Source organism: Paenibacillus sp. Y301 (genome assembly GCF_059445505.1).
This window is the reverse complement of the sequence record NZ_JCAIUL010000021.1, coordinates 1-56,154: the sequence shown is the minus strand read 5'-3', so window position 1 is coordinate 56,154 and position 56,154 is coordinate 1. Positions and strand designations below refer to the sequence as shown.

Annotated in this window: 72 protein-coding genes, 1 rRNA gene and 1 other annotated feature; of the genes, 70 read left to right on the top strand and 3 right to left on the bottom strand. The window is 41.2% G+C overall.

Going from position 1 to position 56,154, the window contains the following annotated elements; translation table 11 throughout:
* Positions 1–71: 71 nt before the first annotated feature.
* The 3 genes from radA (at position 72) to pssA (ending at position 3,688) form a co-directional block, all read left to right on the top strand.
* Positions 72–1,502: a DNA repair protein RadA gene (radA, locus tag AC1D69_RS23350; RefSeq protein WP_495458518.1), complete on the top strand. Its 1,431-nt coding sequence runs from the start codon at positions 72–74 to the stop codon at positions 1,500–1,502.
* 331 nt (positions 1,503–1,833) lie between these two features.
* The gene (gene disA / locus AC1D69_RS23345; protein WP_495458517.1) at positions 1,834–2,910 is read left to right on the top strand and encodes a DNA integrity scanning diadenylate cyclase DisA; all 1,077 of its coding nucleotides are present in this window, start codon (positions 1,834–1,836) and stop codon (positions 2,908–2,910) included.
* Between the two features lie 55 nt (positions 2,911–2,965).
* Positions 2,966–3,688, top strand: a complete 723-nt coding sequence (gene pssA, locus AC1D69_RS23340; protein WP_495458516.1) for a CDP-diacylglycerol--serine O-phosphatidyltransferase — start codon at positions 2,966–2,968, stop codon at positions 3,686–3,688.
* 99 nt (positions 3,689–3,787) lie between these two features.
* Here the strand turns inward: pssA and AC1D69_RS23335 are convergent, their stop codons facing one another.
* Complete coding sequence (locus AC1D69_RS23335; RefSeq protein WP_495458515.1) at positions 3,788–4,183, bottom strand: nucleoside triphosphate pyrophosphohydrolase family protein; 396 nt, start codon at positions 4,181–4,183, stop codon at positions 3,788–3,790.
* Positions 4,184–4,398: 215 nt separating this feature from the next.
* On the opposite strand from AC1D69_RS23335, the gene AC1D69_RS23330 reads away from it, so the two are divergent.
* The 63 genes from AC1D69_RS23330 to AC1D69_RS23020 all read left to right on the top strand — a co-directional run bounded on the left by AC1D69_RS23330 (position 4,399) and on the right by AC1D69_RS23020 (position 52,193).
* The gene (locus AC1D69_RS23330) at positions 4,399–5,487 is read left to right on the top strand and encodes a PIN/TRAM domain-containing protein (protein ID WP_495458514.1); all 1,089 of its coding nucleotides are present in this window, start codon (positions 4,399–4,401) and stop codon (positions 5,485–5,487) included.
* 60 nt (positions 5,488–5,547) lie between these two features.
* A complete protein-coding gene (ispD, locus tag AC1D69_RS23325; protein ID WP_495458513.1) occupies positions 5,548–6,243 on the top strand; it encodes a 2-C-methyl-D-erythritol 4-phosphate cytidylyltransferase in 696 nt (231 codons plus the stop codon).
* Positions 6,243–6,731 carry a 2-C-methyl-D-erythritol 2,4-cyclodiphosphate synthase gene (ispF, locus tag AC1D69_RS23320; RefSeq protein WP_495458526.1) on the top strand — a complete coding sequence of 163 codons (489 nt, stop codon included), beginning with the start codon at positions 6,243–6,245 and terminating at the stop codon, positions 6,729–6,731. Before ispD ends, ispF begins: the two co-directional genes overlap by 1 nt.
* Positions 6,732–6,775: 44 nt before the next feature.
* Positions 6,776–8,230 (top strand): glutamate--tRNA ligase, encoded by a 1,455-nt coding sequence (gene gltX, locus AC1D69_RS23315; protein WP_495458512.1) that lies wholly within the window; start codon positions 6,776–6,778, stop codon positions 8,228–8,230.
* 573 nt (positions 8,231–8,803) lie between these two features.
* A complete protein-coding gene (gene cysE, locus AC1D69_RS23310) occupies positions 8,804–9,502 on the top strand; it encodes a serine O-acetyltransferase (protein WP_495458525.1) in 699 nt (232 codons plus the stop codon).
* 39 nt (positions 9,503–9,541) lie between these two features.
* Positions 9,542–10,948, top strand: coding sequence for a cysteine--tRNA ligase (gene cysS, locus AC1D69_RS23305; RefSeq protein WP_495458511.1), 1,407 nt, complete (start codon positions 9,542–9,544; stop codon positions 10,946–10,948).
* Positions 10,945–11,397: a Mini-ribonuclease 3 gene (locus AC1D69_RS23300; RefSeq protein ID WP_495458510.1), complete on the top strand. Its 453-nt coding sequence runs from the start codon at positions 10,945–10,947 to the stop codon at positions 11,395–11,397. The genes cysS and AC1D69_RS23300 overlap by 4 nt, the downstream gene beginning before the upstream one ends.
* Before the next feature lie 25 nt (positions 11,398–11,422).
* Positions 11,423–12,169 (top strand): 23S rRNA (guanosine(2251)-2'-O)-methyltransferase RlmB, encoded by a 747-nt coding sequence (rlmB, locus tag AC1D69_RS23295; RefSeq protein ID WP_495458509.1) that lies wholly within the window; start codon positions 11,423–11,425, stop codon positions 12,167–12,169.
* Positions 12,170–12,175: 6 nt separating this feature from the next.
* Entirely contained in the window at positions 12,176–12,697 is a 522-nt protein-coding gene (locus AC1D69_RS23290; RefSeq protein WP_495458508.1) for an NYN domain-containing protein, read from the top strand.
* A 159-nt stretch (positions 12,698–12,856) separates the two neighbouring features.
* The gene (gene sigH, locus AC1D69_RS23285; RefSeq protein WP_495458524.1) at positions 12,857–13,501 is read left to right on the top strand and encodes an RNA polymerase sporulation sigma factor SigH; all 645 of its coding nucleotides are present in this window, start codon (positions 12,857–12,859) and stop codon (positions 13,499–13,501) included.
* A 399-nt stretch (positions 13,502–13,900) separates the two neighbouring features.
* Positions 13,901–14,050, top strand: coding sequence for a 50S ribosomal protein L33 (gene rpmG, locus AC1D69_RS23280; protein ID WP_082865682.1), 150 nt, complete (start codon positions 13,901–13,903; stop codon positions 14,048–14,050).
* A 28-nt stretch (positions 14,051–14,078) separates the two neighbouring features.
* A complete protein-coding gene (gene secE, locus AC1D69_RS23275) occupies positions 14,079–14,270 on the top strand; it encodes a preprotein translocase subunit SecE (RefSeq protein WP_495458507.1) in 192 nt (63 codons plus the stop codon).
* Positions 14,271–14,292: 22 nt separating this feature from the next.
* The gene (gene nusG, locus AC1D69_RS23270; RefSeq protein WP_495458506.1) at positions 14,293–14,829 is read left to right on the top strand and encodes a transcription termination/antitermination protein NusG; all 537 of its coding nucleotides are present in this window, start codon (positions 14,293–14,295) and stop codon (positions 14,827–14,829) included.
* A gap of 67 nt (positions 14,830–14,896) precedes the next feature.
* Positions 14,897–15,322: a 50S ribosomal protein L11 gene (rplK, locus tag AC1D69_RS23265; protein ID WP_495458505.1), complete on the top strand. Its 426-nt coding sequence runs from the start codon at positions 14,897–14,899 to the stop codon at positions 15,320–15,322.
* A gap of 88 nt (positions 15,323–15,410) precedes the next feature.
* Positions 15,411–16,103 (top strand): 50S ribosomal protein L1, encoded by a 693-nt coding sequence (rplA, locus tag AC1D69_RS23260; protein ID WP_495458504.1) that lies wholly within the window; start codon positions 15,411–15,413, stop codon positions 16,101–16,103.
* Positions 16,104–16,172: 69 nt separating this feature from the next.
* Positions 16,173–16,330 (top strand) — a sequence feature (ribosomal protein L10 leader region).
* 63 nt (positions 16,331–16,393) lie between these two features.
* Complete coding sequence (gene rplJ / locus AC1D69_RS23255) at positions 16,394–16,897, top strand: 50S ribosomal protein L10 (protein WP_495458503.1); 504 nt, start codon at positions 16,394–16,396, stop codon at positions 16,895–16,897.
* A 66-nt stretch (positions 16,898–16,963) separates the two neighbouring features.
* Positions 16,964–17,323, top strand: a complete 360-nt coding sequence (gene rplL / locus AC1D69_RS23250) for a 50S ribosomal protein L7/L12 (RefSeq protein WP_495458502.1) — start codon at positions 16,964–16,966, stop codon at positions 17,321–17,323.
* A 160-nt stretch (positions 17,324–17,483) separates the two neighbouring features.
* The gene (locus AC1D69_RS23245; protein ID WP_495458501.1) at positions 17,484–18,089 is read left to right on the top strand and encodes a class I SAM-dependent methyltransferase; all 606 of its coding nucleotides are present in this window, start codon (positions 17,484–17,486) and stop codon (positions 18,087–18,089) included.
* A gap of 346 nt (positions 18,090–18,435) precedes the next feature.
* The gene (gene rpoB / locus AC1D69_RS23240; RefSeq protein WP_495458500.1) at positions 18,436–21,981 is read left to right on the top strand and encodes a DNA-directed RNA polymerase subunit beta; all 3,546 of its coding nucleotides are present in this window, start codon (positions 18,436–18,438) and stop codon (positions 21,979–21,981) included.
* Positions 21,982–22,066: 85 nt separating this feature from the next.
* Entirely contained in the window at positions 22,067–25,681 is a 3,615-nt protein-coding gene (gene rpoC, locus AC1D69_RS23235; RefSeq protein ID WP_495458499.1) for a DNA-directed RNA polymerase subunit beta', read from the top strand.
* A gap of 169 nt (positions 25,682–25,850) precedes the next feature.
* The gene (locus AC1D69_RS23230; protein WP_495458523.1) at positions 25,851–26,102 is read left to right on the top strand and encodes a ribosomal L7Ae/L30e/S12e/Gadd45 family protein; all 252 of its coding nucleotides are present in this window, start codon (positions 25,851–25,853) and stop codon (positions 26,100–26,102) included.
* Between the two features lie 139 nt (positions 26,103–26,241).
* Entirely contained in the window at positions 26,242–26,661 is a 420-nt protein-coding gene (rpsL, locus tag AC1D69_RS23225) for a 30S ribosomal protein S12 (RefSeq protein ID WP_068537339.1), read from the top strand.
* A gap of 46 nt (positions 26,662–26,707) precedes the next feature.
* Positions 26,708–27,178, top strand: coding sequence for a 30S ribosomal protein S7 (gene rpsG, locus AC1D69_RS23220; RefSeq protein ID WP_068537335.1), 471 nt, complete (start codon positions 26,708–26,710; stop codon positions 27,176–27,178).
* Positions 27,179–27,222: 44 nt separating this feature from the next.
* On the top strand, positions 27,223–29,301 hold the full coding sequence (gene fusA, locus AC1D69_RS23215) for an elongation factor G (RefSeq protein ID WP_495458498.1): 2,079 nt from the start codon (positions 27,223–27,225) through the stop codon (positions 29,299–29,301).
* 99 nt (positions 29,302–29,400) lie between these two features.
* A complete protein-coding gene (gene tuf, locus AC1D69_RS23210) occupies positions 29,401–30,591 on the top strand; it encodes an elongation factor Tu (RefSeq protein WP_495458497.1) in 1,191 nt (396 codons plus the stop codon).
* Positions 30,592–31,006: 415 nt separating this feature from the next.
* Entirely contained in the window at positions 31,007–31,315 is a 309-nt protein-coding gene (rpsJ, locus tag AC1D69_RS23205) for a 30S ribosomal protein S10 (protein ID WP_036652923.1), read from the top strand.
* 45 nt (positions 31,316–31,360) lie between these two features.
* Entirely contained in the window at positions 31,361–31,984 is a 624-nt protein-coding gene (gene rplC / locus AC1D69_RS23200) for a 50S ribosomal protein L3 (protein WP_495458496.1), read from the top strand.
* 24 nt (positions 31,985–32,008) lie between these two features.
* On the top strand, positions 32,009–32,632 hold the full coding sequence (gene rplD / locus AC1D69_RS23195) for a 50S ribosomal protein L4 (protein ID WP_495458495.1): 624 nt from the start codon (positions 32,009–32,011) through the stop codon (positions 32,630–32,632).
* Positions 32,632–32,925, top strand: a complete 294-nt coding sequence (rplW, locus tag AC1D69_RS23190; RefSeq protein ID WP_495458494.1) for a 50S ribosomal protein L23 — start codon at positions 32,632–32,634, stop codon at positions 32,923–32,925. The genes rplD and rplW overlap by 1 nt, the downstream gene beginning before the upstream one ends.
* A gap of 30 nt (positions 32,926–32,955) precedes the next feature.
* Positions 32,956–33,786, top strand: coding sequence for a 50S ribosomal protein L2 (gene rplB, locus AC1D69_RS23185; RefSeq protein ID WP_495458493.1), 831 nt, complete (start codon positions 32,956–32,958; stop codon positions 33,784–33,786).
* Positions 33,787–33,855: 69 nt separating this feature from the next.
* Positions 33,856–34,134, top strand: coding sequence for a 30S ribosomal protein S19 (rpsS, locus tag AC1D69_RS23180; RefSeq protein ID WP_495458492.1), 279 nt, complete (start codon positions 33,856–33,858; stop codon positions 34,132–34,134).
* Between the two features lie 35 nt (positions 34,135–34,169).
* Positions 34,170–34,502 (top strand): 50S ribosomal protein L22, encoded by a 333-nt coding sequence (rplV, locus tag AC1D69_RS23175; protein WP_495458491.1) that lies wholly within the window; start codon positions 34,170–34,172, stop codon positions 34,500–34,502.
* A 13-nt stretch (positions 34,503–34,515) separates the two neighbouring features.
* Positions 34,516–35,181, top strand: a complete 666-nt coding sequence (gene rpsC, locus AC1D69_RS23170; protein ID WP_495458490.1) for a 30S ribosomal protein S3 — start codon at positions 34,516–34,518, stop codon at positions 35,179–35,181.
* A gap of 2 nt (positions 35,182–35,183) precedes the next feature.
* Positions 35,184–35,618: a 50S ribosomal protein L16 gene (gene rplP / locus AC1D69_RS23165; protein ID WP_495458489.1), complete on the top strand. Its 435-nt coding sequence runs from the start codon at positions 35,184–35,186 to the stop codon at positions 35,616–35,618.
* Positions 35,608–35,805, top strand: a complete 198-nt coding sequence (rpmC, locus tag AC1D69_RS23160; protein WP_068537312.1) for a 50S ribosomal protein L29 — start codon at positions 35,608–35,610, stop codon at positions 35,803–35,805. Before rplP ends, rpmC begins: the two co-directional genes overlap by 11 nt.
* Positions 35,806–35,849: 44 nt before the next feature.
* Positions 35,850–36,116: a 30S ribosomal protein S17 gene (gene rpsQ / locus AC1D69_RS23155; protein WP_495458488.1), complete on the top strand. Its 267-nt coding sequence runs from the start codon at positions 35,850–35,852 to the stop codon at positions 36,114–36,116.
* Positions 36,117–36,153: 37 nt separating this feature from the next.
* On the top strand, positions 36,154–36,522 hold the full coding sequence (gene rplN / locus AC1D69_RS23150) for a 50S ribosomal protein L14 (RefSeq protein ID WP_495458487.1): 369 nt from the start codon (positions 36,154–36,156) through the stop codon (positions 36,520–36,522).
* Between the two features lie 52 nt (positions 36,523–36,574).
* Positions 36,575–36,928, top strand: a complete 354-nt coding sequence (gene rplX / locus AC1D69_RS23145; protein WP_495458486.1) for a 50S ribosomal protein L24 — start codon at positions 36,575–36,577, stop codon at positions 36,926–36,928.
* Between the two features lie 31 nt (positions 36,929–36,959).
* The gene (gene rplE, locus AC1D69_RS23140) at positions 36,960–37,502 is read left to right on the top strand and encodes a 50S ribosomal protein L5 (protein ID WP_495458485.1); all 543 of its coding nucleotides are present in this window, start codon (positions 36,960–36,962) and stop codon (positions 37,500–37,502) included.
* 47 nt (positions 37,503–37,549) lie between these two features.
* Complete coding sequence (locus AC1D69_RS23135; protein ID WP_074961883.1) at positions 37,550–37,735, top strand: type Z 30S ribosomal protein S14; 186 nt, start codon at positions 37,550–37,552, stop codon at positions 37,733–37,735.
* A gap of 32 nt (positions 37,736–37,767) precedes the next feature.
* Positions 37,768–38,166: a 30S ribosomal protein S8 gene (rpsH, locus tag AC1D69_RS23130; protein ID WP_068537302.1), complete on the top strand. Its 399-nt coding sequence runs from the start codon at positions 37,768–37,770 to the stop codon at positions 38,164–38,166.
* Positions 38,167–38,199: 33 nt separating this feature from the next.
* Positions 38,200–38,742, top strand: coding sequence for a 50S ribosomal protein L6 (rplF, locus tag AC1D69_RS23125; RefSeq protein ID WP_495458484.1), 543 nt, complete (start codon positions 38,200–38,202; stop codon positions 38,740–38,742).
* 83 nt (positions 38,743–38,825) lie between these two features.
* Entirely contained in the window at positions 38,826–39,194 is a 369-nt protein-coding gene (rplR, locus tag AC1D69_RS23120) for a 50S ribosomal protein L18 (protein ID WP_495458483.1), read from the top strand.
* Between the two features lie 28 nt (positions 39,195–39,222).
* Positions 39,223–39,720 (top strand): 30S ribosomal protein S5, encoded by a 498-nt coding sequence (gene rpsE / locus AC1D69_RS23115; protein ID WP_068537297.1) that lies wholly within the window; start codon positions 39,223–39,225, stop codon positions 39,718–39,720.
* Positions 39,721–39,733: 13 nt separating this feature from the next.
* Positions 39,734–39,919 (top strand): 50S ribosomal protein L30, encoded by a 186-nt coding sequence (rpmD, locus tag AC1D69_RS23110; protein ID WP_495458482.1) that lies wholly within the window; start codon positions 39,734–39,736, stop codon positions 39,917–39,919.
* A gap of 44 nt (positions 39,920–39,963) precedes the next feature.
* Entirely contained in the window at positions 39,964–40,404 is a 441-nt protein-coding gene (gene rplO / locus AC1D69_RS23105; RefSeq protein WP_068537293.1) for a 50S ribosomal protein L15, read from the top strand.
* Positions 40,404–41,702 (top strand): preprotein translocase subunit SecY, encoded by a 1,299-nt coding sequence (gene secY, locus AC1D69_RS23100; protein ID WP_495458481.1) that lies wholly within the window; start codon positions 40,404–40,406, stop codon positions 41,700–41,702. The genes rplO and secY overlap by 1 nt, the downstream gene beginning before the upstream one ends.
* 74 nt (positions 41,703–41,776) lie before the next feature.
* Positions 41,777–42,421, top strand: coding sequence for an adenylate kinase (locus tag AC1D69_RS23095; protein WP_495458480.1), 645 nt, complete (start codon positions 41,777–41,779; stop codon positions 42,419–42,421).
* Positions 42,422–42,426: 5 nt separating this feature from the next.
* Entirely contained in the window at positions 42,427–42,687 is a 261-nt protein-coding gene (locus tag AC1D69_RS23090; protein ID WP_495458479.1) for a hypothetical protein, read from the top strand.
* A 168-nt stretch (positions 42,688–42,855) separates the two neighbouring features.
* A complete protein-coding gene (locus tag AC1D69_RS23085; RefSeq protein ID WP_495458478.1) occupies positions 42,856–43,164 on the top strand; it encodes a hypothetical protein in 309 nt (102 codons plus the stop codon).
* A 2-nt stretch (positions 43,165–43,166) separates the two neighbouring features.
* Positions 43,167–43,382, top strand: coding sequence for a translation initiation factor IF-1 (gene infA / locus AC1D69_RS23080; protein ID WP_068537283.1), 216 nt, complete (start codon positions 43,167–43,169; stop codon positions 43,380–43,382).
* 178 nt (positions 43,383–43,560) lie between these two features.
* Positions 43,561–43,674 (top strand): 50S ribosomal protein L36, encoded by a 114-nt coding sequence (gene rpmJ, locus AC1D69_RS23075; protein ID WP_026688601.1) that lies wholly within the window; start codon positions 43,561–43,563, stop codon positions 43,672–43,674.
* A 19-nt stretch (positions 43,675–43,693) separates the two neighbouring features.
* Complete coding sequence (gene rpsM / locus AC1D69_RS23070; RefSeq protein WP_495458477.1) at positions 43,694–44,062, top strand: 30S ribosomal protein S13; 369 nt, start codon at positions 43,694–43,696, stop codon at positions 44,060–44,062.
* A gap of 19 nt (positions 44,063–44,081) precedes the next feature.
* Entirely contained in the window at positions 44,082–44,477 is a 396-nt protein-coding gene (rpsK, locus tag AC1D69_RS23065) for a 30S ribosomal protein S11 (RefSeq protein ID WP_068537278.1), read from the top strand.
* Between the two features lie 133 nt (positions 44,478–44,610).
* The gene (locus tag AC1D69_RS23060; protein ID WP_495458476.1) at positions 44,611–45,555 is read left to right on the top strand and encodes a DNA-directed RNA polymerase subunit alpha; all 945 of its coding nucleotides are present in this window, start codon (positions 44,611–44,613) and stop codon (positions 45,553–45,555) included.
* 32 nt (positions 45,556–45,587) lie between these two features.
* Entirely contained in the window at positions 45,588–45,953 is a 366-nt protein-coding gene (gene rplQ / locus AC1D69_RS23055) for a 50S ribosomal protein L17 (protein ID WP_495458475.1), read from the top strand.
* 228 nt (positions 45,954–46,181) lie between these two features.
* Positions 46,182–46,970, top strand: a complete 789-nt coding sequence (gene truA / locus AC1D69_RS23050; RefSeq protein WP_495458474.1) for a tRNA pseudouridine(38-40) synthase TruA — start codon at positions 46,182–46,184, stop codon at positions 46,968–46,970.
* Positions 46,971–47,155: 185 nt separating this feature from the next.
* Positions 47,156–47,593, top strand: a complete 438-nt coding sequence (gene rplM / locus AC1D69_RS23045) for a 50S ribosomal protein L13 (RefSeq protein WP_495458473.1) — start codon at positions 47,156–47,158, stop codon at positions 47,591–47,593.
* A 20-nt stretch (positions 47,594–47,613) separates the two neighbouring features.
* Complete coding sequence (gene rpsI, locus AC1D69_RS23040; protein ID WP_068591195.1) at positions 47,614–48,006, top strand: 30S ribosomal protein S9; 393 nt, start codon at positions 47,614–47,616, stop codon at positions 48,004–48,006.
* Positions 48,007–48,278: 272 nt separating this feature from the next.
* Positions 48,279–48,971, top strand: a complete 693-nt coding sequence (locus AC1D69_RS23035) for a phosphoadenylyl-sulfate reductase (RefSeq protein WP_495458472.1) — start codon at positions 48,279–48,281, stop codon at positions 48,969–48,971.
* 37 nt (positions 48,972–49,008) lie between these two features.
* Entirely contained in the window at positions 49,009–50,181 is a 1,173-nt protein-coding gene (gene sat / locus AC1D69_RS23030; protein WP_495458471.1) for a sulfate adenylyltransferase, read from the top strand.
* A gap of 86 nt (positions 50,182–50,267) precedes the next feature.
* The gene (gene cwlD / locus AC1D69_RS23025) at positions 50,268–51,032 is read left to right on the top strand and encodes an N-acetylmuramoyl-L-alanine amidase CwlD (RefSeq protein WP_495458470.1); all 765 of its coding nucleotides are present in this window, start codon (positions 50,268–50,270) and stop codon (positions 51,030–51,032) included.
* Positions 51,033–51,089: 57 nt separating this feature from the next.
* The gene (locus AC1D69_RS23020) at positions 51,090–52,193 is read left to right on the top strand and encodes an Mrp/NBP35 family ATP-binding protein (protein WP_495458469.1); all 1,104 of its coding nucleotides are present in this window, start codon (positions 51,090–51,092) and stop codon (positions 52,191–52,193) included.
* 64 nt (positions 52,194–52,257) lie between these two features.
* Here AC1D69_RS23020 and gerD read toward each other — a convergent pair whose 3' ends face one another.
* Positions 52,258–52,932, bottom strand: a complete 675-nt coding sequence (gerD, locus tag AC1D69_RS23015; RefSeq protein ID WP_495458468.1) for a spore germination lipoprotein GerD — start codon at positions 52,930–52,932, stop codon at positions 52,258–52,260.
* Positions 52,933–53,058: 126 nt separating this feature from the next.
* Here gerD and AC1D69_RS23010 point away from each other — a divergent pair, with 126 nt between their 5' ends.
* Entirely contained in the window at positions 53,059–53,649 is a 591-nt protein-coding gene (locus AC1D69_RS23010) for a KinB-signaling pathway activation protein (protein ID WP_495458467.1), read from the top strand.
* A gap of 37 nt (positions 53,650–53,686) precedes the next feature.
* Here the strand turns inward: AC1D69_RS23010 and pdaB are convergent, their stop codons facing one another.
* On the bottom strand, positions 53,687–54,493 hold the full coding sequence (gene pdaB, locus AC1D69_RS23005; RefSeq protein ID WP_495458466.1) for a polysaccharide deacetylase family sporulation protein PdaB: 807 nt from the start codon (positions 54,491–54,493) through the stop codon (positions 53,687–53,689).
* Between the two features lie 245 nt (positions 54,494–54,738).
* Between pdaB and AC1D69_RS23000 the strand changes: the two genes are divergently transcribed.
* The 3 genes from AC1D69_RS23000 to AC1D69_RS22990 form a co-directional block, all read left to right on the top strand.
* A complete protein-coding gene (locus tag AC1D69_RS23000) occupies positions 54,739–55,353 on the top strand; it encodes a stage II sporulation protein M (RefSeq protein WP_495458465.1) in 615 nt (204 codons plus the stop codon).
* Positions 55,354–55,480: 127 nt separating this feature from the next.
* Positions 55,481–55,711, top strand: a complete 231-nt coding sequence (locus AC1D69_RS22995) for a hypothetical protein (protein WP_495458464.1) — start codon at positions 55,481–55,483, stop codon at positions 55,709–55,711.
* Positions 55,712–56,084: 373 nt separating this feature from the next.
* Positions 56,085–56,154: ribosomal RNA gene (locus AC1D69_RS22990) — 16S ribosomal RNA — on the top strand; the annotation flags it as partial.

Here is a 56,154-nt window from a genome sequence, read left to right as displayed (position 1 = left end):
ATCTTAATAGATGGTAATTTTATCGGAAGAATAGGGAGAATGATCTGAATAATCGAGGAAGTGAATGAAACATGAAGAAGAAAACAATATATAAGTGTACCAGTTGTGGTCATGAGCATATCAAATGGCAAGGTTCATGTAATGATTGTCGAGAGTGGAATACACTCGTTGAAGAAGAGGTTGGTGGCGATGTTAACGGGGGGCAAAAGAGCATCGCTAAGAAGAAAAATGTGAAAGTAAACCGTTTAACAGATACCGTATCACAGAACAGTGATAGGATCGTTACGAAATATAATGAATTTAATCGTGTGATGGGCGGAGGAATTGTAAAAGATTCTATTACAATTATTACTGCCATTCCAGGAGCAGGGAAATCAACGCTTTTGTTACAGATATCCGATGATATGGCGAAACAAGGGTTAAAAGTGTTATATGCTTCTGGTGAGGAAAGTGACTCACAGATAAAAACGAGAGCAGAGCGTGTTCTGCAAGATATGCATAAAGATGTTTGGGTATACTCAGACAATAGCTTGAATAATGTCTTAGGTTGTATTGATCAAGTTGATCCAGATGTGATTATTATTGATAGTATTCAAACCTTTGTATTGGAAGAATATCCTCAAAGACCCGGCTCTCCTACACAAACTATGGAATGCGCTAATACGCTCTTAAAAGTTGCAAAAAATGCAGAAAGACCCAGAGCGATTATTATGGTGGGGCAGATGACCAAGGATAATGAATTAGCCGGGTTGAGAGCATTAGAACATTTGGTTGATACAGTTCTGATTCTAGAGGGAGAAGAAGGCGAAGAGTTAAAGATGCTATTTTCGTCCAAAAATCGTTATGGAAGTTCTGGAGAAATAGGGTTTTTCTCTATGGGTGAGCAAGGAATGGTCGCTGTTGACAATCCATCAGAATTCTTTATGACGCAAAGAGAAGAAAATGATGTGATTAGTGGAAGTGCACTAACCGTTGTTAAAGAAGGAACACGCCCCATCATTCTTGAGATAGAAAGTTTGGTATCATCCACATTCATGCCGTACCCAAGTCGAATTGCTGAATGTCTAAAGAAAGACCATGTAAATACACTTATAAGTATCATGGAACAAAGAGCCAGCATCCCTTTGCACGATAAGAATGTTGTAGTGAAGACTACGGGTGGTATTCGTTTAAAAGAACAATCCTCTAACTTAGCAGCGATTATGAGTATTGTATCTTCTTACAAGAATAAAGGAATACCTAATGATACCGTTTTTATCGCCGATATAGGATTAACGGGTGAATTAAAGAAAGTACCTACGTTAGAGTTACGCATCAGAGAACTTGAGCGAATGGGATTCAAACGTGTATACGTTGCACTTAATGGATTGAAGAGTACTACGACATTTTCTACAATAAAGGTTATTCCATGTAAAACACTGAGCCAAGTTATTCAATCTGTATTTGGCAGTTCACCTTCTAAAGATAGTAATCAACGAGCTCCATGGGACGAGGAAGAATAATAATAATTCCGTAAAGCTACTTGAACCTTGCCTGAGGGGTTAACAAAAAACCTACAATTGCAGGGGTCATCTTCTTTTAAAGGAAAGAGCTTTCCGTTATACTTAGTTGTAAGGATTTAGGAAGTCCGACGTTATAATGAGTTGGGTCACGGAAGTAATTTAAAATAGCATGAATTGAGATTGGGAAATATATCATATAATATATGATTCCAGTAAGCAGCTGGAGTTTTTTAAAGGGGTGCTAGTGCAACATCCCACATGAATAAGCTTATTGGTGTAACTATTGTGGCACAAGCACTTGCTGTTGCGTTAGATTAGGGGGCATATAAAGATGAAAGAGGCTAATCAAATAGATATCATGAATGATTTATTGAGGCTTGTTGCACCTGGTACAGCTTTCCGTGATGGTCTGGAGAATGTTCTGCGTGCAAAGACTGGAGCTCTAATTGTTGTTGGCTATAGTCCGGAGGTTATGGAGGTTGTCGATGGTGGATTCTCGATCAATTGTGATTTCTCTCCCAACTATTTATACGAATTGGCTAAGATGGATGGAGCCATAATATTGAGTGAGGATCTGAAGAGGATCTTGTATGCAAATACGCAGTTGATACCGGATTCGTCTATTTCATCTTCGGAAACAGGCATTCGACATAGAACGGCAGAACGTGTTGCGAAGCAAACAGGCAAGTTAGTTGTTTCCATCTCACAGCGCCGGAATATCATAACTCTTTATCAGGGTTCATTGCGTTATTCTCTAAAAGAAATCGGTGTTATTCTAACCAAGGCGAATCAAGCCATTCAGACTCTGGAGAGATATAGAGCAGTTCTGAATCAGTCACTTACGAATTTATCGGCATCTGAGTTTGAAGAACTTGTAACGATCCCCGAAGTGGTTAATGTGATTCAGCGGGTGGAGATGGTACTCCGTATTAAGACAGAGATTAAGCGGTACATTACAGAATTGGGTAATGAAGGACGCCTAATTAGTATGCAGATGGAAGAGCTCGTCAGCAATATGGAAGTAGAGGCTTGGTTGTTATATAGAGACTATGCTCGTGTAGACGACGAAGATAAGATTAGAGAAATCATTGCTGGACTTAAAAAAGCAACGGATGAGGAATTGTTGGATATTCTCTATATTACTCGCTTACTAGGGTATCCTTCATCTGCTGCGACGTCGGAGGAATCGATCGTACCACGTGGTTATAGAGTCTTGAATAAGATTCCTAGATTGCCAAATGTGATCATACACAATCTGTTAGAACGGTTCGAACAATTACCTCAAATTATGACAGCAACGGTGGAACAATTGGATGAAGTGGACGGAATTGGTGAAGTTAGAGCTAGGCATATCAAGGAAGGCCTCAGCCGTTTACAAGAGCAAGTATTCATTGACAGGCAGGTTTAAATGCCATACAATCAATTGATGATACGGGGTATAATGAACTAATTGAGGTGAATAAATGATAACGAAGTCAATTCCGAACATGTTTACTTTAGGAAATCTGGCTCTCGGCATGATTGCAATTATGATGGCACTGAATGATAAATTCAGTATGGCTGCGATCATGATTATTATTGCGATGCTTCTCGATGGCCTTGATGGCCGTGTCGCAAGAGCACTTCATGTGCAAAGTGAATTCGGGAAAGAGCTTGATTCCCTTTCTGATGTAATTTCTTTTGGTGCAGCACCTGCACTTATAATGTATATGGTAACATTGCAAGGAATGCCAGATCCAATCGCTTGGAGCGCTACAGCTATTTTTCCTATGTGTGGTGCACTTCGCTTAGCACGGTTTAATGTTCGAAAAGGGATTCCAGGTTACTTTGTTGGATTACCCATTCCTGCAGCAGGTGGAGTACTAGCCACATTATCGCTTTTTCATAATGAAATTTCTGATACTTTTATGATTATTACCATGCTTTTGCTATCATATTTAATGATTAGTACGGTAAGGTATCCCAATTTCAAAAAAGTTGGGCTACCGAAAAAAGTCGTTATAGGCGCACCTTTGGTTATTGTGGTGGCTGTTGCGATAGCTGTAATCTTTCCAGATCAAATATCCAAGTTGATCTTTATACCACTTGTCATATACGCCATATATGGTGTGAAGCAGAGTATCAGTAGATCTATAAGACGTCGTAACAAGAAAAAGGATGAAGATCCACTTCATTCTGATCAATAAATAATGATTCAACCTAGGATACACAAATAAAAAGCATTTATTTCATGCCTTCATGGCCCTGAGATAAATGCTTTTTTTGTTTGATTATACAAAATATTGTTAAGACATATTAAATAGTCCGAGCGTGGAACATTTCTTCGACTCATCTCGAACTACGTCGTCCATATTAATCTCAAGCAGATTGCAAAGAGCAGACAGGTAGAACATATTACGGCCTAATTCAGTACTAATAATCTCTTTACAGTTCTCACACAGTTGCCCATGTACATGACTTCCAACGACTTCTTTCGTGGAGGCTAGGTCTAATTCGGGTTCAAAGGTTTGCTTGGTAGCGTGGAGTTCGATACAGCCACAATCAGTAATAGCTTTGGCGACAGCCCTGTTCAATGAGGCGCTACTCTGTCCATTCTTAGACATTACATCAAGTAGGCTGCGGTGACGGAGCAGTAGGTCGGATATTTGATTCTGGAATTCTTGTAAACTGACTGTACTCATTTTTTCCAATCACCTCTATATTTATGAATTGCTTTCATTATATGTCAGTGGAATGTCTATTTTCAACCTCAAAAGAAACATAAGCCCAAAACAGTGGAGCGTCAAAGCACTTATTTTAAAAAATTGGAGAATATAGGGTTATGTCCACTTGAATTGGATCATACTGGATAAAGATATCTATAAAAGCTATATATTTTGAAGGAGATGTGGGATTTATGATAAAAAAGGCTATTTTAGCATTCATTGGACTATGTGGAGCGTGGTTCGGATATTCGCTACATCAAACGTTAGTAAGTTCATTTCCTGAATGGGTAACCCTATTTGGTGAGAATGATAGCGTTAGAGGAGGTCTAATCTTTGCAGCTTTAGGAGCTATTGTCTTTATGCTTATAGGCTCAATGATTACAAAACCCGTGATTACAAAAGTACAGGTTTTTGTGTCGAATTTTTCAAAAATGCCTATGAGTGAACTAACTGCGGGAACGGCTGGACTAATAGGGGGGCTTCTATTGGCTCTGTTACTGTATCCTAGCCTCGCCTGGCTTGGGAAAGCGGGACAGCTGATAGAAGTAGGGATTACTCTAACATGTGCTTATATGGGCCTTAGAATCGGTATGGAGAAGAAGGATGAATTAGCAACATTATGGACATCGGGAAGATGGAGTCGTGCAGAATTATCAGACGAGAGAAAACTGGAAGAACACAAGATTCTTGATACAAGTGTTATTATTGATGGACGGATTGCAGATATATGCAAGACTGGTTTTATTGAAGGGACCATTGTTATTCCTGAATTCGTACTTGAAGAGCTCCAACATATCGCGGATTCCTCTGATTTACTCAAACGTAATCGTGGACGAAGAGGGCTAGATATTCTTAATAAAATCCAGAAAGAATTAGACATTAAAGTACTGATCTATGAAGGTGATTTTGAAGATATCTCCGAAGTGGACAGTAAACTTGTTAAGCTAGCTAAAGTATTGCAGGGAAAAGTGGTTACGAACGACTTTAATTTAAATAAAGTGTGTGAACTACAGGGCGTATCGGTTCTGAATATTAATGATTTAGCAAATGCAGTTAAACCAGTCGTTCTTCCAGGTGAGGAAATCATGGTACAAGTGATCAAAGATGGTAAAGAGCATGGACAAGGTGTAGCCTATCTTGATGATGGTACGATGATTGTTGTGGAAGGCGGACGTGAATATATCGGTTCTCTTATGGAGGTATTGGTCACCAGTGTTCTTCAGACGTCTGCGGGTCGAATGATCTTCGCGAAACCGAAACTGTTGGAAAAAGCTCAGTAAAAACGGTATGATGGAGATAACTATTTCCTTATACTTGGGATGAAGACAGGGGTATAAACTATGGACAACAGTTTGGGAATCGTTATTGTATCAGCAGGTAAAGGTTCTCGTATGGGTACCCTTGAAAGTAAACAGTACTTGTTACTACAAGATAAGCCCATCATTATTCATACATTAGAAGTATTTAGCCGAATGCCTCTCGTTAAGGAGATTGTTCTTGTCACCGGGCAGGAGGATGTTGAACGTGCGCAGGAATGGGTGCAGCAATATCATTTGGACAAGGTGTGCAAGGTGATCGCTGGGGGAAGTGAGAGACAACATTCTGTATATAAGGGCTTGTTAGAGCTACAAACGGAATGGGTTATGGTGCATGATGGTGTACGACCTTTTGTAGACCCTGTTGATATTCAGGAATGCTATGAGGTGGCACTCCGCACTGGAGCTACAGTATTAGCAGTACCTGTGAAGGATACAATAAAAATTGTTGATGAATCTGGTATTATTGTAGAAACACCAGATCGTCAAAGTCTGTGGGCTATTCAAACCCCACAGACTTTTCGTGTTTCAGATCTGCTCTGGTCTCATCAAGAGGCACAGAAAAGTGGCTTTCTAGGCACAGATGACTCCATGCTTGTGGAACGGATAGGTATACCCGTGACTGTCGTTAAGGGAAGCTATTCGAACATCAAGATTACTACGCCTGATGATTTAGAATATGCCGCTTTTGTAGAGAAACGTAAGGGAGAGGGAAAATGATGATAAGAATAGGACAAGGATTTGATGTTCATCAACTAGTAGAAGGAAGGCCGTGTATTATTGGTGGAGTTACTATTCCTTACGAATTAGGATTAGTTGGACACTCGGATGCAGACGTGCTTCTTCATGCTATAACAGATGCCATCTTAGGTGCATTAGGACTCGGTGACATTGGAAAGCACTTTCCAGATACAGATCCTGATTATAAAGATGCTGATAGTCTCAAGTTACTTGAACAGGTCTGGAAGCTTGCCAAAGAGAAGGGCTATAAACTTGGTAATATTGATTCCACGATTATTGCTCAGAAACCCAAAATGGCACCGTACATTCCTCAAATGATGGAAGTCATTGCAAAGGTGCTTGAAGCAGATCTGTCTCAAGTCAACGTAAAGGCAACAACGACGGAGCAGTTAGGATTCACAGGCCGGGGCGAGGGTATTGCCGCGCAGTCTGTTGTATGCTTAACCCAAGATATGCTATCATCTTGAAATATAAGTAACGGTTAGATATATATGAAGCGGAGGGATTAGATATGACCAGTGGAGTACGCGTGCGTTACGCACCGAGTCCAACAGGACATTTACATATTGGTAACGCAAGAACAGCTCTTTTCAACTATTTATTTGCCCGTCATCATGGGGGACAGTTTATTATTCGAATTGAGGATACAGACCTGAAGCGTAATGTTGAAGGTGGAGAAGAAAGCCAATTGAAATATTTGAAATGGCTGGGCATGGATTGGGATGAAGGAATAGATGTAGGGGGCGCATATGGACCCTATCGTCAGACCGAACGACTCGATATTTATCGGACGTACTGGCAGGAACTTCTAGATAAAGGCCTGGCATATCGTTGTTACTGTACAGAAGAGGAATTGGAAGAGGAGCGGGAGTCACAGATCGCTCGTGGAGAAACCCCTCGTTATACAGGTAAGCATCGTGATTTAACACCAGACCAATGCAGTGCTTTTGAAGCTGAAGGTCGTGTTGCAAGCATACGTTTCCGTGTACCAGAGGATAAGACTTTTACCTTCGATGATATCGTTAAAGGCTCGATTTCCTTCAATACACATGACACAGGTGATTTCGTTATTGTGAAGAAAGACGGTATTCCAACGTATAACTTCGCTGTAGCGATCGATGATCACTTGATGGAAATTTCTCATGTATTACGTGGTGAAGATCATGTCTCCAACACGCCTCGTCAATTGATGATCTATGAAGCGCTGGGCTGGGAAGCTCCACAGTTCGGACATATGACATTGATTGTGAATGAAAATCATAAAAAGCTTAGCAAGCGAGATGAGTCTATTATCCAGTTTATTGAGCAATATGATCAATTGGGTTATTTGCCTGAAGCTTTATTTAACTTCATATCCCTGCTTGGATGGTCACCTGAGGGTGAGGAAGAGATGTTCGTGAAGGATGAACTTATCAGCATTTTCAACGCTGAGCGGTTGTCTAAGAGTCCAGCAGTATTCGATACTCAAAAACTGGCTTATCTGAACAATCATTATATTAAGCATGCAGATCCAGAGCGGATTGCTAAGCTTGCGATTCCACATCTACAACGGTCAGGTTGTCTACCTCAGGAGTTGAATGTAGAACAAGAAGCATGGGCGAATTCACTGGTTGCTCTTTATCAAGAACAATTGAATTCGGCTTCTGACATTGTTGAATTGTCTGAGATGTTCTTCCGTTCTGATATAGAATTGGATGAAGAAGCCAAGGCTATTCTAGCTGAAGAACAGGTGCCAACTGTTTTATCTGCATTCCTTGCCAAAGTGGAGAATACAGATGAATTTACTGCAGCTAATATGGCTGTTCTTATTAAAGAAGTACAGAAGGAAACAGGATTCAAGGGCAAACAGTTATTTATGCCGATTCGTGTAGCTTTAACAGGGCAGACACATGGCCGAGATTTGAATCAGACGATTTACCTTCTTGGATTGGATCGAGTTAAGAATAGACTGAAAGCACAAATCTAAGAGACTTAGCATACGTTGTGAAAAGATAATTGTCGTTCAGACTCCTTGTCAGTTCCTTATCTTTTCGATATAATAACACCCAAATCACTTTATATGTCCTGGTCTTATAGAATATCGTGAGACCTATCAATAATGTTAATAGCTAAGATCAGGAAAAGTACGTTACTTTGGCATTTTTCAGAGAGGATAACCGGGGAGTTTATTATTAACCCCTTGGCTGTGAGTTATCCATATGTCGGTAATCGAAAATGCACCTGTGAGCTGCGCGACCGAGCGAATGAGTCAGCATGATTTTCTTTATCGTTAGGTTGTGCCGGATCGTCTTCCGTTATAGAACGTAAGAGGAGATATAAGCCATGTTAAATGTTAACATGATTAAATATCTCAAGCAGAGTGGAACCACGGTTGAACGTCTCTGCAGCGTATGCTGCAGGGGCGTTTTTTGAGTTCTAAGGCAGATATCCTATAACATTATAAATCTTTTAGAATGTGGAGTCCTACAGTAGGTTAGTAATGAGCTGATTCAATGGGGTCATGACAAGAATTTCGGTGTTATGAAGAGCACTAGGAGAGCTGAAAAGCGTCGAAGAGGAGAATAATATGTTTAAGAACATGAAATCAGATATCCAAGCGGTATTTGAGAACGATCCTGCAGCTAGACGATTATTTGAAGTCATCTTCACCTATTCGGGACTCCATGCTATATGGGCACAACGAATCGCCCATACGTTCTACAAACGTCGTTGGTTTACACTAGCGCGTATCATCTCACAGTGTAGTCGCTTTATGACAGGGATCGAAATCCACCCGGGTGCTAAAATAGGAAAAAGATTATTCATCGACCACGGGATGGGCGTCGTCATTGGGGAAACTTGTGAAATCGGAGACGACGTGGTGATTTACCAAGGGGTGACTCTTGGAGGAACGGGGAAAGAAAAAGGTAAACGTCATCCTACTATTGGGAATAATGTTGTTATTGCATCAGGGGCAAAAGTATTGGGTTCTTTTACAGTAGGTGATCAGTGTAATATTGGTGCGAATTCCGTCGTTCTGAAAGAGGTTCCACCTAATAGCACCGTTGTGGGTATTCCCGGTAGGATTGTTAAAAGAGATGGAAGACGTATTGACCGCCTAAGTCATCAATTACCAGATCCAGTCGTCGATGCCATGCGGTTAATTCAGAATGAAATTGAAGAACTTCGTATGGAACTTGATCTTGTGAAACGTGAAAAATATCAGCGTGAACAAGAGTTATCTGCCAAAGGCGAATAATGAATAGTGAGTTAAGAACAAACGAGAGGATTTGAATACATGGCTCTTAGAATATATAATACGCTAACCCGAAATAAGGAATTGTTTGTTCCACAGGTACCCGGAAAGGTGAAAATGTACGTATGTGGACCAACCGTTTACGACTATATTCATATTGGGAATGCCCGTCCGATGATTGTTTTTGATGTGGTTCGAACCTACCTAGAACAATTGGGTAATGATGTGAACTATGTCGTTAACTTTACAGATGTAGATGACAAGCTAATTCGTAAAGCAGAGCAAATGGGTACCACAGTACCAGAAGTAGCCGATACCTTTATCGGTGCTTATTACGAAGATTTAGAAGGGCTTGGACTAACCCGTGCAACGCTAAACCCACGTGTAACAGAGAATATGGATTCTATTCTTGAGTTTATAAAGGAACTTGAGGAGAAGGGATTTGCCTATGAGAATGGTGGGGACGTATTTTACCGTACTCATAAATTTGAAGAATACGGAAAGCTGTCTCATCAGAATCTAGAGGAGTTACAATTCGGTATTCGAATTGGAGTGGATGAGCGTAAAGAGCATCCAGAAGATTTCGTGCTTTGGAAAGCAGCCAAGCCGGGAGAGATATCTTGGGATAGCCCTTGGGGTAACGGAAGACCAGGATGGCATATTGAATGTTCAGCAATGGCTCGTAGATATTTGGGAGATAGCATTGATATTCATGGCGGAGGCCAGGATTTACAATTCCCTCATCATGAATGTGAAGTCGCTCAGACCGAGGCGTTGACGGGTAAAAAATTCGCAAATTATTGGATGCATAATGGATACATTAATATTAATAATGAAAAAATGTCCAAATCATTGGGTAATGGTATATTGGTAAAGGATCTACGTAAACAGTACAAGTGGGAGTCTATTCGCTACTTTATGCTCTCCAGCCAATATCGTAATCCACTTAACTTTAACGATGAGACGATTGACCAGGCAGAGAAAAGTACAGAACGCATTCGAAATGCCGTGGACAATATTAAACATCGATTGACTGCAATGGTAAATGATGAGACAGTTTCCATCAATGAAGGGTTACAAGCCAAATTAACTGAGATACTAGCATCTTATCATGCCAAAATGCAGGATGACTTCAATACACCGGATGCCATTACGGCTATGTTCGAATGGGTTAATGAAACGAACAGTTTATTGCAGGAACCCGTTGTGAAGGCTAACGATTTACATGCCTTGCTTGAAGCTTTTAATGAGATGAATCAAGTATTAAGACTTTATGTCGACCATGAGGGCGAACTAATCGATGAGGAAATTGAAATGTTAATTGTCGAAAGAGTTAATGCTCGCAAGGACAAAAATTGGAGTCGTTCAGATGAAATTCGTGATCTTCTGGCATCTCGTGGAATTGTATTAGAGGATACTGCGCAAGGCATGCGCTGGCGGCGCAAATGACAGGCGGGCATGATGAAAAGCTAATTGGAGGAGAAAAGGAACTGTGGTTTCCTTTTCCACCTTCCAAGAAGCCCAATTTGATTCCACCGATCGTATTAGCCTATATTGGAGATGCTCTATATGAAGTTGCTGTTCGTCAATATCTGATCTCTAAACCTAATCTTCGACCCCATCATCTTCATCGTTCAGCAACACAAATGGTTTCCGCCAAAGCGCAAAGTAGAATTGTTACACATCTGGATTCCGTATTAACAGAAGATGAACGTGATGTGGTAAGACAGGGACGAAATGCAAAATCGGGTAGTATACCCAAAAATGCGGATGTACTAGAGTACCGTCATGCTACAGCATTTGAAGCACTAATTGGGTATTTGTACTATACGCAACAGACCGAAAGAATGGATGAAATTATTGAATTAAGCATTCAATTTATAGATAAACAAATTTAACTGCAATTCAGAAGGAGAAATAGTCATGGAAGAAGAAATGATCGCAGGTAAGCACTCAGTAACTGAAGCTCTTCGCTCAGGGAGAAGCATCAATAAAATATGGATATCAGAAAATGCACAAAAACACTTAACATTACCAATTATGGCAGAAGCCAAAAAACGTGGGGTTGTTATTCAACAAGTAGACAAACGCAAGTTAGATCAATTGGTTCCAGACGTACAACATCAAGGTGTGGTTGCACAAGTTGCACCCTACGAATATGCAGAAGTCGATGATATCATTGCCATTGCAGAACAAAAGGGTGAAAAGCCATTTTTACTATTATTAGATGAAATTGAAGATCCACATAATTTAGGCTCGATCCTGCGTACAGCGGATTGTACAGGGGTCCATGGTGTCGTTATTCCTAAAAGAAGATCAGCCCAAGTTACGGCAACGGTATCCAAAACTTCTGCGGGAGCAGTTGAATATGTACCTGTCGCACAAGTGACAAATTTAGGACAAACCATTGATAAATTGAAAGAAATGGGTGTGTGGGTAGTTGGTACGGATGTAGAAGGTGTACAGGAAATCTATGATACCGATGTATTTGAAGGTCCCTTGGCTGTAGTTATAGGAAATGAAGGAAAGGGAATGGGACGTCTGATTAAAGAGAAATGTGACGTACTAGTAACGTTACCGATGGAAGGTAAGATTAATTCTCTTAATGCCTCCGTTGCGGCTGGCGTGGTGATGTACGAAGTGCTACGCAAACGTCGTATTAAAGGGTAGCCTTGCATGGTAGATTTGCGAGATGTGCTTCTTGTTGATGCATACAATATGATCGGTGGATGGCCTGAACTTGCACAATTAGCGCCAATCAATATGCAGGAAGCAAGGGATCGTCTGCTCGAAAGGCTAGCAGATTATCAGGCATTTTCAGGCAAACATGTCATTGCAGTTTTTGATGCTTATCGTGTCCCAGGATTGGGGAAGTCTTTCTCTCAGAGTAAAGTCGAAGTGTATTTCACTAAAGAAAAAGAAACAGCAGATGAAACTATTGAGCGCCTGGTTGGCGAAATGAGTCGCAAACGGCGCCAGATTTATGTGGCAACGAGTGACTTAATTGAGCAACATGTTATTTTTGCTAAGGGAGCACTCCGCTTATCCGCACGAGAATTACTTATTGAAGTAGAGAATAGCGAACGTGAAATACAGAAACAGATCGAACGAGATAATAGAAAATCAACACGGAATACATTAGATGCTAAATTGAGTCCAGATCAGCGTAAATTATTCGAACGTTGGCGTCGCGAATAACGTCGTAATTTGGGATACATGATTTGAGTTCTGGGCAGTATTGCATAAATGACAATTATTGGTGAAATTATGGTTGACGTCCATAGGTTACATAATATATACTATTCCTATATTTCACAGAGTAACGATGTACCTTGCGTTGCAGCCGGGGGGATTCTGGTGAGTGTCGACCTGAAGGATTTAACGTTGTCAGAATATGTGTGCCTCAGTGATGAGGACATTGTCGAAGCTTTCCGTTTAGGGGAAAGTGAAGCTCTAGAATTCTTGATCAACAAGTATAGGAATTTTGTGCGCGCTAAAGCCAGGTCTTATTTTCTGATCGGTGCTGATCGTGAGGACATAGTCCAAGAAGGAATGATCGGGTTATATAAATCGATACGGGATTTCAGAGGGGATAAACAGTCTTCGTTTAAAGCTTTCGCTGAGTTATGTATTACAAGACAGATTATTACAGCGATTAAGACAGCTACGAGACAGAAACATATTCCATTGAATTCATATATATCGTTGGACAAGCCCATATACGATGAAGATTCTGATCGGACGTTGCTCGATGTCATTTGTGGGTCTCAGATTTGTGATCCGGAACAATTAATTATTAACAAAGAAGAGTTTGTTGGTCTTGAAGACAAGATGTCGGAAATTCTAAGTGATTTAGAACGTAAAGTTCTTATGCTATATTTAGATGGTCGATCCTATCAGGAAATTTCGGTTGACCTCAAAAGGCATGTAAAATCTATAGACAATGCCCTTCAACGTGTGAAACGTAAGTTGGAGAGATACTTAGAAGTAAGAGATAACTGAACAGACGCTTTATATAAAGGAAAGACTCCCTGATGAGTCTTTTTTTTTCTCACAAGAATGCCAAATGTTTAGTCACTGCAAGAATGAACCATACTAGTAAATGATTGCAGCAGCTTATCATAGAGAAAATAGGGTTTGAGACGGCCTATAATAAGGAATTGTGTATACTTCTATTACCTGCATTCTTTCGTTGACATGGTATGACCCATGTGATAAAGTGTTTTAGGTAGGCCTAAATTCGCGTGGTTTTAATGAATGAGAAAGCAGAAGTCATCACGTATTCTTTCTTATTCATCTCGCAGAGACGGCTTTTTCCTTTCAGCAATGGAGGGTTTAACTGTTTCTAATTGGGATCAATATAGAGTCTTCAGAAGAAGACGTCTACGGGAGGTGTACATCATGCGGGTAATTATCACTTTGGCTTGTACAAATTGCAAACAAAGAAACTACGCAACCACGAAGAACAAGCGGAATCACCCCGACCGCATGGAGATGAAGAAATTTTGCAAGTACTGTAACGAGCAAACTCCTCATCGCGAAACCAGATAAGAAAGTCTTATTGGAGGTGTAGTCGGTCGTGAAACGCAGCTTCAAGTCTCTTTTTTCCTTTTTCTCAGAAAGCTGGGCGGAACTTAAAAAGGTTCGCTGGCCTAATCGTAAAGAACTGACGAACTATACTCTGATTGTTATCGGAACGGTTGCATTTGTCACAATTTATTTTTGGGTACTAGACATCGGTATTTCCGCTGTGATCGAAGCGATTATTTAAGAAGGGTCCCAGGTGGCTTGATATGGAGAAAAGATGGTATGTCGTTCATACCTATTCAGGGTATGAGAATAAGGTCAAGGCCAATTTAGAAAAACGCGTTGAGTCCATGGGTATGGAAGATAAGATATTCCGTGTTCTTGTTCCAATGGAAGAAGAAATCGTAAACAAGGACGGTAAGAAAAAGACCGTTATGCGTAAAGTTTACCCCGGTTATGTCATTGTCGAAATGATCCAGACTGATGATTCTTGGTATGTTGTTCGCAATACACCAGGAGTTACAGGTTTTGTAGGTTCAACAGGCTCAGGTTCTAAACCTACAGCTCTGCTTCCAGAAGAAATGGAACAGATCCTTAAACATATGGGAATGAATGAACCGAAACCCCAGATCGAATTCGAACTTAAGGAATCCGTTAAGATTAAAGTCGGTCCTTTTGCGAACTTCGTAGGCTCCGTGGAAGAAATCTTGGTAGACAAAAGTAAGGTCAAGGTACACGTTAACATGTTTGGACGGGAAACCCCAGTTGAGTTGGATTTCACTCAAGTGGAGAAGATTGAATAATCTTAGGTTTCTTGTGGGAGGGCAGCGATGTCCGCTTAACCACTATTGATTCAAGGAGGTGTTTTACATGGCTAAAAAGGTAATCAAAATGGTGAAACTGCAGATTCCTGCAGGTAAAGCGAATCCGGCACCACCGGTAGGTCCTGCATTGGGTCAAGCAGGTGTCAACATTATGGCATTCTGTAAAGAGTTCAATGCTCGTACAGCTGATCAAGCTGGACTAATTATTCCAGTAGAAATTTCGGTGTTTGAAGATCGTTCCTTTACATTCATCACCAAAACTCCACCTGCTGCAGTTCTACTTCGCGTAGCTGCTAAGATTGAGAAGGGTTCAGGCGAACCTAACAAGAAGAAAGTTGCAACAGTTAAACGTGCAACAGTTCGTGAAATCGCTGAAACAAAAATGCCTGACCTTAATGCTGCATCCGTTGAGGCTGCAATGCGTATGGTTGAAGGTACTGCCCGCAGTATGGGTATCACGATCGAAGACTAATTTTAGGTTTTTCTGCGACACGCAGGTCTGAATAAGACCGGCATATGTGGGAGGAATTTCCGCTAAAACCACAAAGGAGGAACATTTCATGGCAAAACATGGTAAGAAGTACCAAGAAGCTGCGAAGCTAATTAATAGCGAAACAGTATATGAGCCTGCTGAAGCCGTTCAATTGGTGAAAAAGGCAGCGACTGCTAAATTTGACGAAACTGTCGAAGCAGCTGTTCGTTTGGGTGTAGACCCTCGTAAACAAGACCAAGCCGTTCGTGGTGTAGTTGTCTTGCCTCACGGCACAGGTAAAACACAACGCGTATTGGTATTTGCGAAAGGTGACAAAGCGAAAGAAGCGGAAGCGGCTGGTGCAGATTTTGTTGGTGATGTAGATATGATCAACAAAATTCAACAAGGCTGGTTCGATTTCGATGTCTGCGTAGCGACACCTGATATGATGAGTGAGGTTGGTAAACTGGGTCGTCTACTTGGTGGTAAAGGTCTAATGCCTAACCCTAAAGCGGGCACAGTTACTTTCGATGTTACTAAAGCTGTTCAAGAAATTAAAGCTGGTAAAATCGAATACCGTCTCGATAAAGCAGGTCAAATTCACGCGCCTATCGGCAAAGTATCATTCAGTGAAGAACAACTGAATGAGAACCTTAAGTCTTTGCTTGATGCGTTAAACCGTGCAAAACCAGCATCTGCTAAAGGTGTATATTTGAAGGGGATTGCTATTTCCTCAACAATGGGTCCAAGTGCACGTGTAAATTCAGCTTCTTACAAATAATATATATTGACTTGTTCAAATATATTTGTTATTCTGTAAAAGTTGTTGTGAAAGACTTGAGATTGATCTTAAAGTTGAATATGCTTACCGTAGACAGTAGGTGCCAATAGGCTTAATTTCCTACCGAGGTGTTGTGATAGAACGTCAGTAATGGTTGGACGAAAGTCCTTGCACATGATGATATATCAGGCCTTCGTAGATTCTACGGAGGCTTTTTACTTGCCAAAGTAGAATAATTCAGTAGTGTTGAATAACGCTGCTGTATAGCAAACTATCAGGAGGTGTAGAGATTGGCAAATGCAAAAGTAATTCAAGCTAAACAAGAAGCGGTTGATGTTGTTACAGCGAAGTTGCGTGGAAACGCAACAACAGTTGTTGCTGACTATCGTGGATTGAATGTTGCTCAAATCACTGAATTGCGTAAGCAACTTCGTGAAGCAGGGATTGAATTTTCAGTATTGAAAAACTCCTTGTTACGTCGTGCGACTGCTGCTACAGATCTTACTGAATTGGATGAAATTCTTACCGGTCCAACAGTTGTAGCATTCGGTGGAGAAGATGTTGTAGCTCCAGCCAAAATTCTTAACGATTTCGCTAAGAAGAATGATGCATTGAAATTGAAGGGTGCCGTAGTTGAAGGTAAGGTTGTTAGCGTAGATCAAATTAAAGCGCTGGCTGAACTTCCTTCTCGCGATGGACTTCTTTCCATGCTTCTCAGTGTACTTCAAGCGCCTGTGCGTAACTTCGCACTTGCTGTTAAAGCAGTTGCAGACAAAGACGAACAAAGCGCGTAAGCACATTGTTCTTCGAGATTTCCGTAACAAACAAAATATTTTAATATAAAATGGAGGTTCACCCAAATGAGTAACGAACAAATTTTAGAAGCTATCAAAGGTATGTCTGTATTGGAATTGAACGATCTTGTAAAAGCAATCGAAGAAGAATTCGGCGTAACTGCTGCAGCTCCAGTAGCTGCTGCTGGTGCTGCAGCTGCAGTAGCAGAAGAGCAATCCGAGTTTGACGTAATCTTGACAAGCGCTGGCGCTTCCAAGATCAACGTAATCAAAGCAGTTCGCGAAATCACTGGTCTTGGCTTGAAAGAAGCAAAAGACTTGGTAGACAACGCTCCAAAAGCTTTGAAAGAAAAAGTATCTAAAGAAGAAGCTGAAACTGTAAAAGCTAAGTTGGAAGAAGCAGGCGCTAACGTAGAAGTTAAGTAATTTCTTCTCAACTTATTTACAGGAAGCTTTTGCTTTCTTATATTTTAAAAAAACAAACCCCTTGAACTAAATTCAAGGGGTTTGTTTTAATTAATAGATTGATGTCTATATTATAGACAATGGCAAAAATAGAATGGATAGACAGATTCGGAGGATTAGGATGCCGCAGCATTATTATTCGAACCAACCGGATGTACAACATGACCGTAGAACAATTGAGGAACAACTCAAGGGCTCGACTTATCGTTTTATAAGTGACGCTGGAGTGTTTTCAAAAAAAGGCGTTGATTTTGGTAGTAAAGTATTAATTGATGCAATGGAATTGTCGCCTGGATCAGAGATACTTGATGTAGGTTGTGGCTATGGCCCGATTGGGTTGAGCGCAGCACGTATGGTGAAGAATGGTCATGTAACCATGGTGGATATCAATAGTCGCGCCATTGAACTTGCTAAAGAAAATGCTCAACTAAACGGGATTACGAATGTTTCGATTATGGAGAGTGATTTATTTGCGGCGGTCGAAGGTCGAAGCTTTGATGTTATTCTAACCAATCCTCCGATTCGAGCGGGGAAAGAAACGGTGCATGCCATTTTTGAAAAGGCTTATGATCATTTGCGTGAAGGAGGAGCACTATGGGTCGTTATACAGAAGAAACAAGGTGCTCCGTCCGCAAAAGAAAAGTTAGAGAAATTGTTTGGAGAAGTACAAGAAGTCACAAAGGATAAGGGCTATCGCATATTTAAGACTTTAAAACCTTTGAAATAATCCGCAATAGGACTATTGACTTGATATTTCCGATGTGATATTATTATGGAATGTCAGTATTAGGATAGGCTTCTTGTCTTTAGTTTGCGCAAATGTCAAGCATTTTGTTAGTGGTGATTAACATAGTCATACATTACCCATTTGTTGTGCAAATGATTGCAAATCTATTGAAAATGAAGTCCATGTGATGTAAGAAACCACTGTAAGATGCTCTTTGTTCGAAAGAATTCGGGTAAGGGGTATTCTTTATATGTGGAAGAACACTCTGTATGGTTCCATTATAATTGTCCAAACAGAGGTTCGCAATGTATTTTTAAAGTGAGTAGACATGAGGGGTGAGTTAAAGTTGGCAGGACATCTTGTTCAGTATGGTCGACGCACTCGGCGAAGTTATGCACGAATTAACGAAGTACTCGAAATTCCGAACCTGATTGAAATCCAACAAAAATCTTATGATTGGTTTTTGGAGGAAGGATTGCGGGAGATGTTTCATGATATTTCGCCGATCCAAGATTTCACAGGTAATTTAGTGCTGGAGTTTATAGACTACAGCCTAGGTGAACCAAAATACAACATTGACGATGCAAAAGAGCGTGACGTCACGTATGCGGCTCCACTTCGGGTTAAAGTGAGACTCATTAACAGGGAAACGGGAGAAGTCAAAGAACAGGAAGTGTTCATGGGAGACTTCCCACTAATGACGGAGACTGGTACATTTATTATCAATGGTGCAGAACGGGTAATTGTCAGCCAGTTGGTTCGCTCTCCTAGCGTCTATTTCAGCACCAAAATCGACAAAAATGGTAAACGGAATTACACAGCAACTGTAATCCCTAACCGTGGAGCGTGGCTTGAACTGGAAACGGACGCGAAGGACATTATGTATGTTCGTATCGACCGTACTCGTAAAATACCAGTGACTGTATTACTTCGCGCATTAGGTTTCGGTAGCGATGCTGAAATTCTTGATTTGCTTGGTAATGATGAATATATCCGTAACACGTTAGATAAGGACAATACGGATTCGACGGAAAAAGCGCTGATTGAAATCTATGAACGTCTTCGTCCAGGTGAACCACCTACTTTGGATAATGCGAAGAGTCTGTTGATAGCACGGTTCTTTGACCCGAAACGTTATGACTTAGCTAATGTAGGTCGTTATAAAATTAACAAAAAACTACACATTAAGAATCGCTTGTTTAATCAACGTTTGGCTCAAAACCTAGTTGACCCAGAAACAGGAGAAATCCTGGCTGAATCTGGTCAAATGGTAGACCGTCGTTTATTAGATGAATTGCTACCTCATTTGGAGAATGGTGTTGGTCTTAAGACTTACCATGTAGCTAATGGAGCACTGGATGCGGGAGAAGTTCCGTTACAGAGCATCGAAGTATTCTCTCCTATTGAAGAGGGTAAAGTTATCAAAGTGATTGCTAATGCGAATATTGATAAATCAGTGAAAAACATTACGCCAGCTGATATTATCTCATCCATCAGTTATTTCATAGATTTGCTGCATGGTGTTGGTAATACAGATGATATTGACCATCTAGGTAACCGCCGTCTGCGTTCAGTGGGTGAATTGTTGCAAAACCAATTCCGTATTGGTCTTTCTAGAATGGAACGCGTCGTTCGTGAAAGAATGTCAATTCAGGATGCAAATGTTATTACGCCACAAGCGCTAATTAACATTCGCCCGGTTATTGCATCGATTAAAGAATTCTTTGGTAGTTCACAGTTGTCACAATTTATGGATCAGACCAATCCGCTTGGTGAATTGACGCACAAACGTCGTCTATCTGCACTAGGACCCGGAGGTTTGACTCGTGAACGTGCAGGGTTTGAAGTGCGTGACGTCCATCCGAGTCACTATGGCCGTATGTGTCCGATCGAAACACCAGAAGGTCCGAACATTGGGTTGATTAACTCATTGTCGACGTTTGCACGTGTTAACGAATATGGATTTATTGAAGCACCGTATCGTTGGGTAGATCCTAAGACCGGTATTGTTACCGAACATATCGATTATCTAACTGCGGATGAAGAAGATAACTATATCGTCGCGCAAGCGAACGCTAAATTGACAGAAGACAGCAAGTTTGAGGACGATATTGTTGTCGTTCGTTATAATAAACAAGCTGATAACATTCTATCCATGCCTAGCGATCGTGTAGACTATATGGATGTATCTCCTAAACAAGTTGTGTCGGTCGCAACTGCGCTTATCCCGTTCCTTGAAAATGATGACTCTAACCGTGCACTAATGGGATCTAACATGCAGCGCCAAGCGGTGCCGCTTCTAATTCCAAAAGCTCCATTGGTTGGTACAGGAATGGAACACAAAGCTGCGAAAGACTCTGGCGTATGTATTGTGTCCAAACATGACGGTATTGTTGAAAGATCTTCTGCAAATGAGATCTGGGTTCGTCGTGTTGAACTTGTAGATGGAAAAGAAGTTAAGGGTGACCTTGTTAAACATAAATTACACAAGTTTATGCGTTCAAATCAGGGAACTTGCATTAACCAACGTCCGATCGTTAAAAGAGGAGACAGTGTTAAAGTAGGAGACATCTTAGCGGATGGACCTTCAACTGAAATGGGCGAAATTGCATTAGGACGTAACGTTGTCGTAGCTTTCATGACTTGGGAAGGTTACAACTATGAAGATGCGATCCTTCTAAGCGAAAAAATGGTTAAGGAAGACGTATACACTTCGATCCATATTGAAGAATATGAATCTGAAGCGCGTGATACGAAACTTGGACCTGAAGAGATCACTCGCGATATTCCGAATGTTGGGGAAGAAGCTCTTCGCAATCTAGATGAACGAGGCATTATCCGCATCGGTGCGGAGATTAGTGCTGGCGACATCTTAGTGGGTAAAGTAACACCTAAGGGTGTAACTGAACTTACTGCAGAGGAACGCTTACTCCATGCTATCTTTGGTGAGAAGGCTCGTGAAGTTCGCGATACCTCTCTACGTGTTCCACATGGTAGTGATGGTATTATCGTCGATGTGAAGGTATTTACCCGTGAGAACGGTGATGAACTACCTCCAGGCGTTAATCAAATGGTTCGTGTATATATTGCGCAAAAACGTAAGATTTCTGAAGGTGACAAAATGGCAGGGCGTCATGGTAACAAAGGTGTTGTAGCCCGCATTTTACCGGAAGAAGATATGCCATTCCTTCCAGATGGAACTCCAGTACAAGTATGTCTTAACCCACTAGGGGTGCCATCACGTATGAACGTCGGTCAATTACTTGAAGTACACTTAGGGATGGCAGCAATGCTCCTTGGTATTCACGTAGCAACACCAGTATTTGATGGTGCTAACGAGAATGACGTATTTGATACGATGGAAGAGTCAGGTATGAATCGTAACGGTAAGACTAAATTGTATGATGGCCGTACAGGTGATATGTTCGAACGTGAAGTTACCGTTGGTGTCATGCATATGATCAAACTTGCCCACATGGTTGATGATAAAATCCATGCTCGTTCTACAGGTCCTTACTCTCTCGTTACACAACAACCATTGGGTGGTAAAGCTCAATTTGGTGGACAGCGTTTCGGAGAAATGGAAGTCTGGGCGCTTGAAGCTTATGGTGCTGCTTATACATTGCAAGAAATCTTGACAGTCAAATCCGATGATGTTGTAGGTCGGGTGAAGACATATGAATCCATCGTTAAAGGAGAGAATGTGCCGGAACCAGGAGTTCCTGAATCATTCAAGGTTCTAATTAAAGAACTTCAATCTCTAGGTATGGATGTTAAGATCCTTAGCGGTGACGAACAAGAAATCGAGATGAAAGAACTCGATGACGAAGACGAGGCGGCAGGAGATAAGCTGAGCCTCAACTTGGAAGGCGCGGAAGTCGGAGTGGAATAAGAGATTGTGATCGGCAGTAAGGCTTACCTTGCTGCCCGTATCACGTCTTCAAATAATATAGTACTAGATTAAGGAGGGTTGCTCCTTGTTGGACGTTAACAATTTTGAATACATGAAAATCGGGCTCGCTTCTCCCGAAAAGATTAGATCATGGTCCCGCGGAGAAGTTAAAAAACCGGAGACGATTAACTATCGTACGTTAAAACCGGAAAAAGAAGGCCTGTTCTGTGAGAAGATCTTTGGACCAACGAAAGACTGGGAATGTCACTGTGGTAAGTATAAGCGTGTCCGTTATAAAGGCGTAGTGTGCGATCGCTGCGGCGTTGAAGTCACTCGGGCGAAAGTTCGTCGTGAACGTATGGGACATATTGAACTTGCTGCTCCTGTATCTCATATCTGGTATTTCAAAGGTATCCCTAGCCGGATGGGTCTGGCTCTGGACATGTCACCAAGATCACTTGAAGAGATCATTTACTTCGCATCTTATGTTGTAACGGATCCAGGTGAAACTCCACTGGAGAAAAAACAACTCCTATCCGAAAAGGAATATCGTAGTTATCGTGAAAAATATGGCTACGGATTCCATGCTGGCATGGGCGCAGAAGCCGTTAAAAAACTTTTGCAGGATATTGATGTTGAGAAAGAACTTGAATTCCTAAAAGAAGAGCTTCGCACTGCACAAGGACAACGTCGTAATCGTGCGATTAAGCGTCTTGAAGTAATTGAAGCATTCCGCAACTCTGGAAATAAACCAGAATGGATGATCATGGATGTACTTCCTGTTATCCCTCCTGAACTTCGTCCGATGGTACAATTGGATGGTGGGCGTTTCGCAACGTCTGACTTGAATGATCTGTATCGTCGTGTTATTAACCGTAACAATCGTTTGAAACGCCTACTTGATCTTGGAGCACCTGACATTATCGTTCAGAACGAGAAACGTATGCTTCAAGAAGCAGTAGATGCTTTGATTGATAATGGTCGTCGTGGACGTCCTGTTACAGGTCCTGGTAATCGCCCTTTGAAATCACTTAGCCACATGCTAAAAGGTAAACAAGGCCGTTTCCGTCAGAATCTACTTGGTAAACGTGTCGATTATTCAGGTCGTTCTGTTATCGTTGTTGGACCTTACCTTAAGATGTACCAATGTGGTCTTCCTAAGAAAATGGCGCTTGAATTGTTCAAGCCTTTCGTTATGAAGGAATTGGTTAACAAAGGTCTTGCTCATAACATCAAGAGTGCTAAACGTAAGGTTGAACGCGTGAGCCCTGAGGTTTGGGATGTACTTGAAGAAGTCATTAAAGAGCATCCTGTACTATTGAACCGTGCTCCTACGCTTCACCGTCTCGGTATCCAAGCGTTTGAACCGATCTTAGTAGAAGGTCATGCTATTCGACTTCATCCACTCGTATGTACGGCTTACAATGCCGACTTTGATGGTGACCAAATGGCTGTGCACGTTCCGTTGTCTGCTGAAGCTCAAGCTGAAGCACGTATTCTTATGTTGGCATCAGGCAACATTCTGAATCCGAAAGACGGTAAACCGGTTGTTACACCATCACAGGATATGGTTCTTGGAACTTTCTATCTGACGATGGATAACAAAGAAGAAAAAGGATCAGGAATGATTCTTCGTACTGTAAATGATGCTATATCTGCTTATCAACGTGGAACAGCGGGTCTTCATGCTCGTGTGGCTATCCCTGCTAAGGCTTTGGGTAAAACTAACTTTACAGAGAAGCAACAAGGCGCGATGCTGATTACAACGATTGGTAAAATTATTTTCAATGAAATCTTCCCAAGTAGTTTTCCTTATATTAACGAAGCAACTCGTGAGAACCTATTCCAAGGGACACCTGAGCGGTACTTCATTTATGAAAAGGGTGCGAATGTTACTGAGATCATTGAAAGTCTTCCAGTTAGTGGTGCGGTAGGTAAGGAATATCTTGGACAAATTATTGCTCGTTGTTTCGAGACATACCATACAACTGAAACATCAATCATTTTGGATAAAATTAAACAACTCGGATTTACGTACTCTACACGTGCGGGTATCACAGTAGCTGTATCAGACGTAATCGTACCTGTGGAGAAGGGTGAGATTCTACACGCATCTGATGCTAAGGTTAGTGTAGTTACGAACCAATATCGTCGTGGTTTGATTACCAATGAAGAACGTTATGACCGAGTTATTGACATTTGGTCCAAGACTAAAGATGAACTTACAGAAGTGCTTATGAAATCCATGGATCGATATAACAATATTATGCTCATGGTTGATTCTAAAGCGCGTGGTAATAAATCGCAGATCACACAGTTGGGCGGCATGCGCGGTCTGATGGCCAATCCATCAGGACGTATCATAGAAATGCCGATTAAATCTAACTTCCGTGAAGGTCTAACCGTACTCGAGTACTTCCTATCGACTCACGGAGCGCGTAAGGGTCTTGCCGATACAGCGTTACGTACTGCCGATTCAGGATATCTAACGCGTCGTCTCGTTGACGTAGCACAAGATGTTATTGTTCGGGAAGAGAATTGTGGTACTGATAAAGGCTTTACAGTGGCTAAGATTCAAGACGGTAAAGAAGTTATCGAGGATCTGTATGACCGTATTGAAGGTCGTTATTGCTTTGAAACGGTTCGTCATCCAGAGACTGGTGAAATTATCGTTAACCGTAATGAATTGATCGACTCTGATAAAGCGAGTGCTATTATCAAAGCTGGAGTTGAAAAACTACAAATTCGTTCTGTACTTAGTTGCCGTGCTCGTCATGGTGTATGTAAAACTTGTTACGGTCGAAATTTGGCGACGGGTAAACACGTTGAGATTGGTGAAGCGGTTGGTATTATCGCAGCACAATCCATCGGTGAACCAGGAACACAGCTTACAATGCGTACCTTCCATACCGGGGGTGTTGCAGGAGACGATATTACACAAGGTTTGCCGCGTATTCAAGAGCTATTCGAAGCTCGTATTCCGAAAGGGCAAGCTACAATCAGTGAAATTGATGGTGTCGTTAAAGAAATTCGTGAAACGAAAGATCGTCGTGAGATCGAAGTACAGGGTGAAGCAGAGACTAAAACTTATTTAGTCACTTATGGATCTCGTCTTCGTGTCAGTGAAGGCCAAGAAATTGAGGCTGGTGACGAACTTACAGACGGTTCAATCGATCCGAAAGAAATTCTACGTATCAAGGGTATTCGCGGCGTACAGAACTACATTCTGCAAGAAGTACAACGTGTATACCGTAACCAAGGTGTAGAAATTAACGATAAGCACATTGAAGTTATGGTTAAACAAATGCTTCGTAAGATTCGAATTGTCGATGCTGGAGAGACCACTCTTCTTCCAGGCGCATTCTCGGATATTCATGAATATGAAGCTGCAAATAAAGTTGCAATATTGGCAGGAAAAGAACCTGCAGTTGCTAAACCTGTTCTTCTTGGTATCACAAAAGCATCTCTGGAGACTGATTCATTCTTGTCTGCAGCTTCTTTCCAAGAAACGACTCGTGTATTGACAGATGCAGCTATTAAGGGCAAAGTCGATAAACTACTCGGATTGAAAGAAAATGTAATCATTGGTAAGTTAATACCAGCGGGAACAGGCTTGAATCGTTATCGTAGTGTAACTTACGCTGATCCAGAATTGTTGAATAAGGAACCTAAAGAGCTTGAACCTGTAACTGTAGAATAATTAAGAAGGACGCTGTGGAATCATACTTATAAGGGTTTGATTTCACAGCACCAACTTGATTTATCTAGTAAATGCACCAAATCTCTTGACATCAATGATGTGGGATGCTAATATATCATAGGTGCGTGAGTGATTTAGTTATTCCTGTTCTTTTGGAGGAATCGTAATGATGTCTAATGATAGAGGATTACAGGATGCTCATGTTAGAATAGGCACCAAACAAACCATGCGAGCAGTTGAGTGTGGTCAAGCTACTGAAGTATATGTAGCCTTAGATGCAGATCAGCGGCTTATTTCAAAAATTGTAGCACTATGCGACAAGCATAGCGTCAACATAACGTATGTGGATACCATGACTGAATTGGGCGAAGCATGCAGCATTGAAGTGGGTGCAGCGATGGCTGCCGTCATTAAACCATAGTTTTAAAGGGATGTTTTTGTGAGAAAGATGCAAAAATCTTTCGGCAAAGGCTTTTCATTTGTCCTTTTATGAACCGCCTGGGTCTGTGGACTTGGAAGGTATAATTGGACAGTAATATTGGGAAGGGGGTGGCAACAACATGCCAACAATTAATCAGCTAGTTCGTAAAGGACGTCAATCTAAGATTTATAAGTCTAAATCCCCAGCACTACAAAAAGGGTATAACGCTTTGAAGCGTGAAGAGACTGGATTGAGCGCTCCACAAAAACGTGGTGTATGTACACGTGTAGGTACTATGACTCCACGTAAACCAAACTCCGCACTTCGTAAATATGCTCGTGTTCGTTTAACGAATCGCATAGAGGTGACTGCTTATATTCCAGGAATCGGACACAACTTGCAAGAGCACAGTGTCGTATTGGTTCGTGGAGGAAAAGTAAAAGACCTTGCAGGAGTACGTTATCACATCGTTCGCGGTGCTCTTGATACTGCAGGTGTTAACAACCGGATGCAAGCTCGTTCCAAATATGGTACGAAACGTCCTAAGGTTAAAAAATAATAGTGAATTCAATAGAATTCAATTGATTTAAGAAAGGGGGATATCCATGCCACGCAAGGGTCCAGTTACTAAAAGAGACGTATTACCAGATCCGTTGTACAATAGCAAGCTAGTTACTCGTCTAATCAACCGCATTATGTTGGATGGTAAGAGAGGTACTGCTGCAACAATTCTATATAACGCGTTCAAGCTTATTCAAGAACGTACGGAGAAAGATCCGATGGAAGTGTTTGAAACGGCGATCAAGAATATCATGCCAGTTCTAGAAGTTAAAGCACGTCGTGTAGGTGGTTCAACCTACCAGGTACCACTAGAAGTGAAACCTGAAAGACGTACAGCTCTAGGTCTACGTTGGCTTGTAAACTACTCCCGCAACCGCGGTGAGAAGACGATGGAAGAACGTTTGGCAGCAGAGATTATCGATGCTTCAAACAACACAGGCGCTTCTGTTAAGAAACGCGAAGATACACACAAGATGGCTGAAGCGAACAAAGCGTTTGCTCACTACCGTTGGTAGAATTAGCTTAAATATAACTATGTTATTGAAGGGAGACTATTTTCATGGCAAGAGAGTTCTCCTTAAACAATACACGTAATATTGGGATCATGGCTCATATTGACGCTGGTAAAACAACTACCACGGAGCGCATCTTGTTCTACACAGGCATAACGCACAAAATCGGTGAAGTTCACGAGGGTGCTGCGACTATGGACTGGATGGAACAAGAACAGGAGCGCGGAATTACGATTACTTCCGCTGCTACGACTGCTTCTTGGAAAGGTCACCGCGTTAATATCATTGATACCCCGGGACACGTTGACTTCACTGTTGAAGTTGAACGGTCCCTTCGTGTATTGGATGGGGCAGTAGGTGTGTTCAGTGCAAAAGAGGGCGTAGAACCTCAGTCTGAAACCGTATGGAGACAGGCTGACAAGTATGGCGTACCGCGTATTGCATATGTGAACAAGATGGATATTATCGGTGCTGATTATCTTAATGTTATTGAAACAATGCGTGATCGCCTTAAGGCAAACGCAGTAGCAATTCAACTTCCGATTGGTGCTGAAAATGACTTTACTGGGATTATTGACCTTGTTGAGCGTAAAGCTCACATGTACAAAGATGACTTGGGTCAAAACATCGAAGTTGTTGAAATTCCAGAAGAATTCAAAGCGAAAGTTGAAGAACTTCGCGCAGAACTAATTGAAAAAGTTGCAGAGTTAGACGAAGAATTGACTATGAAATATCTTGAGGGTGAAGAAATCACCATTCCGGAATTGAAAGCAGCTCTTCGTAAAGGTGTTGTTCAGACTAAGATCTTCCCAGTAATCTGTGGATCATCTTATCGTAACAAAGGCGTTCAGTTAATGATGGACGCAGTTGTTGATTATCTTCCAGCTCCTACAGACGTTCCAGCTATCATTGGTCATCTTGATGATGGTACTGAAACAATCCGTAAGTCTGATGATAAAGAACCTTTCGCTGCACTTGCATTTAAGATCATGACTGACCCTTACGTTGGTAAACTTACGTTCTTCCGTGTATATTCTGGTGTACTACAATCCGGATCATATGTACTGAATGCAACAAAAGGTAAACGCGAACGTATCGGACGTATCCTGCAAATGCATGCTAACAGCCGTCAAGAAATCTCTGAAGTTTACTGCGGAGATATCGCTTCAGCTGTTGGTTTGAAAGACACAGGTACAGGTGATACGCTATGTGATGAGAAACATCCAGTTATTCTTGAATCTATGAATTTCCCGGATCCAGTTATCTCCATTGCAGTTGAACCTAAGACTAAAGCTGACCAAGACAAAATGGGTGTCGCTCTCGGTAAATTAACTGAGGAAGATCCTACACTTCGTGCTCACACAGATGAAGAGACTGGCCAGACTATTCTTGCAGGTATGGGTGAGCTTCACCTTGATATCATCATCGACCGTATGCGTCGTGAGTTCAAAGTGGAAACGAATGTGGGTAAACCACAGGTTGCTTATCGTGAAACATTCCGTTCTGCAGCACGTGTAGAAGGTAAGTTCGTACGTCAATCTGGTGGTCGTGGACAATACGGTCACGTATGGGTTGAATTCGAACCTCTTGAAGCAGGTACTGGTAATACTTTCGAAAGCAAGGTTGTCGGTGGATCTGTTCCTAGAGAATATGTTGCTCCAGCACTTGCAGGGATTGAAGAAGGAATGAAGAGCGGTGTTATCGCAGGCTTCCCGCTTGTTGATGTCAAAGCTACTATCGTTGATGGTTCATACCATGATGTCGATTCCAATGAAATGGCATTTAAAGTTGCAGGTTCTCTAGCACTTAAAGCTGCTAAAGACAAGTGTAAGCCTGTACTTCTTGAGCCAATCATGAAAGTTGAAGTAACCGTACCGGAAGAATATATGGGTGATGTTATGGGTATGCTGAATTCCCGTCGTGGACGGATTGAAGGTATGGATACTCGTGCAGGAGCTCAAATTATTCGTGCTAAGGTGCCTCTATCTGAAATGTTCGGATATTCGACAACACTTCGCTCTGGTACTCAAGGTCGCGGTGTGTTCTCGATGGAACTATCTCACTATGAAGAAGTTCCGAAGAGCATTGCTGAAGAAATTATCTCCAAGTCAAAAGGCGGAGAATAATTATCATTTTCTTTACAGGATGGAGTGAAAGGGAATATCCTTTTACTTTATGCTGTATGAACATAAACAATTTATTTATTGAAGGAGGAAGTGTTTAAAATGGCAAAGGCTAAATTTGAACGCAATAAAACACACGTAAATATCGGTACTATTGGTCACGTCGATCATGGTAAAACGACTCTTACTGCAGCAATTACAACTGTATTGTCCAAAACTTACGGGGGTGCTGCTATAGCATTCGATCAAATCGATAAAGCTCCAGAAGAGCGCGAACGTGGTATCACAATCTCTACTTCTCACGTTGAATATGAAACTCCTAACCGTCACTATGCACACGTTGACTGCCCAGGACATGCCGATTACGTTAAAAACATGATCACTGGTGCTGCTCAAATGGACGGAGCTATCTTGGTTGTTTCTGCAGCTGACGGCCCTATGCCACAGACTCGCGAACATATCCTATTGTCTAAACAAGTTGGTGTTCCATACATCGTAGTATTCTTGAACAAATGTGACGTTGTTGAAGACGCAGAACTTCTTGAATTGGTTGAAATGGAAGTTCGTGATTTGTTGAATGAATATGATTTCCCAGGCGATGATACTCCAATCTTCCAAGGTTCAGCTCGTGAAGCATTGGCTAACCCAGATGGCGAATGGGCTAAGAAAATTGTTGAAATGTTCGAAGTTATCGACACTTATGTGCCAGATCCAGTTCGTGACACTGACAAACCTTTCTTGATGCCTGTTGAGGATGTATTCTCTATCACTGGTCGCGGTACCGTTGCTACAGGTCGTGTAGAACGCGGAACTGTTAAAGTCGGAGAAGAAGTTGAAATCGTTGGTATCACTGAAGAAGCTAAGAAATCAGTAGTTACGGGCGTTGAAATGTTCCGTAAATTGCTTGATTCTGCACAAGCTGGGGACAACATCGGAGCATTGCTTCGTGGTGTTGACCGCACAATGATCGAGCGTGGCCAAGTACTTGCTAAACCAGGTACAGTTAAACCACACACAGATTTCGAAGCACAAATCTACGTTTTGACAAAAGAAGAAGGCGGACGTCATAAACCTTTCTTCACTGGTTACCGTCCACAGTTCTACTTCCGTACAACTGACGTAACTGGAGTTATTACTTTGCCAGAAGGTACTGAAATGGTTATGCCTGGTGATAACATCACTGTAACTGTTGCATTGATCAACCCAATCGCGATTGAAGAAGGTACTAAATTCTCAATCCGTGAAGGTGGACGTACTGTTGGTGCTGGTTCAGTAGCAACAATCACTAAATAATAAAGACTTTGGTCTTGAATCATAAGCAACAATGTACTGTAACGAGCAACAGTGTGATGTGAACGCAAGTAATAGAGGGTTCTATCCATTAAAGATAGAGCCCTCTGTTTTTGATTTAATGGAAAATTTGGATGAAATTACTGCGAAGTGATTCCTTATAATTGATAGTTTAAGGTTGCCTAGTTAGAAAATAAAGTGTAATATATAGACTTAGCCAAGAGGTAATATATTAACTTTTTATTTTATACTTGCATTATATTCAAGTATTCTATATAATAATGAATGTTGTTCTGAGACGTTGCGATGAAGCGAGAGGTTACTGACACACCTGGCCCCTTTGCCATGGAGCGGTTGTCTAGAAAATTTTCGTGGAGTATGTCCGATACCAAATTGGGCGATAGAAGGAGGGACTAAAATGGCAAAGCAAAAAATTCGTATTCGTTTGAAAGCTTACGATCACAGAATTCTTGATCAATCCGCTGAGAAAATTGTTGAAACTGCAAAACGTTCAGGTGCTAGTGTTTCTGGACCAATTCCACTTCCAACTGAAAAACAAATCATTACCATTCTCCGTGCGGTACACAAGTATAAGGATTCGCGGGAACAGTTCGAACAACGCACTCATAAGCGTTTGATCGACATTGTGAACCCGACTCCACAAACTGTGGATGCCTTAATGCGCTTGGACCTGCCGTCCGGTGTAGATATTGAAATTAAATTGTAATATTGATTACTAGTAAGGAACTTTGAAAGGAAAAGAGGTGTCAACATGAAAGGTATCTTAGGAAAAAAACTCGGAATGACTCAAGTATTTACAGCTGAGGGTAATGTAATTCCTGTAACGGTAATCGAAGCAGGTCCTTGCGTTGTATTGCAGAAGAAAGATCTAGAAAACGATGGCTATGAAGCGATCCAACTAGGTTTCTCCGATAAGAAAGAAAGAAACGCGATCAAACCTGAAATAGGTCATGCGAAAAAGGCAAATACTGCGCCTAAGCGCTACGTTCGCGAAATTCGCGGGAATGACTTCGCTAGTGTTGAGGTAGGTCAGGAATTGAAGGCTGACGTTTTCGCTGAAGGCGAGTTTGTTGACGTAACAGGTACTTCAAAAGGTAAAGGATTTCAAGGTGTAATTAAACGTTGGGGACAAAGCCGCGGACCAATGGCTCACGGATCACGTTATCACCGTAGACCGGGTTCCATGGGTTCCATTCAAGCGAACCGTGTTGCTAAAGGCAAACGCCTTCCAGGACATATGGGACATACGCTAATTACAGTACAGAAACTTGAAGTTATCAAAGTGGATGTTGAACGTAACGTTCTACTTATAAAAGGTGCTATTCCAGGACCTAAAAACAGCTTTGTGAAAATCAAAGAAACGGTGAAGAAATAATCACCAAAGGAAGGAGGAAAAACAATGCCTAAAGTAGTTCTTTTTAATGTTACTGGAAGTGAAGTAGGAGAAGTTGAACTAAATGACAATGTATTCGGTATCGAACCGCATGTACATGTTATGAATCAAGCTGTCTTGCTACAAAGAGCTTCTCTACGTCGTGGTACTCACAAAGTTAAAGGACGTTCTGAAGTACGTGGCGGAGGACGTAAACCTTGGAAACAAAAAGGTACAGGTCGTGCTCGTCAAGGATCTATTCGCTCTCCACAATGGAAAGGCGGCGGAGTGGTATTTGGACCAACTCCACGTAGTTATACATTCAAATTGCCTAAAAAGGTTCGTCGCTTAGCGATTAAATCTGCGTTGTCATCCAAAGTACTTGATAACAATATCATTGTTCTTGATGCTCTAACGTTGAACTCGCCAAAAACGAAAGAATTTGCAGCAATCTTGAACAACTTAAAAGTCGAACGTAAAGCTCTAATTGTAACACCTGCCTTTGATGATACAGTAGCTCTAGCTGCTCGTAATATTCCTGGTGTTAAATTTGTAGCAGCAGACGGCATTAATGTCCTTGACGTACTATTGTACGACAAGTTGATCATTACGAAGGAAGCAGTTCAGAAGGTAGAGGAGGTGTTCGCGTAATGAAGGATCCTCGCGATGTGATTAAACGTCCGGTTATTACGGAACGTACGGCCGACTATATGAGCGACATGAAATACGCTTTTGAAGTTGAACTCCGTGCCAATAAAACCGAAATCAAACAAGCTATCGAAGCTATTTTCAAAGTTAAAGTTACAAATGTAAATACAATGCGTGTTCCACAAAAGCCTAAACGTTATGGTAAATATAACGGTTATACTTCTGAATGGAAAAAGGCTATAGTTACATTAAGTAAAGATAGCAAGCCGCTTGAATTTTTTGAAGCAGTAGAGTAGTGAAATCGCTAAAGTAAGGAGGGAAATTCAGTGCCAATTAAAAAGTATAAACCAACATCCCCGGCTAGAAGACATATGTCAGTGTCTACGTTTGAAGAAATCACAACAAACGAACCGGAAAAATCCTTGTTGTCTCCCCTTTTCAAACATGCGGGACGTAATAACCAAGGTAAAATCACTGTACGTCACCACGGCGGCGGACACAAACGTAAATACCGTATCATTGACTTCAAACGGACTAAAGACGGCATACCAGGTCGCGTTGCTACGATTGAATACGATCCGAACCGTACTTCCAATATTGCTTTGATCCACTATGCTGATGGAGAGAAACGTTACATTATCGCTCCACAAGGCCTAAAAGTAGGAGATCAAATTGAATCAGGACCAGCTTCTGATATCAAGATTGGTAATACACTTCCTATGGAGAACATTCCAGTAGGTACAGTTATCCACAACATCGAATTACAACCAGGTAAAGGTGGACAATTAGTACGTGCAGCAGGTACTGAAGCTCAACTTCTTGGTAAAGAAGAAAAATACGTATCCGTACGTTTGTCTTCTGGTGAAGTTCGTAAATTGTTGAAGGTTTGTCGCGCTACAATCGGTTCTGTTGGTAACGCAGACCACGAACTAATTAAGATTGGTAAAGCAGGACGTAGCCGCTGGATGGGTCAACGCCCAGAAGTCCGCGGGGTAGTCATGAACCCTAACGATCACCCACACGGTGGTGGTGAAGGACGCGCTCCAATCGGTCGTAAATCTCCATTGTCTCCTTGGGGTAAACCAACTCTTGGATACAAGACACGTAAAAAAGGAAAAGCTTCTGACAAATATATCGTTCGCCGCCGCACAAAATAATGCACACTGTGCATAACGTTGTGAAGTGCCGAAAGTAACGAGAAGATTTGATGAAGGGAGGATTCACATATGAGTCGCAGTTTAAAAAAGGGACCTTTCATTGACGGTTACCTGTTGAAAAAAGTTGAAGTTATGAACGCATCGGAGAAAAAGGCTGTTATTAAGACTTGGTCCCGTCGTTCCACTATTTTTCCACAGTTCATCGGACTTACTTTTGGTGTGTATGATGGACGTAAACACGTTCCAGTATACGTAACGGAAGATATGGTAGGACACAAATTGGGCGAATTCGCTCCAACTCGTACCTACAAAAGTCATTCGGATGATGATAAGAAAACAAGAAGATAATATTTTAAGCTCTTTGTCTGAGAGGAGGTAAAACAATGGAAGCAAAAGCACATGCTAAATCTATTCGGATTTCTTCTCGTAAAGTTCAACTGGTTGTTGACTTGATTCGTGGTAAAGAAGTAGGCGCTGCAATCGCAATTCTTCGCCACACTCCGAAAGCCGCTTCCCCGGTTGTGGAAAAGTTGTTGAACTCAGCTATCGCAAATGCTGAACACAACTATTCACTAGATGTTAACAAGTTGTATGTTAGTGAAGTTTATGTCAACCAAGGACCGACGATGAAACGTTTCCGTCCTCGTGCGATGGGACGCGCTAGCAAGATTAACAAGCGTACTAGCCACATCTCTTTGGTGGTATCTGAGAAATAAGGAGGGATAACGAGTGGGCCAAAAAGTAAATCCAATAGGACTACGAGTAGGTATTATTCGTGATTGGGAATCTAAATGGTTTGCAGGAAAAGAGTTCGGTACTCTTTTAATGGAAGACGTTAAAATTCGCGAATACGTTAAAAATAAATTAAAAGATTCAGCTGTATCGCACATTGAAATTGAACGTGCAGCTAATCGTGTGAATGTTACTATTCATACTGCTAAGCCAGGAATGGTAATTGGTAAAGGTGGCGCTGAAGTAGAAGTACTTCGCAGTCAAATTACTAAGATTTCTGCTGGTAAGAAAGTTCACATTAATATTTCTGAAATCAAACATCCTGAACTAGATGCTATTCTCGTTGCAGAAAGCATTGCACAACAATTGGAACGTCGTGTCTCCTTCCGTCGTGCTTTGAAACAAGCAATGCAAAGAACTATGCGCTCTGGTGCAAAAGGAATTAAAACACAAGTTGGCGGACGTCTTGGCGGTGCTGAGATCGCTCGTTCGGAAGGCTATAGCGAAGGAACTGTTCCACTTCATACGCTTCGTGCTGATATTGACTACGGTACGGCTGAAGCGGCTACTACTTTTGGTCTAATCGGAGTAAAAGTATGGATCTATCGTGGAGAGGTTCTTCCTACGGCTAAGAAACAGGCTGCGCAGGAAGGAGGCAACTAATCATGTTGGTACCAAAACGTGTAAAACACCGCAAGCAACAACGCGGACACATGAAAGGCCAAGCTAAAGGCGGAACTGAATTGAACTTCGGTGAATTCGGTCTAGTAGCTCTTGAGCCATCATGGATTACTAACCGTCAGATCGAGGCTGCGCGTATTGCTATGACTCGTTATATCAAACGTGGTGGTAAAGTATGGATTAAAATTTTCCCGGATAAGCCAATCACACAGAAGCCTCTAGAAGTACGTATGGGTAGTGGTAAAGGTAACGTGGAAAAATGGGTTGCAGTAGTAAAACCAGGTAAAATCATGTTTGAACTTGGTGGAGTGCCGGAAGAGATCGCTCGTGAAGCGATGCGTCTTGCTGCTCACAAACTACCAATCAAAACTAAGTTTATCAAACGTGAAGAAGTGGGTGGTGAAGCAAATGAAAGCTAGTGAACTTCGTAACCTAACCTCTGCTGAGATAGAACAAAAGGTATCCGGATTTAAAGAAGAACTCTTTAACCTTCGTTTTCAACTGGCTACTGGTCAGCTTGACAATCCGACACGGATTCGTGATGTTCGTAAAGAAATAGCTCGTGCTAAAACTATTATCCATGAAAGATTACTTGGAATTAGTTAATTGAATTGGACTGAACCTGTCTATATTCAGGAAGGAGGCTTACAATGACTGAAGAACGTAATGCACGTAAAGTGCAAGTCGGTAAAGTAGTCAGTGACAAAATGGATAAAACTATTGTTGTTGCTGTTGAAACTCATAAAAAGCACAATTTGTATCACAAGCGCCTTAAACATACTAAGAAATTTAAAGCGCATGATGAAAACAATACTGCGAAAATCGGGGATATCGTTAAAGTTATGGAAACCCGTCCGCTATCCAAGGATAAACGCTGGAGATTAGTCGAAATCGTGGAAAAAGCGATTATCCTCTAAACCCCTTGATAGTTTTTTTCGAAAGGAGGAAATTTAAATGATTCAACCATTTACTCGTTTGCATGTAGCTGACAACTCCGGAGCGAAGGAACTTATGTGTATCCGCGTTTTAGGAGGAACTGGTCGTCGTACAGCAGCTATTGGTGATATGATCGTATGTTCTGTCAAAGCTGCAACACCAGGCGGCGTTGTCAAAAAGGGTGATGTAGTAAGAGCTGTAGTGGTTCGTACTAAACGTACTGTTCGTCGTAAAGACGGTTCGTATATCACATTTGATGAAAATGCTGCAGTTGTTGTTAAAGATGATAAGAGCCCACGTGGAACTCGTATTTTTGGACCTGTTGCTCGCGAACTTCGCGACAGAGACTTCATGAAAATCGTTTCCTTGGCACCGGAAGTTATCTAATTCAAATAACCTTAAACTTGCAAGGAATAGCAAGCAGCAGGAGGTGTAACAAATGCCAAAAGTGAAAAAAGTTCTAGAATCCCATAGCAATAAGCTGCATGTCAAAAAAGATGATACAGTCATGGTGATTAGTGGTAAAGACAAAGGTAAAAAAGGTCGTGTCATTGCAGCCTACCCTCGTCAAAACCGGGTCTTGGTTGAAGGTGTTAACATGATGAAGAAACATCAAAAGCCTAACCAATCTAACCCACAAGGCGGTATCATTGAGCAGGAAGCAGCTATTCACGTTTCAAACGTGATGCATATCGATCCAAAGAGCGGAACAGTAACTCGTATCGGATACAAAGTATTGGATAACGGACAAAAGGTTCGCGTAGCGAAAAAGTCCGGAGAAGTTATCGACTAATTTATTAGTGAAGAAAGGAGGTTTGTGATTCATGGCAGTAAGATTAAAAGAACGTTACTTGAACGAAATTACACCTGCTTTGATGCAGAAGTTTAATTATACAACAGTAATGCAAGTGCCTAAGATTGAGAAAGTTGTTATCAACATGGGTGTTGGTGAAGCTGTTTCTAACTCTAAAGTTCTTGATTCCGCTGTTGCTGATATGCAACTGATTTCGGGTCAAAAACCAATTATCACTCGCGCTAAGAAATCTATCGCTGGTTTCAAACTACGTGAAAACATGCCGATCGGTGTTAAAGTTACACTTCGTGGTGAACGCATGTATTATTTCTTAGATAAATTGTTCAACATCACTCTTCCTCGTGTTCGTGACTTCCACGGTGTATCTGCTAAGGCTTTTGATGGCCGCGGTAACTACACACTTGGACTCAAGGAACAATTAATTTTCCCTGAGATTGAATATGACAAGGTGGATAAAGTTCGCGGTATGGATATCGTTATTGTAACGACAGCTAATACTGATGAAGAGTCCCGCGAGCTACTTGCTCAAATGGGAATGCCTTTTGCAAAGTAATTTCGCAAATCCATTTCTCCGAAAATTATTAGGAGGTGTCAGTCTAAGTGGCAAAAACTTCGATGAAAGTAAAACAACAACGTACGCCTAAATACAAAGTTCGTGCATATACACGTTGCGAACGTTGCGGTCGTCCACATTCGGTACTGCAAAAGTTTAAAATTTGCAGAATTTGTTTCCGTGAATTAGCTTATAAGGGCCAGATTCCTGGCGTGAAAAAAGCAAGCTGGTAAGAAGTCCATAAACGGGAAGGAGGTTTACACACATGACTATGTCTGATCCAATTGCAGATATGCTAACTCGTATTCGTAACGCTAATACAGTACGTCACGAAACGGTAGAAATGCCTGCTTCAACGATGAAGAAACAAATCGCTGATATTTTGAAGCGTGAAGGATTCATCCGCGACGCAGAAGTTGTCGCTGATAACAAACAAGGGATTATCCGTATTTTCTTGAAATATGGACAAAACAACGAACGTGTTATCACAGGTTTGAAAAGAATTAGTAAACCAGGCCTTCGCGTGTACACGAAGAGCAACGAAGTTCCACGTGTACTAGGCGGTCTAGGTATCGCGATTATCTCTACTTCAAAGGGAGTTATGACCGATAAAGAAGCGCGTCAATCTAAATCTGGCGGAGAAGTTGTCTGCTACGTTTGGTAATATAAAGTCACAAGACAAGGAGGTGCAACATATATGTCTCGTATTGGTCGCAAACCAATTACAGTACCAAGTGGTGTAGAAATCACTTTGAACAATACTGTTATTACTGTTAAAGGTCCTAAAGGAACTTTGACTCGTGAACTTCATAAAGACATGAAGGTAACAGTAGATAATAATGAAATTCTTGTTGAACGTCCATCTGACAACAAAACGCATCGTTCTCTTCACGGCACGACCCGCAGCGTTGTCAACAATATGGTGACTGGTGTAACTGAAGGATTCTCGAAATCTCTAGAATTGGTTGGGGTCGGATATCGTGCAAGCAAATCCGGAGATAAGATCGTTCTAAACGTAGGTTACTCACACCCTGTTGAAATCACTCCAGAACCAGGTATTGAATTTGAAGTACCTGTGAACACAAAGATCCTTGTTAAAGGCATCGATAAAGAACGCGTAGGAGCTTATGCTGCTAATATCCGTTCGGTACGTGAGCCTGAACCTTACAAAGGTAAAGGGATTAAGTATGAAGGTGAACGCATTATCCGTAAGGAAGGTAAAGCTGGTAAGAAAAAATAAGTTATTTTTTCTTAATCCAGATTTATCCTGTGCGTCTTAACTTGAAGCTTTGAAGGCAAACTGAAAGGAGTGAAAAGGAATTCATGATTACAAAACAAGATAAGAACAAAGCGCGTGTACGCAGACATCTTCGTGTTCGTAAGAGAATTACTGGAACAGCTGAACGTCCTCGTCTCAACGTTTTCCGTTCTTCCAAACATATCTATGCTCAGTTGATCGATGATGTTGCTGGTGTTACATTGGTATCAGCATCTACTGTCGATAAGGAATTGACTGAAGGGATCACTAACGGTGCTAATGTTGAATCAGCTCGTAAAGTGGGAGAATTAGTTGCTAAACGTGCGAAAGATAAGGGCTATGCTTCCGTTGTTTTTGACCGCGGAGGATACTTATATCACGGACGAATTCAAGCACTTGCAGATGCTGCTCGTGAAGCAGGCTTAGAATTCTAAGATATTTTTTAAAAAGGAGGTTAACGACTTGCGTGTAGATCCGAATACTTTAGAACTGACTGAAAGAGTTGTAAATATTAACCGCGTAGCAAAAGTTGTAAAAGGCGGACGCCGTTTTAGCTTTAGCGCGTTGGTAGTTGTCGGCGATGGCAAAGGTTATGTTGGCGCCGGTATCGGTAAAGCGGGCGAAGTACCTGATGCGATTCGCAAAGGTATTGAAGATGCTAAGAAAAATCTAATTCATGTTCCACTTGTTGGAACATCGATTCCTCACACTGTAACAGGTAAATTCGGAGCTGGTCGGGTCTTTATGAAACCAGCATCAGAAGGTACTGGAGTTATTGCTGGCGGTCCTGTACGTGCTGTACTTGAACTTGCTGGTGTGGGCGATATCTTGACAAAATCTCTGGGTTCTTCGAACTCCATGAATATGGTCAACGCAACTTTAGAGGGATTATCCCGTCTGAAACGCGCTGAGGATGTTGCGAAATTACGCGGCAAATCCGTCGAAGAATTGCTCGGTTAAGGGAGGGAATGTCATGACAAAGCTTCAAATCACCCTCGTTCGTAGCTTGATCGGTCGTCCTGAAGATCAACGTGCGACTGTCAACACACTTGGTTTGAGAAAAATCAACAAAACTGTTGTTCATAACGACAATCCTGCGATTCGCGGAATGATCAATAAAGTATCCCATTTAGTATCAGTAACAGAAATCGAAGGTTAATCTACAAAGATTAACCTACAAATCTTAAGGAGGTGCAACGAACGATGAAATTACATGAGCTTTCCTCTGCCCCTGGTTCCCGTAAAGAACGCAAACGTGTTGGACGCGGAACATCAAGTGGTACAGGTAAAACATCAGGTCGTGGCCATAAAGGTCAAAACTCTCGTTCCGGCGGTGGAGTTCGCCCTGGTTTCGAAGGTGGACAAAACCCGTTGTATCGTCGCTTACCTAAACGCGGATTTACTAATCCAACGCGTAAAGAATATGCGATCGTGAACATCGAAGATCTTAACAACTTTGCAGCAGATACAGAAGTAACACCAGAATTTTTGTTCGAAAATGGAATCGTGAAAAATGCTAAAAGCGGAATCAAGATTCTTGGCAACGGCGAAGTTACAGTTAAGCTGTCTGTCAAAGCGAATAAGTTTTCTCAATCTGCGGTAGAGAAAATCGAGGCTGCCGGCGGTAAAACCGAGGTGATCTAATGATTAAGACGATCAAAAATATTTGGCATATTGAGGATCTACGTAAACGAATCCTATTCACACTGTTTGTATTATTCATTTATCGCATAGGTAGCTTTGTTCCAGTACCTGGTGTCGATAAGTCCGTTCTTATGAATAACAGCGGTGCGGGTGCAGATTTGTTTGGTCTCCTCAATACGTTCTCGGGTGGCGCATTACAGAATTTCTCTATATTCGCCCTCGGGATTACGCCATATATTACAGCATCCATCATAGTGCAATTGCTCTCCATGGATGTTATACCCAAGCTTGCCGAGTGGGCCAAACAAGGCGAACACGGTAAGAAAAAATCAGCACAATTGACACGCTATGGTACGATTGTATTGGGATTAGTTCAGGCGTTTGCTATGTCTATCGGTTTCAACCGTATGTATGGTACACAAATGGTTCCTAATGCAAGTTTCGTTAAATATGCATTGATCGCTCTTGTGTTGACAGCAGGTACTGCTTTTCTGATGTGGTTGGGTGAGCAAATTACGGAGAAGGGTATAGGAAACGGGATTTCGATGCTTATCTTTGCAGGTATCGTAGCCAACATTCCACAATATATCACTACTACGGCTCAATCTTCCTTCATTCAGGATAATCAAGCATTTATGAATTCATTGAAGACGATTCTTTTAGTTGTTGTTGTTGTACTGATTGTTATTGGTGTTATATACATCCAACAAGCGATTCGTAAGATTCCAGTACAATATGCTAAACGTGTCGTTGGAAATAAAATGTATGGAGGACAAAATACGCATATTCCGCTTAAGATCAATGCAGCGGGCGTAATTCCAGTCATTTTCGCCATATCATTGCTTCAATTTCCAATCATTCTAGCTAACTTCTGGTCCACACATACTTGGGCTAAATGGGTTAGTACTAACTTTAATACTGATCAACCATTGGGTATGGTCTTGTATGTTATCTTGATTATTGGATTTACATTCTTCTATACATTTGTACAGATGAATCCTCAACAAATGGCTGATAATATGAAGAAAAACGGTGGATATATTCCAGGGATTCGTCCAGGGAAAGCAACTGAGAAATATATGACCCGCGTTATGTCTCGTTTGACAATGTCCGGTGCAATATTCTTAGCGGTTATATCGCTAATGCCGATCTTCTTAGGTAGCTTGGCTGGATTGCCTAAATCCGTGCAAATCGGGGGAACTGCTCTCCTCATCGTTATCGGTGTTGCATTGGACACTATGAAGCAAATTGAAGGCCAATTGATCAAACGTCATTACAAAGGTTTCATTAATAAATAAGAGGACCGGTGAAGTTGTAGAACTTCCCGGCACCTATATTTCAAGCAATAGGAATTCTTGGGGGAGTGATAATCGTGAACATTCTTTTCATGGGACCTCCTGGGGCAGGTAAAGGTACACAAGCAGCGGCTGTAGTTAACGAATTTGGTATTCCTCACATATCCACAGGCGATGCATTTCGTCTGGCGATTAAACAGGAAACACCGATCGGAATGAAAGCCAAAGAATATATGGATCAAGGTTTACTAGTACCGGATGATGTAACGATTGGCATTGTGGGTGAACGTCTACAGCAGTCCGATTGCGAAAAAGGTTTTTTATTGGATGGTTTTCCAAGAACCCTTTCGCAAGCGGAAGCGCTAGAAGAAATTCTGTCCCGCTTGAATACCAAATTGGATCATGTCATTAATCTGAAGGTTGATCGCGATAAATTAATGGCGCGTTTAACTGGACGTCGTATTTGTAGAGACTGTGGAGCCACATATCATGTGATATTTAATCCGTCTAAACAGGAAGGTGTATGTGATATTGACGGAGGGGAGTTATACCAACGCTCTGATGATAACGAAGAGAGTGTAGGAAAACGCCTTGACGAATATATCAACAAAACAGCACCACTCCTAGAGTTTTATGATAACAAAGGTTTATTGCGTCAGATCGATGGTGAAAAGGAAATTGATTCGGTTTCAGCTGAGATCGTGTCAATATTGCGAGGTTAGGTGTAATGATCATTAGTAAGTCCGAAACAGAACGTGGGCTTATGAGCGAAGCAGGGCATGTTGTGACTACAAGTCAACTTGCTGAACCATTCATTCGTAGTCAAGCTTTAGTATCGTCTGATAAAGATTACAATGGTTTCCTTACTAGCATTTGCACTTCGGTCATAGTCCCTGGATCCTCCGGTAAACGCAAATTAAACGAAGACCACATTGTTAAGTTAGACATCAGAGCGCAGGACTGTGGTTTCCATGGAATCTACGCTTAGATATATCCCGTGTTCTAGATTTCTGGAGAGTGCTCAGCCATGGTTGAGTGTTCTGAAAGAATGGACATTCACGGGAGTTGCACTTGTCACACCGGTTGTATGCCTGTTTGCAATGTACTCCGGAAGGTATAATTTATTTCACAAAACTGAAGTGGTAGGTGATGGTCATTGAATAACCAATCCATACCGCATATTGGTCAAATTGTGAAGATACTGAGAGGCAAGGATGCCGGACAGGTAGCAGTAGTCCTCTCCCATGCCGATAACAAGTTCGTCTATATTGCGGATGGGGATAAACGAAAGTTTGACCAAGCGAAGAAGAAAAACCTTCTTCATTTGGAAACCCAATCGTACATTAGCAGTGAGGTTGTAAACAGTTTAATGGAAAACGGTCGGGTCACAAACGGAAAACTGCGTTATGCAGTGATGAAGTTTAGACAATCTACCGAATCACATGCTGAACAGAGAGGAGACTAATTGTGGCTAAAGAAGACGTAATTGAAGTAGAAGGTACGGTACTTGAACTGCTTCCAAATGCAACGTTCAAGGTTGAACTTGAGAACGGTCATCAAATACTGGGTCATGTTTCAGGAAAGCTACGGATGCACTTTATCCGTATTCTGACAGGAGACAAAGTGGTCGTACAGTTATCACCTTATGATCTAACCAAAGGTCGTATAACTTACCGTAAATAGCAGTACAACAAGAATTAGCGTAACACCTGTTTTGCCCGGCAAAACGGAGCTGATCCTTATCAGGGAAGATTAATAATATTAACTTTCCAACGCTTTCGATGTCAGTTTTGCTTTGCAAAACTTGGTATATGCTTTCGAAGTCAGTTTTGCTTCGCAAAACTTTGAGGAGGTAATTAACATGAAGGTAAGACCTTCTGTAAAACCCATGTGCGAAAAATGCAAAGTCATTCGTCGTAAAGGGACTGTAATGGTGATTTGTGAAAATCCGAAACATAAACAAAAACAAGGTTAAGAAGGGGGTGTAGCGTAAAATGGCTCGTATAGCTGGTGTGGATTTACCACGTGATAAGCGCGTTGAGATCGCCTTGACTTACATTTTCGGAATCGGTAGAACGACTTCCAAGAAAATTCTAGAAGATACAGGCATTAGTTCAGAGACTCGTGTTAGAGATTTGACTGAAGATGAAGTTAGCAAATTGCGTGAAACGATCGATAAGAGTGTTAAGGTTGAAGGTGACCTACGTCGTGAAATTTCCTTGAATATTAAACGTCTAGTTGAAATTGGTTGCTATCGTGGTGTGCGTCATCGCCGTGGGTTGCCGGTTCGCGGACAACGTACTAAGACGAATGCACGTACACGGAAAGGCCCTCGTCGTACGGTAGCGAACAAGAAGAAATAATAAGGGGGGATAAAAGACAATGGCTAAACCAAAAAAAGTCGTACGTACTAAACGTCGCGACCGTAAAAATATTGAATCTGGCGTGGCTCATATTCGTTCCACGTTCAACAATACAATCGTAACGATCACTGACCCACACGGTAATGCAATCTCATGGGCTAGTTCAGGTGGACTAGGTTTCAGAGGTTCCCGTAAATCAACTCCATTTGCTGCACAAATGGCTGCTGAAACAGCTGCTAAAGCTGCAATGGAACATGGTATGAAATCGGTAGAAGTTATGGTTAAAGGTCCTGGTGCTGGTCGTGAAGCAGCGATTCGTTCTTTGCAAGCTGCTGGTCTGGAAGTCAACCTAATTAAGGATGTAACTCCAGTTCCACATAACGGATGCCGCCCACCAAAACGTCGTCGTGTCTAATTAAGTCAACCAGAATATATGTAGTATAAAACTGTAATAATCTGCTAACAATGGTTGTTTAGGGATACTACATGGATATGCAAGACAAGGTGACTGGTTTATATAGGAGCGACGTTTGAAGGAGGGTACATGCGTGATTGAAATCGAAAAGCCGAAAATTGAGACCATTGACGTCAATGAGAATGGTACTTACGGTAAATTCATTGTAGAACCACTGGAAAGAGGCTATGGTCAGACTTTGGGGAATTCACTTCGTCGAATCTTACTATCTTCACTACCAGGTGCAGCCGTTACATCGGTTCAGATTGACGGTGTTCTACATGAGTTCACAACAGTACCAGGAGTAATGGAAGACGTAACGGAGATTATTCTGAATTTGAAAGCTCTATCCCTCAAAATTCATTCTGACGAAGAGAAAGTGTTCGAGATTGATGCTGAAGGGGAAGGCGTTATCACAGCTGCAGACATTCGTGCCGACAGTGATGTTGAAATTCTTAATCCTGATCTTCACATTGCTACATTGGGTCCTGGATCCAGACTACACATGCGTATTTTTGCGAGTCGTGGCCGTGGTTATGTTCAAGCAGATCGGAATAAACATGATGACCAACCGATCGGCGTCATTCCGATTGATTCCATCTATACCCCGATCTCACGCGTTAATTATGGCGTAGAGAACACACGTGTTGGTCAAGTGACTAACTACGACAAGCTTACGATGGAAATCTGGACAGATGGAAGCATCAGACCAGAAGAAGCAGTGAGTCTTGGAGCTAAAATTTTGACTGAGCATGTTAACTTGTTTGTGGGTCTCACAGACGAAGCTAAAGATGCTGAAATCATGGTCGAAAAAGAAGAAGACAAAAAAGAAAAAGTGCTTGAGATGACGATCGAAGAGCTCGATCTATCAGTCCGTTCTTACAACTGCCTCAAGCGTGCTGGAATTAATACAGTACAAGAACTTACAACCAAGACCGAAGAAGATATGATGAAGGTTCGTAACTTGGGCCGCAAATCTTTGGAGGAAGTGCAAGAAAAACTCGAGGAACTCGGTTTGGGACTTCGGACAGAAGAATAGCTTCTTAGATTGTTAGTGAAGGAGGGAAAAACATGGCATACCAAAAGTTGGGCCGCGATGCAAGCGCACGTAAAGCATTATTTCGTGACTTAGTAACGGACCTATTCTTATACGAACGCATCCAAACAACGGAAGCGAAAGCAAAAGAAGTTCGTTCTATTGCTGAAAGATTGATCACCAAGGCTAAAAAGGGAGATCTTCATGCACGTCGTCAAGTAGCTGCATTCGTACGTCGTGAAACAGTGGATGGCGAGCAAGATGCTATTCAAAAATTGTTTACCGATTTGGCACCTCGTTACTCAGAACGTCCAGGTGGATACACTCGTATCCTTAAACTAGGACCTCGTCGTGGCGATTCTGCGCCAATGGTTTACTTGGAATTAGTAGACCGCGCGTAAACTATCGAAATGTTGAAAGGGTAAGCAGTAATCGTTGATTCTGTATTAACCCTTTTTTCACTTCATTTCGGAATAGAGGAAGCTCCGAAAGGAGCTTCTTTTTTAAATGATAAGAAAGTGTAAGTTCACACCGACCTTTACTTATCAATCAAGTAATGTAAATCGTAATTATTTACGATGGCCATTTAACCTTGATGATGTAGATTTGCTAAATGAGGTGATGTAACTTTGCGCAACTTATGCATGAAGGTCAGTTATGATGGGACGAACTATAACGGCTTTCAAACACAGCGTGACGGTAGGACGATTCAGGATCACCTTGAGAAGGCTATTAACATGCTTACAGGTGAAGATGTGAAGATAATAGCATCAGGTCGTACAGATGCAGGTGTGCATGCTTACGGTCAGGTCTTTAACTTCTTGTCTCTATCTTCGATTCCGGTTCAACGGTGGCCTATGGCTCTTAATACAAGACTACCTGCGGATATTGTAGTTAGAGAGGCAGTTGAAGTGTCAGAACTCTTCCATTCTCGTCGTTCAGCGAAACGCAAAACGTACCGTTACACAGTAAATGCTAATCAATTCATTGATGTATTTCAGCGTCATACTCAATTTCATCATCATGGGAGATTGGATATCGTTGCAATGAAGAGTGCTATAAAGTATTTTATCGGAACTTATGACTTCACATCATTTGCTTCACGTCGATCTACGAAAACATCACATGTACGCACATTATTTGACGCTTATATTGAAGTGGATGAATCCATGTGTCGTTCATCTTCCAATGATCAAGGTGTTATCCATGCATATATAACGGGTAGTGGCTTTCTTCAGCACATGGTTCGTATTATAATGGGCACTTTATTGGAGGTTGGGGAAGGTAAGAAGTCTCCGGAGGACATACCAGGCATTATAGCAGCCTTAGATCGATCACAAGCCGGTCCTACTGCGGAGGGAAAAGGCCTTACACTTTGGGATGTAGAATATAGCGACAATATGAAAAAAACTTTATAAATCTCTTGCGGTTTACTCGTGAATACTGTACAATAAAAATTGTGTTTTCTTAATGGCTTTCCCACAGCCCCAAATAAGACAATCACAATTTGCTTCAAACTTAATTGATAATATTAGATAACTACTATGATCGAAGATAAATGTAATATGTTTGATTTTCGGACGATAACAAGGAGGAACTATTTATGCGTACCACCTATATGGCTAAGCCAAATGAAGTAGAGCGCAACTGGCACATCATCGATGCCGATGGTAAAACGCTCGGTCGTTTGGCAACTGAGGTTGCTGCTCTAATTCGCGGTAAACACAAGCCACAATTCACTACTCATGTTGATTCAGGCGACTTCGTTATTGTAATCAATGCTGAGAAGATTCACTTGACAGGAAGAAAGTTGACTGACAAGAAATACTACCGTCACTCCATGCATAATGGTGGTTTGAAAGTAACAACAGCTCAAGAAATGCTTAAGACTCATCCTGAGCGTGTTATCGAAGCAGCCGTTAAAGGTATGATTCCTAAAACACGTATGGGCGATAAAATGCAAATGAGACTTAAAGTATATGCAGGCACAGATCATCCACATGCAGCACAAAATCCAGAAGTTTACGAACTTCGCGGCTAATTTAAAAGGAGGACAGTTTCATGGCACAAGTACAATACTATGGGACAGGTCGTCGTAAACATTCGGTAGCACGTGTTCGTCTTATACCGGGTGAAGGACGCATTGTCATTAATAAACGCGACATTAATGAATATTTCGGTCTAGAAACACTTAAGTTGATTGTTAAACAACCACTTAACCTAACAGAAACACTTGGTAAATACGATGTTCTCGTAATTGCTCATGGTGGAGGAACATCAGGTCAAGCTGGAGCAATTCGTCACGGTATTTCTCGTGCATTGCTTAAAGTAGATCCTGAAATGCGCGGTTCTCTTAAGAAAGCAGGATTCTTAACTCGTGACCCACGTATGAAAGAACGTAAGAAATACGGACTTAAAGCAGCACGTCGTGCTCCTCAGTTCTCAAAACGTTAATATCATTTTTCTTGTGTATCAAGAAATTCAAGTCTTTGGCCCTTGTGGCCAGAGGCTTTTATTTTTATATTCATAGTTTTTGTTATCCACAAAGTGGACCTATTTCATTTATGAAATGGGTCTTTTATATTTTTTTATTACTACAATACAAGATATTAGGTGAATACATATTGACTTTAAACTGGTAATATTTATAATAATAGATAATTCATATTAAAGTAGTAGGTATTATATGTTTTATATTTTTGTACTGTATTGGGGGAGAAAGAAAAATGAATCTGTTAGAGAAAGAGCAACTCATCAAGGAAAAATCCGAAGAATTTGAGCATGCTTTACCTGAAGAAGTCATTCGTTTTGCCATCGATACATTTCCAAACCTTACATTTGCTTGTAGTTTTGGAGCAGAAGATGTCGTACTAGTTGATATGATTCAGAAAATTAGTCCATCAACAGATATCTTTTATTTAGATACAGACTTTCATTTTAAAGAAACATATGAGACTCGAGATCGTATGGAGGAAAAGTACGGATTAGAATTCGTTAGAGTATCTCCAAAATTAACTCCTGATGAACAGTCACTACAGTATGGAGAAGCATTATGGTCGGTAGATGCCAATCAATGTTGCAACATACGTAAAGTAGAACCACTTACCCGTATCTTATCTAAGTACGATGCTTGGATAACGGGTGTTCGTCGTGATCAGGCACCAACACGTGCTAATACGCGTAAAATCGAATATGATGCAAAATTCGGACTAATGAAATTTAACCCCATTGCTTCTTGGACATCTGATGATGTGTGGCAATACATCAGAACAAATAATGTACTCTATAACCCACTCCATGATCAGAATTACCCTAGTATTGGATGCGAATATTGTACACGTCAAGTGATGCCTGGTGAGGATCCTCGTGCTGGCCGTTGGGCAGGCAATGAGAAAACAGAATGTGGACTTCATAAATAACTATTGAAACGAAATTAAGAAGCAGGGAGCGAAATCAATGACTTCAATATTACCGCATGGCGGCAAATTAATTCAGCAGATTGTATATGGCGAGGAGAGAGACGCGCTTTTGCAGGCGGCTCAAGGCTTTCAACAAATAGCTATCAACACATGGACAATCTCGGATTTAGATCTTATTGGTGTAGGGGCATTTTCGCCACTAACAGGTTTCTTAAATGAAGAAGACTATCGATCTGTTATTTCCACGATGCGTCTTGCCGATGGTACAGTGTGGACTATTCCAATTACACTGGCTGTAGATGGTGCTAGAGCCTCAGATCTTAAACTGGGTGAACAAGTAGCCCTTGTGGGTGAAACAGACGGAGTTGTGTACGGTACGCTGAATGTAGAGAGTATCTATACCGTAGATCAAGATGAGGAAGCACTTAAGGTCTTTAAGACAAATGATCCAGAACATCCGGGTGTCAGAAAACTGATAAAGCGCTATTCAACCTATGTAGGTGGCGCAATTCAAGTGTTAAATCGACCTGAACCTGCCAAATTTAAAGAATTCTACTATGAACCAGCGGAAACTCGTCAATTGTTTGCGGAGAAAGGGTGGAATACTGTCGTAGGCTTTCAGACTAGAAATCCTGTTCATCGCGCACATGAATATATACAGAAGAGTGCGATGGAGATTGTGGATGCCCTTTTCTTGAATCCACTTGTAGGAGAGACGAAATCCGATGATGTTCCAGCTGATGTGCGGATGAAGAGTTATCTAACTCTTTTGAAAAATTATTATCCTGAAGACCGTGCGTTTCTTGGTGTCTTTCCTGCAGCAATGCGTTACGCAGGACCACGCGAGGCTATATTCCATGCGATTGTTCGAAAGAATTATGGATGTACACACTTCATCGTGGGAAGAGATCATGCAGGTGTAGGAGACTATTATGGTACTTATGAAGCACAGGAAATATTTAAGAATTTCACAGCAGAAGAATTAGCTATTACACCTTTATTCTTTGAGCATAGCTTCTTCTGTACGAAATGCGGTAATATGGCTTCAAGTAAAACATGCCCGCATGGTCGAGAAGACCATATGACCTTGTCAGGAACAAAAGTGCGAGGTTTGTTACGTGAGGGTCTCTGTCCTCCGCCGGAATTTACACGTCCAGAAGTTGCTCAGGTCCTCATTGAAGGTATGGCTGAACAAGTTACATCCATATAACGATCCAAATATATATTGAGTACTATTTGTCCATTTCCGCCCATATAGATGTTTAAGAGTCTATGGGACAGGAGGTGGTCTTTTTTATGTCCAAGCCTAAGTCAGATATCGTTACAGTATGGATTCGGCTGAGCACCCTTAAAAAGCTACTGTTTGGAGTTTGTTTACTGTTTGTCTTTGTAGCAATAGCTACATACGATGTTCCCACTGAGAATACAACGAAGTACTGGAGTTTACCTTTGGCTGGGAAAGTCATTGTTCTTGATGCTGGCCACGGAGGAGTAGATGGGGGAGCTGTAAGTAGACAAGGTGTCATTGAGAAGGATATTAACCTTGCTATTACCCTTTATTTACGTGATTATCTCCAAGAGGCTGGGGCCGTTGTTAGAGTGACACGTGAGGGGGATTATGACTTGGCTTCTCCTGATACTAAGGGTTATTCGAAACGCAAAACGGAGGACTTGAAGCAGCGTGTCAAGGTAATAGAAGATCAGCAGGCAAATCTTTTTGTCAGTGTTCACATGAATAGTATTCCTTCGAACCGCTGGAGAGGTGCTCAAGTATTCTATTATCCTAATCATCCTGATAATCCTAATCTTGCTAACTTGATGCAAGAGGAAATGAAACGGAATTTAGAGAATACAGATCGTATTGCCAAAACAGTGAATACGGTTTATTTACTTCGAGCTTTAAAAATTCCAGCTGCCTTGGTAGAAGTCGGCTTTCTCTCACATGAGGAAGAAGCAACGTTGTTAAAAGATGTTGAGTATCAGAGGAAAGTAGCTGCATCTATTTATAAGGGGATTTTACGATATGCCTCAGGTGAGAAGATCAAAGTGTCGTCAGAATGAGAAGGGTAAGATATAATAGATATATATGCCAATATACGAAGCAGAGGTGCTACTATCATGATATCAAGAGAGTCAGTACAAGAAGTTCTACAATCGATGGCTGAACCTACCAGTGGTAAAAGCTTAATCGAGCTGCAGCTTATTCGAGATATTATAATAAAAGATAACAAAGTCTCCCTTTCAGTAATTGTTCTTGACACAAGTGAAGACTATCAGGAAGAGATGGATAAGGAAATTCGTCATCGATTAGGTAATTTAGGTGCGAATGAAATTCATATCCGCATCCGTGAGGCTACCGATTATGATCGTAAATTAGCCTTTGGGGAACAATTATCTGAAGATGATGAAGCAATCTTAAAAAAGGGTCATGCAGCCGGACTAGAAGATCATGCCCTTATTAAAGAAGATTCGGGCGTACACTTTATTTCTATAGCTAGTGGTAAAGGTGGCGTTGGTAAATCAACGGTAACCGTTAACTTAGCTGTTGCTTTAGCCCGCCAAGGAAAACGTGTGGGTCTGATTGACGCCGACATATACGGTTTCAGTATCCCAGATATGATGGGACTTGAAGAAGGACCGATTGTAGAAGATGATTTGATTCTACCAGTAGAACGATTTGGAGTAAAAGTGATGTCCATGGGTTTCTTTATTCGTGAGAACAATCCAGTTATTTGGCGTGGACCGATGTTAGGCAAGATGTTACGTCAATTTCTAAGTGATGTGGGTTGGGGCGAATTGGATTATTTACTACTAGACCTACCACCAGGAACCGGTGATGTTGCTCTTGATATCCATCAGATGCTACCTCAGAGCAAAGAGATTATTGTGACAACACCACATGCGACTGCTGCCTTTGTTGCCGCTAGAGCTGGTGCTATGGCTCTCCAAACGAATCATGAGATCTTGGGCGTAGTTGAGAACATGTCATATTATGAATGCTCGAGTTGTGGAGATCGTGATTATGTATTCGGTAGAGGAGGCGGAGGGCGATTAGCTGAGACTCTTCACACTGAATTATTAGCTCAATTACCTCTAGGGATTCCTAATAATCATATTTCGGAACCTGACTTCTCACCTTCTGTATACAAGGCCGATTCAACAAGCGGTCAAATCTATCATGAGATCGCTACAGCTGTTATTACTAAATGTGAAAAGGACTGACCTAATTAAAGTCAGTCCGAATATTTGAAGAGCTCCCTAATCGGGGGCTTTTTTTACAAATAGGTTACTCGCCTTCCTCGCCACCTTTTGTTTCTCCGCCACCCCCTTCACTACCTTCGCCACCACCACCATCTTTCTTTTCTTTATCATCACCCTTTGGTTCTAATTCGGTTTTCACGACGGATTTTAATAATTCCATGACCTCCATTTTAAATAAAGGATTCTGCATGGCTTCTGTCATAATCGTCATGGATTGTTTACGAAAATCAGATGATTTAGTCATATCTAGAAACATTTTCGTGACTTCTGGAGATTTCATGATGTCTTGAACCGACTTTTGATAAGTAGGATCTTTAATTAATTGTTGGTGTAAGTCTTTACTTTGTGAACTTATAGCTTTGGCAAAATCACCAGCGAACTTGGGATCTTTCATGATTTCTTCGATTTTCTTTTCATACTCAGGTGCTGTAATGGTATCCTTTACTGCAGTTCGGATCTCTTCTGTTGAAGCTGACGATAACATTTTCATACTCATGCCACCACCAGAAGATTCTCCTCCGTTCATAGCTTCTTCCACAGCCTTCTTACCTTCATCGCTTTTAAGAATATCCACTACCATGGATTTTATTTCTTTATATCCCGTTTGGGAAGATGAGCTGCTTTGTTCTGAGCCACAGGCAGTTAGAGCAGTAACAAGAACGCAAATCAGTCCAATGACGCGTATATCCGTTAATTTCATCTGAGTTTGTCCTCCTTAGCATTAATCCTAGATGTAGTATGTGAAGGTAAAATCATAAATATGTTCGGGGGGTAATGGTTTTTTAGTGAGAACGTTGGTAAAATCTATTGTTATGGGGGTGATTTTTTGACTTTAAGAAAATGGTTTAAGTTATTTTGGGAAACATTATTAGTAGGTGCAGTAGCTTCCGTCATTACTGGAATTGGTTTGCAAGTGGGAAGTGGTGCGATATCTTTTAAAGGTTTTTCGGATTATGTCGCATACTTCGTTATTTTATTTGGTTATGGAATGCTTGCAAGCGTGTATTCACAACTTGGTTTTTTTGCTTATCTAATTTTGAATTACATGGGGAATGGTGTATTTTCCAAAAGAGGTTGGCAATACATACAGATGGTACTAACTATTTTAGCGTTGCTTGAGTTAATGTTCTTCCGTACGTTTGTGGGGGGAGAGAGTGGGAATAAGTCTGATCTTGTTCTAGGTGGAGTCATTCTTATTGTTTCAGTAGTAGTAGCTTACTTCAAGACAAAGCTAACGAACGCTTCAGCTTGGATTCCAACATTGTTCTTTTTGATTGCGGTTACCATTATAGAAATTGTTGGTGGACTCAAAATTAACGTTAACAATGCAACAGCACTTATCGTTATTCCTTTACTAGCTTGTAATGCATTTCAAATCTTAATTCTTCACCGTGTTGTAGCAAATAAAAAGAGCTAAGTCACTTAGCTCTTTTTTTAATCTGTGAGTTATAAGTTTATTGTCCGGATGAACTATCCAGGGAGTCTTGCGTCAATGCTTGGTCACGAACTTCAGTTCCCTTTGTATCCGTTTGGTTAATTAAATCAGACACCGTTACGAACTCGTACCCTTGTTGACGGAGTTGATCAATAATAAAGGGAAGTGCTTCATGCGTTTGTTTGGATGAATCACTTGCATGTAGCAATACAATATCACCAGGGTGTGCTTTACTAACGACACGTTCGACAATATTCTGAACACCAATGTTTTTCCAATCTAGAGAATCAGTATCCCATTGAATTACTTTATAATTCATGCTTTCTGCAATTCGTAATACCCTTTTATCAAAATCACCATTGGGCAAACGGAGTAGGTTGGGTTCTTTACCGGTCATATCGGTTAATACAGAGTTGGCTGTTGCAATCTGTTTACGAATCTCATCATCGCTAAGGGTCGTGTAATTGACATGTTTGTGACCATGACTTCCAATCTCAAAGCCGCTATCTTTGATATCCTTGACGATGTCTGGGTGACTTTTGCTCCAAGGAGAGGAAAGGAAGAACGTAGACTTCTGTACCTTTTTGTCTTTCAAAATCTTAATAATGGGACTTGGTCGTGTATCTCCCCAACTTATGTCGAAGGTCAAGGCTATTAACTTCTTGTCAGTGGGAACGCTGTAAATGGCTGATGGAGCCCCTTCAGAGAATACTGTGATTTGATCCCGTTCAATATACACTACTCCAATTGCAAATAACGCAGCAGCCGTAACTAGCAAATATCGTTTGATTTTCTTCCAGCTTAATACGTAAAAAAATGAATTCATTGGATAAAGCGCCCCTCTCATGCACGAATGCTTGTTTACTTCAAAGTCTATGCTCGTACTTTATAGTTATTACTCAATAGCTATTTATGAGAGTAGTTTTTGTACCAAAAACTTAGGATTAAGCTTACGAAGTAGTTTTTGTACCAAAAACTTAGGATTAAGCTTACGAAGTAGTTTTTGTACCAAAAACTTAGGATTAAGCTTACGAAGTAGTTTTTGTACCAAAAACTTTTAGGAGGTTACTCATGTTTAAATTCTCCACATTTATGAGGGATATATCTTCAATTAAAAAAACGATGATGGTATCTACATTGATATTTATTCTAGGAATTGCGGTTGGATGGCTTAGTACAGATACCATTTCAAATTTCATTAACCAACAGATTGATGGAATCCGCCAAATTAGCCAGAGTTTAGGGGAATCGGAGCGGCCGCAGTTAAGCTTTTTTGTGTTTATCTTTTTGAATAACAGCATAAAGGCAGTATTAATTATTTTCTTTGGTATCTTTTTAGGTATATTACCGGTTGTGTTTCTGATGATTAACGGTATGGTTCTAGGATATTTGGTGCATCACTTAGCAGTACAGGGTGAAAGTATGTTCGAAGTGATTGTAAAAGGTTTGCTACCGCATGGCATTATTGAGATTCCGGCTATTATAATCGCATGCGCATTCGGATTACGGTTGGGTTCCCTAGTATGGATGAGTATAGGACAATGGAATCGTGAGAAGCGGGCAAATCTAGGTCAAGTGTGGAGTGAGTTCTTCAAAAGTGTGGGTCCAGTTTCATTGTGGATCGTGATTTTGCTCTTTATTGCAGCAATTATTGAAAGCACATTAACATTTTGGTTAATGCAGTAAAAACTTTTTATGAGTTATGCTCATATTTTTTCCAAAATATGAGCATAACAGTAAAACAGCTATACGGATTGGCTTGGAATAACCCAGCCTGCAATCTGTTAGTTACATAATGAGGAGGCAACAATATATGCTGGGTATGCTATTTAACGATAAAGAGTGTAAGGAACTGGATTATGTCCTACGTAAAGAATTAGATGAAATGTTAATGGATCTAGGAGATAAGCGATTAGATGAGGACATCAAACAATCTATTGCTAAACGATATAAGGTAGTGTTTCGTATGTATGCGCGGTTTGCCCCCCCGAAAGAACTCTCTAAATATGCACGTAACAGTAGGTTTCCACAATTCAAGAATTAAAATATCAAAAAAGTATTGACTAACTTAATTAATATATGTTAAATTAATTCTCGCTTCCTTTGTGAATGGGAAGTAGAGAGACAAATCAATGCAAATTGATTTTAAATCTCTTCAAAAAAACTTCTTGCAAAATCATAACTTACTATGATAAGATATAGAAGTTGTCGCCGAGAACAACTGGTAACAACAAAACGAACAAATTGGTCTTTGAAAACTGAACAACGAGTGAGTAGATTTCACGAAAGTGAAGTCAAAAACAAATGAGAAATCATTTGATAGAGAAAGTAATTTCTCGTCAGTTTGTTTTAAATGAGCATAATCGCTCTTTCTAAATTGATTCCAAATCACTGCAAAGCTGATTTGAAATCAATATAATTTGGAGAGTTTGATCCTGGCTCAGGACGAACGCTGGCGGCGTGCCTAATACATGCAAGTCGAGCGGA

Excerpts from the sequence above, each read along its gene's own strand:
- rplV (WP_495458491.1), top strand. The coding sequence starts at position 34,170 with ATGGAAGCAAAAGCACATGCTAAATCTATTCGGATTTCTTCTCGTAAA.
- rpmD (WP_495458482.1), top strand. The coding sequence starts at position 39,734 with ATGACAAAGCTTCAAATCACCCTCGTTCGTAGCTTGATCGGTCGTCCT.
- rplC (WP_495458496.1), top strand. The coding sequence starts at position 31,361 with ATGAAAGGTATCTTAGGAAAAAAACTCGGAATGACTCAAGTATTTACA.
- rplN (WP_495458487.1), top strand. The coding sequence starts at position 36,154 with ATGATTCAACCATTTACTCGTTTGCATGTAGCTGACAACTCCGGAGCG.
- rplW (WP_495458494.1), top strand. The coding sequence starts at position 32,632 with ATGAAGGATCCTCGCGATGTGATTAAACGTCCGGTTATTACGGAACGT.
- rpsH (WP_068537302.1), top strand. The coding sequence starts at position 37,768 with ATGACTATGTCTGATCCAATTGCAGATATGCTAACTCGTATTCGTAAC.
- rpsI (WP_068591195.1), top strand. The coding sequence starts at position 47,614 with ATGGCACAAGTACAATACTATGGGACAGGTCGTCGTAAACATTCGGTA.
- rplO (WP_068537293.1), top strand. The coding sequence starts at position 39,964 with ATGAAATTACATGAGCTTTCCTCTGCCCCTGGTTCCCGTAAAGAACGC.
- pssA (WP_495458516.1), top strand. The coding sequence starts at position 2,966 with ATGATAACGAAGTCAATTCCGAACATGTTTACTTTAGGAAATCTGGCT.
- gerD (WP_495458468.1), bottom strand. The coding sequence starts at position 52,932 with ATGAAATTAACGGATATACGCGTCATTGGACTGATTTGCGTTCTTGTT.
- rpmJ (WP_026688601.1), top strand. The coding sequence starts at position 43,561 with ATGAAGGTAAGACCTTCTGTAAAACCCATGTGCGAAAAATGCAAAGTC.
- rlmB (WP_495458509.1), top strand. The coding sequence starts at position 11,423 with ATGGAAGAAGAAATGATCGCAGGTAAGCACTCAGTAACTGAAGCTCTT.
- disA (WP_495458517.1), top strand. The coding sequence starts at position 1,834 with ATGAAAGAGGCTAATCAAATAGATATCATGAATGATTTATTGAGGCTT.
- rpmC (WP_068537312.1), top strand. The coding sequence starts at position 35,608 with ATGAAAGCTAGTGAACTTCGTAACCTAACCTCTGCTGAGATAGAACAA.
- rpsQ (WP_495458488.1), top strand. The coding sequence starts at position 35,850 with ATGACTGAAGAACGTAATGCACGTAAAGTGCAAGTCGGTAAAGTAGTC.
- tuf (WP_495458497.1), top strand. The coding sequence starts at position 29,401 with ATGGCAAAGGCTAAATTTGAACGCAATAAAACACACGTAAATATCGGT.
- rplM (WP_495458473.1), top strand. The coding sequence starts at position 47,156 with ATGCGTACCACCTATATGGCTAAGCCAAATGAAGTAGAGCGCAACTGG.
- rplD (WP_495458495.1), top strand. The coding sequence starts at position 32,009 with ATGCCTAAAGTAGTTCTTTTTAATGTTACTGGAAGTGAAGTAGGAGAA.
- cysS (WP_495458511.1), top strand. The coding sequence starts at position 9,542 with ATGGCTCTTAGAATATATAATACGCTAACCCGAAATAAGGAATTGTTT.
- rplK (WP_495458505.1), top strand. The coding sequence starts at position 14,897 with ATGGCTAAAAAGGTAATCAAAATGGTGAAACTGCAGATTCCTGCAGGT.
- rplP (WP_495458489.1), top strand. The coding sequence starts at position 35,184 with ATGTTGGTACCAAAACGTGTAAAACACCGCAAGCAACAACGCGGACAC.
- AC1D69_RS23035 (WP_495458472.1), top strand. The coding sequence starts at position 48,279 with ATGAATCTGTTAGAGAAAGAGCAACTCATCAAGGAAAAATCCGAAGAA.
- rpsM (WP_495458477.1), top strand. The coding sequence starts at position 43,694 with ATGGCTCGTATAGCTGGTGTGGATTTACCACGTGATAAGCGCGTTGAG.
- nusG (WP_495458506.1), top strand. The coding sequence starts at position 14,293 with ATGGAGAAAAGATGGTATGTCGTTCATACCTATTCAGGGTATGAGAAT.
- AC1D69_RS23300 (WP_495458510.1), top strand. The coding sequence starts at position 10,945 with ATGACAGGCGGGCATGATGAAAAGCTAATTGGAGGAGAAAAGGAACTG.
- radA (WP_495458518.1), top strand. The coding sequence starts at position 72 with ATGAAGAAGAAAACAATATATAAGTGTACCAGTTGTGGTCATGAGCAT.
- AC1D69_RS23335 (WP_495458515.1), bottom strand. The coding sequence starts at position 4,183 with ATGAGTACAGTCAGTTTACAAGAATTCCAGAATCAAATATCCGACCTA.
- ispD (WP_495458513.1), top strand. The coding sequence starts at position 5,548 with ATGGACAACAGTTTGGGAATCGTTATTGTATCAGCAGGTAAAGGTTCT.
- AC1D69_RS23020 (WP_495458469.1), top strand. The coding sequence starts at position 51,090 with ATGATATCAAGAGAGTCAGTACAAGAAGTTCTACAATCGATGGCTGAA.
- AC1D69_RS22995 (WP_495458464.1), top strand. The coding sequence starts at position 55,481 with ATGCTGGGTATGCTATTTAACGATAAAGAGTGTAAGGAACTGGATTAT.
- rplF (WP_495458484.1), top strand. The coding sequence starts at position 38,200 with ATGTCTCGTATTGGTCGCAAACCAATTACAGTACCAAGTGGTGTAGAA.
- cwlD (WP_495458470.1), top strand. The coding sequence starts at position 50,268 with ATGTCCAAGCCTAAGTCAGATATCGTTACAGTATGGATTCGGCTGAGC.
- rpsG (WP_068537335.1), top strand. The coding sequence starts at position 26,708 with ATGCCACGCAAGGGTCCAGTTACTAAAAGAGACGTATTACCAGATCCG.
- rpsS (WP_495458492.1), top strand. The coding sequence starts at position 33,856 with ATGAGTCGCAGTTTAAAAAAGGGACCTTTCATTGACGGTTACCTGTTG.
- rplL (WP_495458502.1), top strand. The coding sequence starts at position 16,964 with ATGAGTAACGAACAAATTTTAGAAGCTATCAAAGGTATGTCTGTATTG.
- rplR (WP_495458483.1), top strand. The coding sequence starts at position 38,826 with ATGATTACAAAACAAGATAAGAACAAAGCGCGTGTACGCAGACATCTT.
- rplQ (WP_495458475.1), top strand. The coding sequence starts at position 45,588 with ATGGCATACCAAAAGTTGGGCCGCGATGCAAGCGCACGTAAAGCATTA.
- rplA (WP_495458504.1), top strand. The coding sequence starts at position 15,411 with ATGGCAAAACATGGTAAGAAGTACCAAGAAGCTGCGAAGCTAATTAAT.
- rplE (WP_495458485.1), top strand. The coding sequence starts at position 36,960 with ATGGCAGTAAGATTAAAAGAACGTTACTTGAACGAAATTACACCTGCT.
- rpmG (WP_082865682.1), top strand. The coding sequence starts at position 13,901 with ATGCGGGTAATTATCACTTTGGCTTGTACAAATTGCAAACAAAGAAAC.
- AC1D69_RS23290 (WP_495458508.1), top strand. The coding sequence starts at position 12,176 with ATGGTAGATTTGCGAGATGTGCTTCTTGTTGATGCATACAATATGATC.
- secY (WP_495458481.1), top strand. The coding sequence starts at position 40,404 with ATGATTAAGACGATCAAAAATATTTGGCATATTGAGGATCTACGTAAA.
- AC1D69_RS23230 (WP_495458523.1), top strand. The coding sequence starts at position 25,851 with ATGTCTAATGATAGAGGATTACAGGATGCTCATGTTAGAATAGGCACC.
- pdaB (WP_495458466.1), bottom strand. The coding sequence starts at position 54,493 with ATGAATTCATTTTTTTACGTATTAAGCTGGAAGAAAATCAAACGATAT.
- ispF (WP_495458526.1), top strand. The coding sequence starts at position 6,243 with ATGATAAGAATAGGACAAGGATTTGATGTTCATCAACTAGTAGAAGGA.
- AC1D69_RS23330 (WP_495458514.1), top strand. The coding sequence starts at position 4,399 with ATGATAAAAAAGGCTATTTTAGCATTCATTGGACTATGTGGAGCGTGG.
- gltX (WP_495458512.1), top strand. The coding sequence starts at position 6,776 with ATGACCAGTGGAGTACGCGTGCGTTACGCACCGAGTCCAACAGGACAT.
- rplX (WP_495458486.1), top strand. The coding sequence starts at position 36,575 with ATGCCAAAAGTGAAAAAAGTTCTAGAATCCCATAGCAATAAGCTGCAT.
- fusA (WP_495458498.1), top strand. The coding sequence starts at position 27,223 with ATGGCAAGAGAGTTCTCCTTAAACAATACACGTAATATTGGGATCATG.
- AC1D69_RS23000 (WP_495458465.1), top strand. The coding sequence starts at position 54,739 with ATGTTTAAATTCTCCACATTTATGAGGGATATATCTTCAATTAAAAAA.
- sat (WP_495458471.1), top strand. The coding sequence starts at position 49,009 with ATGACTTCAATATTACCGCATGGCGGCAAATTAATTCAGCAGATTGTA.
- rpsL (WP_068537339.1), top strand. The coding sequence starts at position 26,242 with ATGCCAACAATTAATCAGCTAGTTCGTAAAGGACGTCAATCTAAGATT.
- AC1D69_RS23090 (WP_495458479.1), top strand. The coding sequence starts at position 42,427 with ATGATCATTAGTAAGTCCGAAACAGAACGTGGGCTTATGAGCGAAGCA.
- rpsK (WP_068537278.1), top strand. The coding sequence starts at position 44,082 with ATGGCTAAACCAAAAAAAGTCGTACGTACTAAACGTCGCGACCGTAAA.
- rpsJ (WP_036652923.1), top strand. The coding sequence starts at position 31,007 with ATGGCAAAGCAAAAAATTCGTATTCGTTTGAAAGCTTACGATCACAGA.
- AC1D69_RS23245 (WP_495458501.1), top strand. The coding sequence starts at position 17,484 with ATGCCGCAGCATTATTATTCGAACCAACCGGATGTACAACATGACCGT.